Genomic DNA, 56675 nt, shown 5'->3' on the forward strand with positions numbered 1-56675 from the left:
TCCCGGCGCTGCCGCCGCTTGGGTTGGCTGGTTTCTTCATAAAGTGCGACCGGCTGGGTCTGCAGCTGCCTCCCCCCGCCGCCAGCGCCCCGCCGGAGGGGGGAGCACCGAATCGTGCGAGAGTACGGAGCAGTTCAAGCTCGGCGTGACTGTTCCGCGTATTCCTCGAGCGCCTCGGGTACATCGCTGGCGTGACGGGCGACGTGAGGTCACGCTGCGGGGAATCTCCCATCTTTCGGGTAGGCGCTCAACCGGAGGCACAGCCAGGGATCTGCTCATCATGCCCCCCCCTTACGGTCACTTTCTTCGAAAAGTGATCGTAAGACCAGCCGCCGTCGTCACTTTCTGTGGACGCGGTGAGGGTCGGAACATTCGCGAAAGGGGTTGCACCCCGCGAAATATTTTTTTATTGTTACCTAGACCACACCCGCTGACGACTGAGAGGGAACCTCAATGATTAATTACGACCACCTCCGCGACAACGACGACTTCATGCGCGTGCTCTCGGCCATCCGGGAGCACTGCCTCGCTGGGGAGGACGAGATCGCCGAAAGAGAAGGCATGGATTACGGAGTTGTTCGCGAGCATTACCACCTGGCCCAGGCGATCGTTGCCGAAGAAATCGATCACGGCATCGTCCACGACCCGTACGGCGCGAGTGTCGCCCAGGGGTTCATGGCCTGGCTGCGCGCCGAGTACCCCCAGGGAGCATGGGGTCAGAAGGAGGAGTAGCGTGCGCCGTCGTGGCACACGCGCGCACGGGTGTACCTTTATCACTGCAGCCAGCAACAACGCCGCTGGCATCCCCTTGCCCGCCCGTGTGACCCACGTAAAGGAGCCCCGCCGTGCCACTCGTTGATTCCTTCCTCGTGAGGGACGGTCACGCGGTAGCCCCGCGCGGACACCGGGATCGCATGCGTGCGGCGGCGGGCGAGCTGTGGGGTACCGAGGTGGACCCGAGTGCGATCGACGACGCCGTCGCGGCGCTCTACGAACAAGCCGCGCACACACTCGGGGGAGCTCCTGGCCTGTTCTTCCCCAAACTCACCCTCGAGCAACGTCGCGGCGAGCTCCGATCCGAAGTCAACGCGCGACCAATCGCGGAGTCTCGACTCGAAACTACCGCGCACCTGATCGCCTACCCCGGAAGGGATGAGCGCACCCGCCCGCGCCTCAAAGGCCCCGATTTCGCCTGGCAGGAGCGGGTGCGCGCGTGGGCGCTCGAGCGCGGGGCGAGCGACCCACTCCTGCGCGCACGCTCAGCGAGGGTGAGTAGCGCCGGCAAGTCCGACGGCACCTCGCATTTTCTCGCCCCTCAGATCCACTACAGCGAAACTGCCTACGGGAGCGTTGCCCTGTGGTCGAACGGTGTGCTCGTCACGAGCAGCGACTCCGACCGCCTGCCGAGCATTACCGAGAGCGTGATCGTGACGATCGCGCGCGAGCGCGGCCACGAAACCCTCGCGGCGCCCCTCACCAAACAGCGCCTCCTCGAGGCCGACGCCGTATGGCTGCTCAGTTCCCTGCACGGTGTGCGCGAAGCAACCGTCGGACTCACGGACCTGCCCGCCCCGCACATTGCCGACACATACGCCCCTCCCCGCGGCCCCTTCGCGCCCGCCGCGCGGGATTTCCAGGACGCGCTGTGGGAGCGTGCCGAGCCTATCCGGGAGCTTTCTGCATGAGCGTTCTTATCGTTGACAACCACGACTCGTTCACGTTCAACATCGCGCACCTCGTTGCCGAAGCCTCGGGCGAGATGCCGCAGGTGGTGCTCGCGAGCGGGCCACGCCCGAGCCTCGACGGCGTGAGCCACGTGATCATCGGCCCGGGCCCTGGAACCCCGCACAATCCGGGCGACCTCGGCTGCTCGCTTGACGTGTACCGCGAGGCGTGTGCGCGCGGCATTCCTGTGCTCGGTATTTGCCTGGGCCTGCAACTCATGGCCGTCGCTCACGGTGGGCGCGTGGGCCGTGCGCCCACCCCCATGCACGGCCTCGAGGATGCGCTGCGCTTCAGGGGCGTTGCCGCAAGCGACCCGGTGTTCGCGCACCTACCACGCGAGCTGCGCATCGTACGCTACCACTCGCTCGCGATCGACGATTGCCCGCCTGAACTGGAAGTTCTTGGTACTACCGCCGACGGCGTCATCCAAGCAGCGCGCCTGCGCGGGCGCAACGCGTGGGGCGTGCAATTCCACCCCGAATCCATTCGCACCGAAGGCGGCCTCGACCTCATGCGCGCGTTTCTCTCCGTCGGCGGCGAGGCCGACGGTTGCGAAAGCCTCTCGGTCGCGCAGTGCGAAGGCGACGCGTCAAGTCGACCCGGCTCGACGCCCGCGACCCAGTCTGGTCCGATGCCCGCGACCCACACGGTGCTGCTTGGCGATCCGATTCCGCTTAGCGACGACTTCGCCGACGCCGAAACGCTCTACCGCGCCCTCATCGCCCCACTGCCGCGGGCCGTGTGGCTCGACTCAGCAAGCGAGGATCACCGCTCGCACTTCTCGATCATGGGCGCGTGCGACGGCCCCGGCGCGCACGTCTTCGAGTATCGAGTCCCCGACGAGAAACGCGTCGAGGGCGTCACCGCGAAGGACGGTTTCTTCGATGAACTTCGAGGCAAACTAAGCCAAGTGCGGCTCGATGAAGGTGGACGGCGTGCGTCGCAAGCCCTCGGCGGTTTCGCCCTGGGATACGTGGGCTACCTCGGCTACGGCCTCGGTGCCGAAACGCTCGGGCTCGAGCGGGAGAAATCGCACAATGGGGAGCAGGATGCGCACCTCGTTTTTCTCACGCGAGCCTTTGTGATCGACCACGACGAGCACGTCGTGAGGGCGGTCGCGCTCGCGGACCTCGATGGGGTAAACGAGGAAATCCCCGCGGACAATGCCACCGCGCAGCGCGCATGGATTGACGGCGCCACCGCACAGATCGAGGTCACGCTGAGCAAGGCGCGAGAAACACTTCCCGGCCATAGCGGCGATGGAGTGGAAGGTGCCGTCGGAACATTATCGACTCCCACTTACCGGCACGCGAGCGCCCACTACGCCGCTCTCATCGCGCGCTGCCAGGAACTCATTAACGAAGGCGAAAGCTACGAACTGTGCCTCACGAACGAGGCTCGCGTTGCGGGGAAGTTCGACCCGATCGAGGTGTACTCGCGGCTGCGCCGCATCGCGCGCGTGCCGTACGGGGCGCTGTTGCAGTGTGGAAAGTGGAGCGTCGCAAGCGCGTCGCCCGAGAGGTTTCTCGAGGTGAGCGCCGCAGGTGAGGTTGAATCGCGCCCGATCAAGGGAACGGCACCGCGCTCCGCAGATCCGGAGGAGGATATGAGGCTGCGCGCCGAGCTCGCCGCAAGCCGCAAAGACCGAGCCGAAAACCTCATGATCGTCGACCTCGTGCGGCACGACCTCTCGCGCGTGTGTGAGGCTGGCAGCGTGAAGGTTCCGCATATCTACCAGGTGGAATCCTTCCCCACGGTGCACCAGATGATCTCCACCATTACCGGCAGGCTTGCGCCTGGCCGCACCGCCCTCGACGCCATCGAGGCGGCCTTTCCCGGCGGCTCGATGACAGGCGCGCCGAAACTGCGCACCGTCCAACTCTTGCGAGAACTCGAGCAGGGAACGCGCGGCGTTTACTCTGGCGCGATCGGGTGGATTTCGCCAGGTGGCGCCGCGTCCCTGAGCATCGTGATCCGCACGGCGGTGCTCGATGAGGCCGGCGCCCGATTCGGGGTGGGCGGCGCGATTACGCGGCTCAGCAATGCCGACGCCGAGATCGAGGAAACATTCACGAAGGCCCGCACGGTGCGGGCTGCCCTCGGCTGAGCGCTGCGACCTAGGAGACGGGTTTCGGGCGCCGGCTGAGGTGTTGCGGGTGGGGGCTGCGCCGCGGTCCAAGGTTCTTCCGTCGCGATCTAAGGCTGTGCCGGTGTCTCGCGTCGCGATCTGAAGCTTTTCCGTCGCGACTAAAGCTTTTCCTTCTCGACCTGATGCTTTTCCGTCGCGGATGATGAAGAAAGTGCGGGGTTGCTGGCTTGGGGCGGGCTGGGGTGGCTGGTTTTTTTCATCGAGAGTGACGGCAATGGGGGCTGCGGGAAGACGGGGCGGGCAGCGGAATTTAGGGGAGAGGGGCTGCGGGAAGAGGGGTACGGGGATCGGGGTAGGCGTCGCGGTCTAAGGCTGTGCCGTCGCAGATGATGAAGAAAGTGCGGGGTTGCTGCCTTGGGTGGGGGTGTGGAGGCCAGTTTCTTTATGGAGAGTGACGGGAGTGAGGGCGAGCTGCGGGAAGAGGGGCGTGGGCGGGGGAGCGAGGGAGATAGTGGAATGAGGGAAATAGATGGGTCCGCGACGAAGGAAAGGCGCGGCCGAAGCCACGCCTTTCCAATTGGTAACTGCAGCGGTGCTGTGCGGTGCAGCGGTGCTGCTCAGTTCAGCGGTGATGCAGTGTGCGGCGCTTAGGCCGCAGTCGACCCCTCAGCGGTAGCCGGCGCAGCAGCGTTATTGGCGGTGGCGACTTCCTCGTCGTCATCGTCGCTGACTTTGCCGCCCGAGAGGCGATCCACGATCGCGGCGATCGCGCCGTCACCCGTGATGTTCGTGGCCGTGCCGAACGAGTCAAGCGCGACGTAGAGGGCGACCATGAGGCCCACCTGCGCCTCGCTGAACCCGAGCTGTTCCGCAAGAAGCGCAGAGGCTGTGACGATCGCGCCGCCGGGAACGCCGGGCGCGGCGATCATCGACACGCCAAGCATTGCCACGAAGCCGAGCAGGCTCGCAAAGCTGTAGTCGCCGTGGGTGGTCCACAGGATTGCGAAGGCAAACAGGGTGATCTTCACTGTCGAGCCGGAGAGGTGGATCGTCGCGCACAGCGGAATCACGAAGTTTGCCACGGGCTTGGAGACGCCGGCATCTTCCGCGCAGCGTGTCGTCACGGGAATCGTCGCGGCGCTCGAACTGGTGCCAAGAGCCGTGGCGTATGCCGGAAGCATCTTGCCGAGCATCACGAATGGGTTCCTGTGCTTGGCGACACCAGCCGCCGTGAACTGCAACACGAGCATGATCGCCGTGAGCACGAACGCGAGAACCACGATCGGCAGCATCTTCATGATGATGTCGAACACTTCTTTCTTCGCCGTCATGTTTTCGAAGATCGCGAAAATGTAGAGCGGCAGAAGTGGCACGATGATCTTCGAAATCGTGGTGTTCACGATCTTGCGCAGCTCGAGGAAACCCTCGTGAATGGTGGTGGCATGCACAGCCACGATGCCAAGACCGATCACGAAGCTCGTGATGAGCGCCGTCATCACGCCAAAGATGGGGTCCATGGCGACTTCGAAATACGGCTCGAAGCTCGTTTCGGGCTCTGCCACCCCGCCGAGCTGGGTGCCGCTTCCGAGCAGCGTCGGGAACGTGAGGTAGCCGGCGGCGATCGTGTAGATACCGGCGACGAGCGTCGAGGCGTACGCGAGCGCGGCGGTCACGCCGAGCCACTTGCCAGCGCCTTTACCGAATTCGGAAATGGCGGGCGTAATCAGGCCGATGATGATGAGCGGAATGATGAAGCTCAGGAAGTTGCCGAAAAGCTTCGAAAACGTTGCCGCCCCCCGCGACAGCCAGTCCGGCGCAACGAGCCCCACGAGAATGCCAAGCACAATCGCGATGACGATCTTCGTCAGCAGTGAATTCAGGATCTTTTTCATCAAGACTCCATTGTCAGCGTTAGGCTCGCGGTTCCGCGGCCTCCAAGCACTATAGGCCCCTGCGGGACTTTTCGCACACTCGCGGTGTTTCGCAGGGGTTAAAATCCGGCAGGCACATCGGCGTAGGTGTATCCGACGGTTGCCGCGCTCACGGCGCCGCTCGACAATTCCGCCGCAGCCCGCTCCAGGTCAGAAGCAGCGTCCACGTGGTGGATGAAGCGCAGGGTGAGCCCGTGCGCGGTGTAGTCGGCTCCGTCGATGCTCACGCCTTCGGCGCTGTCTGCCCACGCGCGGATCGATGCCTCGAATGTCCCCGCGAGGTCGTAGCCGACGCTCAGGTCCGTGACTTGGCGAACGACGCGCTCGCACACGAGCTTCTTTGCGCTCGCGGCATCGAGTGCGTCGGTCACGGCGCTGCCGTAGGCGCGGACGAGGCCGCCCGCTCCGAGCTTGATCCCGCCGAAATAGCGCGTGACAACGGCGAGGATGTTCGTCATGTGCCGCCCTCTAAGTGCCTGCGCCATGGGCATCCCGGCCGTGGAGCTTGGCTCGCCGTCGTCGTTGGAGCGCTGTAGGTGTACCGGTGTGCCGAGCGTGAGTGCCGTGCAGTGGTGACGCGCGTTCGGGTGCAGCGCGCGGCGTTCGCGGATCAGGTGGTCGGCTTCCTCGACGGTTTCGACGGGCGCGAGGTAGGCGAGGAATCGGGATTTCGTGATCACGAGTTCATTCTCGATAGGGGCCGTGAGCAGCAGCATTCGCTCGCTGGCTTCGGGCATGGTGTCGAGAATTTCGCGCATGGTGGCCATTGTTTCACGGTCTCGAAGCTCGCGGCGGGCGGCCCGTATCCTTGAGACCATGAGCGCCCCAGAACATTTCGATATCGCCCTCATCGGCTCCGGTTCAGGCAACTCCTTCCCGGGCCCCGAATTCGCCGACAAATCCATCGTCTATATTGACCGCGGCGTGGGCCCCGGCCACATTTTCGGCGGGACCTGCCTCAACGTCGGGTGCATTCCCACAAAGATGTTCGTGCACACGGCCACCGTCGCCGAAAACGCGAAAGAGGAGCACGCGAAGAAGTTCGGGGTCGACTCGAGGCTGGGCGGCGTCGGATTCCCGGCGGTGCGCGAGCGGATTTTCAACCGAATTGACCCGATCTCCCACGGGGGTGAGGAGTACCGCGGCTCCCACCCGGACAACGCTAACCTCACGCTCATTCGCGGTACGGCGCGGTTTACGGGCCCTAAACGTCTCGCGGTCGAGACCGACGGTGGCACGCGCGAGATTACCGCCGACACTGTCCTTCTTGCCGCCGGCTCGCGTCCCGCGATTCCCGGTATTCCCGGGCTCAAAGAGGCGAAACCGCTCACGAGTGACACCATCATGCGCCTCGAGGAGCTTCCCGAGTCCATCGCGATCCTCGGCTCGGGTGTGATCGCCCTCGAGTTCGCGCACATTCTCGACGCTTTCGGCGTGGACGTACACCTCATCGCCCGGTCCGGAACCCTCCTTCGCGCCTTCGATGAGGACATCGCGCGCCGCATCACCGAGGTCGCTTCCGCGCGCTATCACGTGCATCTCAATGCCTCGACCACCCGGGTGCGGCGCACAGCAAGCGGGGTCGAGATTGATCTGAAACCGTCGGACCCCTCCGCCGACGAGGCGGCCCGAACCCTCACCGTCGCCGACATTCTCGTGGCGACCGGCCGCACGCCCAATAGTGACCTCCTGGACGCCGCAGCCGGGGGCATCGGCGTCGATGATGGCGGCCGTGTCATGGTCGATGCCTACCAGCGAGCCCTCGACCCAAGCGGCCAGGTGCTCGACGGGGTCTACTCGATCGGCGACCTCAGTTCGCCGGCGCAACTCAAGCACGTCGCGAACTACGAGCTGAAGGTTGCGCGCCACAACTTCCTCCACCCGCACGATTTGCGCCGAAGCGACGACATGCCGATCCCCGCCGCCGTCTTTACCGACCCGCATATTGCGCAGGTGGGCATGACCGAGCGCGAGGCGCGCGAGTGGGCAGAAACGACCGGGCGGGAGATCCGGGTGGCACGCCAGGAATTTGCCGACGTCGCCTACGGGTGGGCGATGGAGCTCGAGGCACCGGGCGACTTCGTAAAAATCATCGCCGAGGCTGAGACCGGGCGGATCCTCGGCGCCCACATCATCGGCCCCGAGGCTGCGACGCTCATTCAAGTGCTCATCCAGGCGATGAGCTTCGACCTGAACGCGCGCGACATCGCGACCAAGCAGTACTGGATTCACCCCGCCATGCCCGAAGTTATCGAAAACGCCCTGCTGCAGCTCGCCTAAGAGAGCCGCAGCAGGGCGCTATTTGCGGGTAGGGGTTAGCCCATCGGGTCTTCGTTGCCCGGCATGCACGGTGCAAGCGGATCCTGGTTAACAGTCGGGTTCTTGGTCTCGCCCGAGTCTGTCGAGTCATCGTCGCTTGAGTCGCCATCGGTGGTCGGCTCAAGCGGAAGCACGATCCGGATCCGCTGCGGCGCCGAATTGCGAGCACCCGCACCCACGCCCGTGCCGGAGCCCGCCTTGCCGCCCGGCTTCCCGCTCACGGGAACCTCGCCGTAGCCGACCATCGAATCGGCGATTGAGGCCTGCACCCACTTCTTGATGTACGGGTAGTCAGGGTTGCCCGAATGCGTCACGGTCGGGTTGATCGGATACGACTTGAAGCCACCCTTCTGGATGCGCTGTGCAAGGTCCGCAAACGCCTCGACCTGGCTGCGCGGGATGTCCGTCTCAATATTGCGCTCGGTCGCACCGATCAGCTTCGGGATATTGAGCGCGAGCGAGGACACGTTCGCTTCCTCCGCCACGGTGCGCACGATGCGCTGCTGGCGGCAGTTGCGGTCGAAGTCGTTCGAGCCGTGGCGCGAGCGGGCGTACCACAGGGCGTGGAAGCCATCGAGGTGCTGCCAGCCCTTCTTGACGTAACCCTCGACCTTCGACGCGCCGCCGCCGATTGGGATGTCGCGCTCCACTTCGATATCGACGCCGCCGATCGCATCGACGAGGTCGGCGAAGCCCTGGAGGTTCACCATCGCGTAGTAGTCGACCTTGAGGCCAAGCGTTTCCTCGACGGCCATCGTGGTCGCGGTTAGGCCAGGGTTGTCGTCGCCCGGGAACAGATCGGGGCGCACGCCCTCGGCCCACGACCAGACCGCGTTGATGAGGTTCTGGTCCTTGCCGAAATACGTGAAGCCGTCCGGGAACTCTTCCGCAGGAGCCGAACCCTTCGGGAAGCGCACGTACTGAAGGTTGCGAGGGATCGAGAAGAGCGCCGTGCGGCCCGTCTTCGTGTCGATCGAGGCGACCATGATCGTGTCGGGGCGCGTGCCCGTGCGATCAGGGCCGGCATCCTGGCCGAGCAGCATGATGTTCACGCGCTCGCGGTTCGCCCACGGATCCTTGCCTGGCGCGAGCTTGTGCGCTTCCGAACCCGCAAAAACCTTTGAGTTACCAAGCAGCGCCTGGGTGGCATAGAGGCTATGGGCGGTGTACACACCCGGAATCGCCACGACGAGTGCAAGCATGTAGGCGAGGGACCGCGACGCAGTGCGGGCGGGCCCGCGCAGCTTCTCGCGCACGTTGTGTAGCTGGTTCGTGAAGAAAATCGTCGAGACCCACGCGAGAGTGCCCACAATCACGGCAATGAGTGCGGCGATCACAACGGGACGGCGCGTGCCGTAGCGGAACACGAGAGTCGCGGGATCACCAAACGCGAGGAGCGCGGCGCCGGCCCCCACGATGAGCACGGCGAGCACCATGAGTGCGATGCCGAGCTTGCGCCACATGGTGGGAATGAGACCGAATCCGGGGAGCACGCTGCCGCTTGTCGTCCACACCGACGCTCGCGCGAGCGAGCCTTCCTCAAGACTCGTTCGACGGCCAATGCCGATACTCGTGGGTGCGCCCGTGGGAATCGAATCGTCATCGTCGCGCGCAGCAGCGCCCTCGTGGCCGCGTGGGCGCACGTTCGGAAGCGGCTCGGTGCGCATCACGCCCTCGGGAAGCGGAGTCACGGCCGCGCCCTCGGCGAGGCGGGCAACAGTCCCAGGCTTCTCCGTTTCGGTGGCGGTTCCGACGGCTGCCTCAGCCCTCGTGCTGCCGGGCTTCGGGAATTGAGAAGCTTGCCTGCGGGAGAGGTCGAAACCATGCTCCCGCTGCGCCGCCTCATGGCGTTCCCGGGCGTTTTCTTGTGCGATCGAATCGGCCTTGGTGGGCCTCACATATCGATGTCGACCCGCGCTGCGCTTGGGCAGCGTGGGTTCGGACGATTCTGGCACGGTCATGCCCGTCAGTTTACGGCGCGAAATTTCTATTTCGTGGTTGCGGCGTGTGATTTGCGTGGAGATTCCGGGGAGGTTCCAGAAGCAGGGGCGTTTAGACTGAGGCTATGACAACTTTGGTTATTGGTGGTGCAGGTTACATTGGCGCACACGTTGTGCAGCTTCTTCTCGAGCGCGGCGAGTCCGTCGCCGTTGTCGATGATCTCTCGACTGGCTTTCGCAACCGCATCGGCGATGCTCCGCTCATTGAGCAGGACGTCACCGCCGACGGCGCCGTTGAAGTTCTCGAGCGCGAGATGCGCGAGCGCGGCGTGAAGGCCGTGATCCATTTCGCTGCCCACAAGCAGGTGGGCGAATCCGTCGAAAAGCCCGAAATGTACTGGCACGACAACATCGGCGGCCTCGCCAACGTCCTCGATGCGGCGGCGCGTGCAGGCGTTCGCGACTTTGTCTTTAGCTCCTCCGCGGCCGTGTACGGTACGCCCGATGTTGACCTCGTCGATGAGGAACTCGAGTGCCGCCCCATCAACCCGTACGGCGCGACCAAGTACGTGGGCGAATGGATGCTTGCCGACGCCGAGCGCGCCCACGGCATGCGCACCGTCGCCCTGCGCTACTTCAACGTGGCCGGCGCCGGTTCCCCAGAACTCGCCGACACCCTCGTTATGAACCTCGTGCCGATCGTGCTCGACACCCTCGAACGTGGGAAGAGCCCGAAGGTTTTCGGTAACGACTACGACACCCCCGACGGCACCTGCATCCGCGACTACGTCCACGTCGAGGACCTCGCCGACGCACACGTCGCCGCCCTCGGCTACCTCGAAAACGACGAGCGCGAGCACCGCGTGTTCAACGTGGGCACCGGAAAGGGCTCGAGCGTTCTCGAAGTGATCGAGGCGATCGGCCGCGCTAAGGGCATCGAAATCACGCCCGAGATTGCGCCGCGCCGCGCGGGCGACCCGGCCCGACTCGTGTGCTCGACCGAGCGCATCGAGAAGGCGCTTGGCTGGAAGAGCTCGAAGGACCTCGACGACATCGTGCGTTCGGCGGTCGAGGCGACGACCTGCCACTGAACCGGCTGATTGCTGATTGCTGATTGTTGAGGGCGGCGGCCCGCCATTGTGCGGCCGCCGCCCTCAGTGTTATTCGAACGTGACACGATGGCGGCGGGGCAGCCGTCGGACCGCGAAGCCTTTGCCAAGGCGCGCCCCTGAACCAGTGCACCGTCACACCCATCGAAACCGCCCGGCATAGCAGAGCAACTCGGGGGCCAAGAAACGAGCAGAGAGCCAAAATTCACGCGGCGACCGGCCCGCGCGGCACAGAGCTAGGCCTGCGAATCCTCGCGGCGCGGAGTGAAGCCGAGCAATTGGTCGAGCGCCTCGAATGTCACTCTCGAATCTGTGCCGAGCAGAAGCGGCATCCCGCTCAACTGGGGGATCCCAATTGACGTGGGAATCGTGACCGTCGTGACAATCGCATCGGCGGAAAACTGCGGCGACAGTAAATCCATCACGGTTGCCTGCGTAACGTCCACATCAACCTTGCGAACGTCGTAATGCGCCTCGATGCGCTTGCGGATCACCGAGGAGGTCGCCACCCCGGCGCCGCACACAACCGCGACATGTTTCATCAGGACGCGAGAACCTCGTCGAGAATTTCCTCGGCGCGCTCAGGCGAGCAATCCTCTGCAAGCGCGAGCTCGGAGGTGAGAATCTGGCGGGCCTTCGAGAGCATCCGCTTCTCACCCGCGCTCAAACCGCGGTCCTGATCGCGGCGCCACAGGTCACGAACGACCTCGGCAACCTTCTTGATGTCACCCGAGGCAAGCTTCTCCACATTCGCCTTGTAACGGCGCGACCAGTTCGTGGGCTCCTCAACATAAGGCTGGCGAAGCACCTCGAAAACCTCTTCGAGGCCCTTTTGGTCGACGACATCGCGCACGCCCACCATGTCAACATTCTCCGCGGGCACCTCAATGGTGAGATCGCCCTGCGCAACCTTGAGCTTCAGGTACTTCTTGACCTTGCCCTTGATGGTGCGCTCGTTGACTTCTTCGATGAGCGCCGCACCGTGGTGCGGGTAGACGACTGTTTCGCCGACATTAAAATTCATGAGTTCAGGTCCCTTTCGTCCAGCAGCCATTCTAACATCCACGTGTGTGCTATATTTCGCCGCCACATAATTGGGCGGTGGCGCCCGAGTGTGGGGTAGTCTGTGAGGGTGCTGCTAGCGCGGCGGTTTCCCCTCCGGGTGGGCTCTTAGTCCCGGCCGGGAAGTCCCGCTTCGCGACGCAAACCATTACGTCATCGACAACTACGTGACCTCAAAATCGCAGGAGTCAGAGTGAAACTTCGTCCCCTCTCCCGCGCTGCCGCGCTCATGGGCATCGCCGCCTTCAGCCTCAGCGGTTGTGCCTATTTCAACCCGACGCAAACCCACCACTTCTACCAGCCGGCAGAGGGCGCCCTCCTCAACTTCACGCCCGAAGGTGCCTCGAAGCCCGTCGGCGTCCGCAATCTCCTCGCTGTCAAAGGGGCGAACGGCGTACAGGTCACCGGCGCGATCGTGAATCAATCGACCGAGGATTTCACCGTCAGCCTCGCCTTCGTCGAGGGCGCGAACGGTGGCGCGAGCATCAACGTGCCCGCCGGAGAAACCATCAAGATTGGTGGCGAGGGTGTCGACCCCATCCAGGTCACGACCTCGAAGAAGCCGGGTGACAACCTTTTCGTCGATATCACCGTTGGCAACGAGACGCAGCGCCTCACCGTGCAGCTGCTCGACGAATCCCTCGAATACCTCGCGCCCGAAGAATAATCGGCACTGAACTCATGTGGCGGCCCTGCATCGCGGGGCCGCTCCTTTTTTACTCGGGCGCGCACCGGCCCTGTGCTTTTAGCTCCGGTGAGCGCTGGAAGCAGTGACGAATCGGAAGCGCAAGGAAATAGCGAGAGAGTCAAGACGGCAAAAGCCCGGCCCCATGAGGCCGGGCTTCCACATGAGTAGTGGCTATTCAGCCGCGGTTCGCGCGTGGGCGACGCGCGACGAGACGCTCGGCCCCCGACTGCGCGCCCTTCTTCGCCATCTGCTGCAGGCCCGAAATGACAACGCCGGACAGGATCGTGAAGAGGGCGACCTTCCAAGCGTCAACGTCCTCGTACTCGCTCGTCATGGCCTTGATCTCGGCCTTCGACGCGCCATCCTTCTTTGCCTGCTTCTGGCGAGCCTTGAGGTCCTTCTTCGCCTGTTTCTCGAACTTCGAGTCAGGAACTTCCTCGTCGAAAGCGCGATGCCAGCCGGCCTTGAGCGCCTTCTTCGCGAGGATCGACGTGCCAATCCCGGCAACCGTCACAATAGCGCCGACCAGGGGATTGCTGGGCTTCGAAGGCATGAGAACTCCTGTCGCTGTTGATGCGGGTACCGCCACAGGTTACCGGGAGAATCTGGAACGAGTTAGGGTTCCGACGGTTGCCTAGCCCTCGTTGATTCTTGCTTTGCTCGCTGAGCAACGCCAGCGCCGGAGTCGCAGCAGGTGATACGTCGACTGATTTCTGCCTGGTGCTCCTTCTCGTTATCTCTCCTGCACCGTCGGTCATCGGAACCGTCGACTATCGGAACTATGGCGACACTTGTGTCTCCCGCAGCTTCCTAAGTGGTGATTTTTAGCCACCTCACGTGCGATATCGAGGGGGTAGACGCCGTTTTTCACCACTTTGAAAGAGGCGAGGGGGAAGGCGGGCGGGGGAGAGGGAGAGGACGGCGCGAGGCGGCAGCAAAAGCGGGGCCCCGGCCAGAAGCCGGAACCCCGCTTTTTACTGAAAAACTGAGCGCCCAGGAGTGCGGCGCCGCTAAGGAATCGCTTTGCGGATCAGAACTCGTCGACGTCCGTGTGCGGGTTGTGCGAGTCGAGCGCATCGCCCGTCACGAGGAACACCACGCGGCGCGCAATCGAGACGGCGTGGTCGCCAAGGCGCTCGTAGAAGCGGGCGAGCAGCGCAAGGTCAACGGACTCCTTGACGGAGTAGGAAGCACCCTCGGCGGAGAGCGCGGCGTAAACCTCCTCCATGGCGCGATCCACGTTGTTGTCGCGTTCTTCGATGACGGCGGCGAGGGCGATGTCGTAGCTCTCGAGGACCTTACCGGCATCGTGGACGGCGTTGAGGCTGAGATCGGCGAGCGTCTCGATGATCGGCTTGAGGTCTGCGGGGATGACCTCGTTCGGGTGGCGGCGGCGCAGCACAAGCGCGATGTGAGCGGCGAGATCGCCCATGCGCTCAAGCGACGCGCTCATGCGGAGCGTAGCAACGACTGTGCGCAGGTCCGTAGCGACGGGGGACTGGGTCGCGAGGACGTCAACGGCCTTCTCGTCGAGCTCCGCCTGGAGATCGTCGATCTCCTGGTCGCGGACGATGACCTTCTCGGCAAGCGCGAGGTCGCCGGTGAGCAGCGCCTTCGAGGCGTCCTCGAGTGCGGTGGCGACGAGGGAGTTCATCTCCATCAGGCCATCGCGCAGGACCTGAAGTTCATTCTGGAATGCTGCACGCATCGGATCGTCCTTTTCTCTAGGGGCAGTAATGCACCTCCCATTTTCCCGGTGGGAAGTGAATGTTGGCAAACCCCAAGGTGAATAACCAGGAAACGAAATTGGGTTCGATGGGGCGCGGGGAGCCGTCGGACCCAGAGACCGCGTACCCTGGTGGGGTGAATTCCGTTGCTCTCCTCTTCGTCGCTGCCGCGTGCGGTCTTGTGGCGGGAGTTGTGGCGACCTACGCGGCGCTGCGTGGAAGCCGGCCCGTGCCGGAACCGGCGAAGCCGGTTATCCCGGAGCCCACCTCCGAAGTGCTGTCGATCCTCTCGAGCGCGTACGTGCTGCTCGATTCGAGCGGCGACGTCCTGCGCGCCTCACCCCTTGCCTATAGCTACGGCCTCGTGCGTACCACCGGCGGGGACTACCCGCGGCTCGCGCACCGCGATCTCATCGACATCGTCACCCAGGTCTCGCGCCAAGGCGGCTTCCGCGAGCAGATGCTGACGAACGAGAAAACCACCCGCTCAGATCAGAACACGCCCACTGTTGTGAGCGTGCGCGTGGGCGCGCTCAGCAGCTCTCGGCGAATCCTCGTGCTCGCCGACGACCTCTCGAAGCAGTCCCGCGTCGAAGAAACGCGTCGTGACTTCGTCGCGAACGTCTCGCACGAACTGAAAACCCCCGTCGGCGCCTTGACGCTCCTCGCGGAAACGATGGAGGACGCCGCAGACGACCCCGAAGCCGTGCGCCGCTTCGCGGGTCGTATGCAAACGGAATCGCGGCGCCTCTCGCTCCTCGTGCAGGAAATCATCGAGCTGTCGCGCGTGCAGGGGGCGCAATCTTTTGCCGACGCCTCCACAGTCGACGTCGACTCCGTGATTGCCGAAGCTGTTGCCCTCAACCAGAACCTCGCCTCGGGCCACGGCATGACGATCCAGTCCGGTGGCACGCAAAACCTTGAGGTTTTCGGAAGCTCGACGATGCTCACCACGGCACTGTCGAATCTGATCATGAACGCGATTACGTATTCACCGCCGAACACCCTCATCGGCGTATCGACCCGCCGCCACAACGGCATGGTCGAAATCTCCGTGAAGGATGAGGGGATCGGCATCTCGCCCGAAAATATGGAACGCATTTTTGAGCGTTTCTACCGCGTGGATAAGGCGCGCTCCCGTGCGACCGGCGGCACCGGCCTTGGCCTGTCGATCGTGAAGCACATTGCGAGCAACCACGGGGGCGAAGTCACAGTATGGTCGAAGGAGGGCTCAGGTTCGACGTTCACGCTTCGAATCCCCGAGCTCGCCGACGATTCACCACGGGATCTGCCCATTCACACAGGAGAATAGGAAACATGGCACGCATCCTCATTGTTGAAGACGAGGAGAGTTTCTCGGACGCGCTCAGCTACTCGCTGCGCAAGGAGGGATACGAGGTCGCGGTGGCGAATACCGGCGACCGAGGGCTCGCGGTGTTCCAGGTGCACGGGGCGGACCTCGTGCTTCTCGACCTCATGCTTCCCGGTATGAGCGGCACTGATGTGTGCCGTGAGATCCGCAAGACGTCGAGCGTGCCCGTCATCATGCTCACCGCGAAGGATGACGAGTTCGATAAGGTTCTGGGCCTCGAGCTTGGCGCCGACGACTACGTGACGAAGCCGTATTCGTCGCGCGAACTGCTCGCTCGCATCAAAGCCGTTCTTCGCCGCGGCGAGCAGCAGAAGGCGCCCGGCCAGGACAGCGTTGAAGACGAGGCCGTGCTGACGGCCGGCGGGATCGAGATGAACGTCGATCGGCACGTTGTGCGGGTGCGTGGCGTGGACACGCCGCTTCCGCTCAAGGAGTTCGAGCTTCTCGAGATTCTTCTGCGCAACGCCGATCGTGTTCTCACGCGCGGCCAGCTCATCGATCGCGTGTGGGGCTCAAACTACGTGGGCGACACGAAAACCCTCGACGTGCACATCAAGCGCTTGCGCGCGAAGATCGAGATTAACCCGAAGAGCCCGGAGCTTATCGTGACGGTGCGCGGCCTCGGCTACAAGTTTGAGTCGCCCGCGGAGGCCTAATCCGTCGGAGCGCTTACGCTTTTTGGTAGGCGAACTCCCACACGAGGCGCCCGGCCGCCGTTGCCTTCTTCTCGAAGGCTGTGCGCACGCGCCCGTCGAACCGCGGCGCGAACCCCACGTTCGGCATCGCCTCGCTCACCGGGTCAGACGCGGTGCCCTCGGGCCTCGGCCCTGACGGGTGGAGGTTCACGAGAAGACCCTCGGCCGCGACGGCCTCGAAAGCAGCGTGCTGGTGTTCGGCGTAGTCAGCCCAGTCGGTCGCGGTGCGAATGATTCCGCCCGGCTCGAGGAGCATCGTGAGGGCCCGCAGGAACTCGGGAGAGATCAGCCGACGCTTGTGGTGCTTTGTTTTGTGCCACGGGTCTGCGAAAAAGATCCACACTTCACGGATCGATTCGGGCCCGAGAAGCGTGGGCAGGGAGTTCTCGGCGTCGACCTCGAGCATTTTCACGTTGCGGGGCAGGCCCAGGCGCTCGAGGTGGAGCATCGTTTGGGCAAGGCCCGGCTTGTACACCTCGAGGGCGAGAAAGTTGTCGCTCGGGCGTGAGGCTGCCGCGGCGGCGATGCAATCGCCCTGCCCGGAGCCGATCTCCACGATGAGCGGGTTCGCATTCCTGTACAGTTCCGAAACGGACAGTCGCACGGAAGGGTCGGCGAGAGTCGAGCGGGCCCCGCGCGGAACGTCCACGACGTACTGAGCGGCATGCGCCTGCCACGCGCGCTCCTGGGCGGCGTTCAGACGGGAGCCGCGACGCACGAAGCTGACGACCTCGCGCCGAACTCGCCCGTCGCTCGTGAGATTCGAGGCCTCAGGCACGGGTGACCTTGCCGTCAGCGACCTTGAGGGCCACTTCGGTCAGGGGCTTCTCGGCGGGACCGCCCTTGACGTCCCCCGTTTGAGAATCAAACGTCGAATCGTGGCACGGGCAGTGAAGCACGGGCCCCTCGGGGTTGAGGGCGCAGCCCTGATGCGTGCAGTACGCCTCGAAGCCGTGGAGGTCATCGCCGCTTCCACGGACGACGGCGACGAATGCCTTTTGCCCACCGAAGTTTACGATGGTCGTCTGGTTTTCGGGAAGGTCCTCGAGAGAAACGGCGCCCGAGTCGTCGACCTGGACTTCCTTTGCCTTGAGGCCGCCGCGATCCGGGCCGCAGCCGGCGAGGGCGAGCGCGGCCGCACCGGTCAGGCCGAGCGCGCCGAGATCACGTCGCTTCACGCACGGTGGCAGCTCGCGGGTGGGCTCGGCGGGAAGGTCAGCACGGACGATGCGCGGTTTCATGGCTCTCTCTCGGGTTGGAACGGCGGGCAAATGGCGGGCACGGGCACCCGATCACGGGTCACGTCCATGCGGGTACGGCCCCGCGTGCGTGCGCGCCACGGCCTTTCAGGGGGTGCGGGGCGCCCCGCGTAGGGGAAGGTCCGACGCCTGCCGGGCAAGCGTCGGACCCCAATTTTATCCCCGGACCCTAGCCTTCGTGCTCCTCACACGCCGCCTCCGGGTACTCCCACGGCGAGTTCGGGTCGGGCACGGTCGAGGTGATGAGGGTGCCGTCGGCGCGTGAATCGCCAACGTAGTGCGCCTCGATGTCGCCGTCCTGGAGGATGGGGCCCTGGCCATGAAGAGGAACCCTCACGCTCTCGTTCGTGATGCGCACCGTTTCGCCGCGCACGCTGACCTCGAGCTCCTCGCCCTCGTCGAGCGTGAAGGTGATGTCGCCCTTCGTGATCCGCACGGTGAAGCGGCTTCCGCGCACCGTGAGCGGGAACTCAAGGGCGGGCCATTCATCGGGCAGGCGCGGGTCGAAGCTGATGTCGCCGTCGTTGAAGCGCATGCCGCCAAAGCCTGCGACGAGGCCGTTCCACACGCCGCCCGCGGAGGCGATATGAACGCCGTCCTTCGTGTTTTTGTGCAGGTCGGCGAGGTCAACGTAGAGGCCCGTGAGGAAGTAATCGAGGGCGAGATCCTGGTGGCCCACCTCTGCAGCCATGATCGACTGGACAACTGCGGAAAGAGTCGAGTCGCCGGTCGTAATCGGGTCGTAGTACTCGAAGTTCGCCTTCTTGTGCTCGGTCGTGAATTCAGCACCGCGCAGGTAGGTTGCGAGAACGACGTCCGCCTGCTTGATGACCTGGAAGCGGTAAATCACGAGCGGGTGGTAGTTGAGCAAAAGCGGGAAACGGTCGGCCGGGGTGGACTTGATGTCCCACACCTCGCGATCGAGGAAGCGGTCGTCCTGAGGGTGGATGCCCATCGTTTCGTCGAACTCGATGTACATGCCGTCGGCGCACGCCTGCCACTCGTCGATCTCGCGCTCGTCGAGGTCGATTTTTTGCACGAGCGCGCGGTAGGCCTCGGGGAGGCGTTCGCGCAGATCGAGCAGTGTGCGAGCGGCCCGCTCGAGGTTGTATTTCGCCATGACGTTCGTGAACAGGTTGTTGTTCACGACAGTCGTGTATTCGTCCGGCCCGGTCACGCCGTGGATGTGGAACGTCTGCTCGCCATTGGTACGCCAGAAGCCAAGATCGGCCCACATACGCGCGGTCTCCGCAAGGACTTCGGCGCCTTGGAGGTCGAGGAAGCTCGTATCGCCCGTGATGTCGTTGTAGGTGGCGAACGCCCACGCGATGTCCGCGTCGATGTGGTACTGCGCGGTTCCGGCCGCGTAGTAGGCACTCGCCTCGTCGCCGTTAATGGTGCGCCACGGGAAGAGGGCACCGCGCTGGTTGAGCTCCCGGGCCCTCTCGCGGGCCGCATCGAGAAGGTTCACTCGGAAGCGCAGGGCATTGCGTGCCCATTCCGGCGAGGTGAAGGTGAGGAACGGGACGACATAGATGTCGGTATCCCAGAAGTAGTGGCCCTCGTAGCCGGAGCCCGTCATGCCCTTCGCGGGGACGCCCGCCTGGTCGGCACGAGCGGCAGCTTGTGCGAGCTGGTAGATGCACCAGCGGGCCGCCTGCTGCACGGCGCTTTGGCCCTCGATGCGGATGTCCGAGCGCTCCCAGAAGCCTTCGAGGAATTCTCGCTGTGCATCGTGGTAGTGCTCAAGCGTGTACTTGTGCACGCGGTCGAGCGTGCGGCGGCATCGATCCTGGAGCTCGCGCACCGGCACCCCCGGCGCGAAGTGATAGGCGACGGCCTTCTTGACGAGGAATTTCTCGCCCTCGGGCAGTTCGCCACGCATGATGAAACGGCCCATGTCGTCGTCGATCTTGACGAGGCTCTGGAAGTCGATTTCCGTCTCGACCGCGTGGTCGGCGGCAACACCAATGCCGATTCCAGAGTGGGCGGTGCGGTAGCCCATGAGCACGCGGTCGCCGGAGGCGTGATTGCCTTCGGGGACAAGCACGCGCGTGTCAAACGACGTGGTTTGCCGCGGATCGTACTTGTTCTCACCGGCGCGCGGGGCCGTCGCCGGCGCGGCATCGACGTCGAGGTCCTGGCGGTTGATGATTTGGGAAGAGATCGCGATCGGGGCGCTTCCCTTGACCATTTCAACCTCGAGGGACATGAGCGCGAGGTGACGGTCGGTGAAGCTCACCATGCGGCTAGAGCGCACGCGCACCTGGGCACCGCTCGGGGTGCGCCACAGAAGATCGCGGCGCAGAACGCCCTCGCGGAAGTCGATCCAACGCTTGTATTCGAGGAGGTCGCTCGTGGAAACGTTGAGCGGTTCATCGTCGACATACAGCTTGATGACGGTCGAATCGGGCGCGTTCACGATGGTCTGCCCGGTCTTCGCGAAGCCGAACGCGTTCTCCGCGTGCTTGATGGGCCAGGTTTCGTGGAACCCGTTAAGGAACGTGCCGTGACTTGCGACGTCGCGGCCCTCCTCGGGCGTGCCGCGCATGCCGAGATAGCCGTTCGCGGTCGCGAAAATCGTTTCGAGGAAGCCGAGCTGTGCGCCGGGGCGCGACTCGACGAGCTGCCACTCATCCACGGGCAGGTGCACCCTGTCCATGGGGTCGGCAGAGACTTTATGGATGCTCATGCCAGCTCCTTGAGGTCGTCAACAACGATGGTGGCGCCGGCTTCGGCAAGCGCCTCTTGGCCCACGCCGCGGTTAACGCCGATGACGGCACCGAAGTTGCCCGCGGCTCCGGCCTGCACGCCGCTCGTAGCGTCTTCAAGCACGACGGCTTTCTCGGCGGGCACGCCCACGAGCTTCGCGCCGTAAAGGTAGGTGTCGGGGGCGGGTTTGCCGGGGATGGAGTGTTCGGCTGCGACGTTGCCGTCCACGATCACCTCGAAGCGTTCGAGCAGTCCAGCGGCCTTCAGCACGGTGCGGGCATTCTTCGAGCTCGAGACGATCGCGATTTTCGCGGTTTCGGGCAGCGAGTCAAGGAACGCGAGCGTGCCGGGATACGGCTCGACCCCTTCCTGCTCGAGGATGTCGAGCACGAGGGCGTTCTTGCGGTTACCCAGGCCGCAGACGGTCATGGCGGCGGGAGCGTCGTCGGGAGTGCCTTCGGGCAAGTCAATCCCGCGGGAGGCGAGGAAACTCCTCACCCCGTCGTAGCGCGGCTTGCCATCCACGTACGTGAAGTAGTCCATGTCGGTGTATTTAGCCTGCCCCTCGTAGTCCACGAGCACCTGGTTAAACATGCGGCTCCAGGCTCGCATGTGGACGTCGGCGGTGGGGGTGACGACCCCGTCGAGGTCAAAAAGGTAGGCTTCAAAGCTAGCCGCGTTGAAGGAAGCGGCGGGCGTGGGATCTTGGGGAGCGTTCGTCGCGTTCTCAGTCACGGAATAACTGTAGGTGGCGGGGCTGAACGGTGTCGCACAGTTTCGCCCAGTGGCGTGGGGCTTTTGAGTTTTCTCTCCCGCTATCCCTCGCTGAGCACGTCTTCTCGGCCGATTCCATCCTCGTAACGGGAGGCGAGGATGGCGCGGGCAGCGTTGGCGGTAGTGATGTCGGTGCTCGCGGTCGGCGCGTACGCGGCGGGCGTGCGCTGGACGGACGCGGGCCCGGGCGCCACGAGTATTGGCGGGTGCAGGAGAAGCGTCGTGTCCAGACCCGAGAGCCGCACGAGTTCGAGGGCGCGACGGGCAGCCAGCAGGGAGGGGTCTGGTGTTCCGACGGTTGCCCACGCTCGCGTTGCTCTTTCGGCGAGGGAGCGTTCACGTCGAGGAGCTTCGACCTCGCGCGTGCCGTGCACGGTGTAGTGGAGGGCGTCGAGAGGCGCCGTTGCGATGAGCCGGCGAATGCCCGCGCGCCGCATCGCGCGGATGGTGCTGGCGGCGAGCTTTTCGGCATCCTCGTGGGCCTCGAGAACGAGGAATACCGCGGTTGCGCCGTGGAGTCGAGCGGCGTACTCCTCGAGGGCATCGGGGATCGTCGCGTAGGTGATCGCGCGCGAAAAATGCGTGAGGTGTTCGGGCTGGGCGCTCAGCGCCACTACATCGCCGCCGTCTCGAAGGGCGAGGTAGGCCTCGCTCACGAGGGCGTCGCCGAGGGGGCTCGCGGCGTCAACGATCGCAAGCGCTTCGCGGGGCTGGGGTGTGCTCATGGGCGGAACCTTTCTTCGCGGTAGAGGCGCGAGGGGGAAGCGCCGGAATGCGGAGCGAGGGGCTCTCCCATGGCGAGCCGTGGGATTCTTCGGCGCCCGAGTCTCAATCTTAGAGCCGCACCACTTCCCCATTTCAAGGTGGTTGAACAACATCATCGGCCTACTCATGGAGGGTGAGCGGTGCTGTTATAGCGGTAGTGCACTAAGGAGGGGTATGCGTGAGAGCGCAGAGAATCGTGGGGCGGTAACGGCGATGGGTCGTGCGTTGCGTTCGAGGTTAGCTGTGGGGCGAGAACCGTGCGCGCACTGAATGGGGCTGAAACCCCCACAACCTCTATGCAATCCGAGAAGGGAAGATGGAGCGGGTGACGGGAATCGAACCCGCGTAATCAGTTTGGAAGACTGAGGCTCTACCATTGAGCTACACCCGCGAGAAGCGCCCGAGCGCTTCAGGGATCTATATTGCCACATGCCGCGCCCTTGCCCAAGGCGTGGACGTGCGGCGTGAGGAATGTATCTCGTCACATCGCGCGAGTGATGTCGCAGCGCCCTCAGGTGGCGGCGGGTAAACTTGGCTGGGTTGCCATAACGGCTTTTGCGGTTCGAAGGAACGTTAGCCGCAGTGGTTTACCGGGATGTAGCTCAGCTTGGTAGAGCGTCCGCTTTGGGAGCGGAAGGTCGCAGGTTCAAATCCTGTCATCCCGACGTCGCAGGGGTCGCCACGTGGCGTGGCCCCAGTTACCGACTTTGAAATACGAGAACTACTACGAGGAGACTTGCACGTGAAGACTGCAGTCGAGAAGCTGAGCGCGACCCGCGTGAAGCTTAACGTTGAGGTTCCTTTTGAGGAACTGAAGCCCGCGATCGATCAGGCCGCGAAGAAGATTGCCAAGGATGTGCAGCTTCCCGGCTTCCGTAAGGGCAAGGTTCCCACGTCGCTCATCGAGAAGCGTTTCGGTAAGCCCGCGATCATCCAGGAAGCCGTGAACGACGCGCTTCCGGGCTACTACCAGCAGGCTGCTGCCGAGGCTGAGCTTAAGCCGGCAGGCCGTCCCGAAGTTGAGGTCAAGGAAGTTCCGGGCCTCGACGGTTCGGAAGAGGGCAACCTCGTGTTCGTTATCGAGCAGGATGTGCGCCCGGAGATCGAGCTTCCCACCTTCTCCGACCTCGAGATCGAGATCGAAGAGCCCGTCGTTGACGACGACGCAGTGGAGATGCGCCTTACCGCGCTGCGCGAGCGCTTCGGCACTCTCAAGGGTGTGGATCGCCCCGCTGAGGATGGCGACTTCGTGTCGATCGACATGGTCGCGAAGATCGAGGACGAGCAGATTGACACCGTCGAGGGCGTGTCCTACAACATCGGCGAGGGCAACATGCTCGACGGCCTCGACGAGGCCCTCATCGGTCTTTCGGCTGGCGAGACCACGACGTTCACCTCGAAGCTCGCCGGTGGCGAGCGCGCCGGCGAGGAAGCGCAGATCACCGTGACCGCTCAGAGCGTGAAGGTGCGCGAGCTTCCCGAGGCTGACGACGAGTTCGCCGAACTCGCCTCCGAGTTCGACACGCTCGATGAGCTCAAGGCCGACCTCAAGGTTCAGGCCGAGAAGGACGCCGAGGGCAACCGCGTCGCGCTCGCCCGCAACGCGCTCCTCGAGAAGCTTCTTGAGGACATCGAGATCGAGGTTCCCGAGCAGCTCGTCAAGGACGAGATTGAGGCTCACCTCGAAAACGAGGGCAAGACGGCGGATGACCCGCACGGCGAGGACATCAAGGACGACACGGTCAAGGCGATCCGTGCGCAGTTCCTCCTCGATGCAATCCTCGAGACGCGCGAGGTCGAGGTCGGCCAGGAAGACCTCATGAACTTCATGTCCCAGATGGCCGCGCAGTACGGAATGGACCCGAACACGTTCCTCCAGGCTGTTGCGCAGGGCGGTCAGCTCGAGCAGATCTTCGGCGAAGTTCAGCGCTCGAAGGCGCTTGATGACGCGCTCGCTGAGGTGACGGTCAAGGCCGTGGGCGGCAAGGTTCTGGATCTTGGCCTTTCGAAGGGTGAGGAGTCCGACGATTCCTCGGCTGACGATGACGCGAAGGCCGAGGGCGAGAAGAAGACCGCTGCCAAGAAGTCGGCCGCGAAGAAGCCGGCCGCTAAGAAGGCTCCGGCGAAGAAGGCGCCGGCGAAGAAGGCGACCACGAAGAAGGCCGCCGAAAAGTCCGAGGGTGAGGGCGAGGACAAGTAAGTCCCGCACCATTCCTAGAGGGGCGGCCCCTCTTCGCGAAAGCGGAGATGGGGCCGCTACTCTTTTAAGTGCGCGGCGTCGCGCGAAGGAGGAGACAGTCATGGCTTGGATCGATCACGTTCTGTGGTGGCACGTCTACCCGCTTGGCTTTACGGACGCCCCTATCCGTGCAGAGGATTCGCGCACCGGCCGAGGGTTCGACCACCTCACAAGCTGGCTCGATTACGTGCAGGAGCTCGGCCTCAACGGCATCGCCCTCGGCCCCATATTCGCGTCGAAAACTCACGGTTACGACACGCTCGATTACCTGAGAATCGACCCGCGCCTCGGAGATGACGCCGCATTCGATCGGTTCCTTAGCGCGTGCAAGGAGCGGGGGATTCGCGTGCTCCTCGACGGCGTGTTTTCGCACGTCTCGACCGATTTCGAACCGCTTCGCCGGGAGCTCGAAAGCCCCGCCGACTCTGCCGCCGCGCGCGAGTTCGATATCGATATGGATGCCGACGGCGGCCCGGCTCCACGCGTGTGGGAGGGGCACGGGGAGCTTGCTCGCTTCAACCACGACAGTGCGGCTGCAAAGGACCGCATCGAGTACGTCATGCGGCACTGGCTCGGGCGGGGGATCGACGGCTGGCGCCTGGATGCCGCCTACTCGGTCCCGGCGCACTTCTGGAGGGCGATCATCCCGAGCCTTCGCCGGGACTTCCCGGGGGCCTACTTCTTCGCGGAAATCATCCACGGCGACTACTGCGAGTTCGTGAAAGAGGCGGGGGTCGATTCGGCAACCGAATACGAACTATGGAAGGCGATCTACTCGAGCATTGAGCAGAAGAATCTGTTCGAACTCGAGTGGACCCTGGGGCGCCACAACACGTTCCTCGAGCACTTCGTTCCGTACACGTTCGTGGGTAATCACGACACGAGCCGCATCGCGAGCGTGCTTGGCGCAGACGGTGCGCTTACGGCCCACGCGATTCTCTACACGCTCGGGGGCTGCCCCGCGCTCTACTACGGCGACGAGCAAGCGTTCCGCGGCATTAAAGAAGAACGGATCGGCGGAGACGACGACGTGCGCCAGGCCTTCCCCGATTCGCCCCGCGACTTCTTTGGCGAAGGCCTCGCCATGCGCGACGCGATCGCCGGGCTCATCGGCGTGCGCCGCGCCGAGCCGTGGCTCGTGACCGCCCGAACCGAGGTCCTCGACATCGCGAATGAGCGCATGACGTACCGTGCCCACGAGCACGGGGGCGAGCGATTCATCGACGTTGACGTCACCCTCGAGGACATGCCCCGCGTGACGATTCGAGATGCGCACGGAACAGTGCTGTGGTCCCAGCCGCAGCTGTAGCGAGGCAAGCGTCGGAACTGCGCCCCTGGCGAACACAGGCGCCGAGCCCCCTCGCGCTCGCTAAGGTTGAGGGGTACGAAATTTCAAGACACAAGGAGTGCACCGTGACCCAGCACAGCGTGAACGCGGCCGGTGAGATGCCGCTTGGCCTCGACGACAACGTGTACCAGCGGCTCCTGCGCGAGCGCATCGTGTGGCTCGGCTCGGATGTTCGCGACGACAACGCGAACGCTATCTGCGCGAAGCTGCTCCTGCTTGCGGCAGAGGACCCGGACAAGGACATCTTCCTCTACATCAACAGCCCCGGCGGTTCGATTACCGCCGGCATGGCTATCTACGACACGATGCAGTACATCAAGCCGGATGTCGTCACAGTCGCCATGGGCATGGCCGCCTCGATGGGGCAGTTCCTGCTGAGCTCCGGCACCCCCGGTAAGCGTTTCGCGACGCCCCACACGCGTATTCTCATGCACCAGCCGCTCGGCGGCCTCGGCGGCACCGCGTCCGAGATCAAAATCCAGGCCGATCTGATCCTCTCGATGAAGCAGCAGATGGCCGAAATTACCGCTGAGCAGACCGGCAAGAGCGTCGAGCAGATCATTGCCGACGGCGACCGCGACCACTGGTTCACCGCCCCCGAAGCCCTCGAATATGGCTTCATCGACCGGATCGTCTCCGCAGCCGGCGACGTGACCGGCGATGGCGGCATGGACGAGAACTGACGCGGCGAAACTAAAGGAGTACAACCATGACTTTTGAGCCCTCCATGAAGGCCGGCCACATGCCGAGCGCACGCTACGTGCTGCCCACCTACGAGGAGCGCACGGCCTACGGCTTCAAGCGCCAGGATCCGTACGCGAAGCTGTTCGAGGATCGCATCATCTTCCTCGGCGTCCAGGTGGACGACGCCTCGGCGGACGACGTGATGGCGCAGCTACTCGTGCTCGAGTCGCAGGATCCGGACCGCGACATCACCCTGTACATCAACAGCCCGGGTGGATCGTTTACGGCGCTCACGGCGATCTACGACACGATGCAGTACATCAAGCCTGACGTGACGACCGTGTGCCTCGGCCAGGCGGCCTCCGCCGCCGCGGTGCTGCTCGCGGCCGGCGCCCCCGGCAAGCGCCTCGCGCTTCCGAACGCACGCATCCTCATTCACCAGCCCGCGATGGGCGGCCAGGGCGGCGGTCAGGCCTCGGACATCGAGATCCAGGCCAACGAAATTCTGCGCATGCGCGAGTGGCTCGAGGACACCCTCGCGCACCACTCGGGACGTGATCGCGAGGAGGTCCACCGCGACATCGAGCGCGACAAGATCCTCACCGCCCAGGGCGCGCTCGAGTACGGCCTCATCGACCAGGTGCTCCAGCGCCGCAGCGAGCAGGCGCAGCTCGGCCAGTAAGCGCTGCACACCCGTGAACGGGTCGGGGAGGTGCGCCACAGCGACACACAGTCGCTGGTGCGCCTCCCCGTTTCCATGCATCCCTGCCGCTAGTGTGGCAAGGGCCTGATAGCTCCCCGGGAAGGATTTCTCCTCCATGGCACAGATTGGTGATTCGAGCGAGATCTATAAGTGCTCGTTCTGCGGCAAGTCGCAAAAGCAGGTTGAGCGGCTCATCTCCGGCCCTCATGTGTACATTTGCGAGGAATGCATCGAGCTGTGCAACGAGATCATCGCTGAGGAAACCGAGGCCGCGGAGAAGAAGGAAGAGCAGGCCAAAGAGCTCGAGCTCCCGAAGCCCAATGAAATCTTCGACTTTCTCGAGACCCACATCGTTGGTCAGGAGACCGCGAAGCGCGCCCTTTCCGTCGCGGTGTACAACCACTACAAGCGTGTGATCGCGAGTGAAACGAAGGATTCGGGCATCGGCACCGACATCGACGAAGTTGAGGTCGCAAAATCGAACGTGCTCGTCGTGGGGCCCACGGGCTGTGGAAAAACCTACCTCGCGCAAACCCTCGCGAAGCTCCTGAATGTACCGTTTGCGATGGCTGATGCCACCGCGCTCACGGAAGCCGGCTACGTGGGTGAGGACGTCGAAAACGTTCTTCTCAAACTGCTTCAGGCTGCCGACTGGGACGTCAAGCGCGCCGAGCGCGGCATCATCTACATTGACGAGATCGACAAGATCGGCCGCAAAGCGGAAAATCCGTCGATTACACGCGACGTTTCCGGTGAGGGCGTCCAGCAGGGTCTGCTCAAGATCCTCGAAGGGACGGTCTCGGCCGTGCCCCCGCAGGGCGGGCGGAAGCATCCGCAGCAGGATTACGTGCAGCTCGACACCACCAACGTGCTGTTTATTGTCGCGGGTGCATTCGCGGGTATCGAGGACATCATCAGCAACCGCATCGGTAAGCGTGGCATCGGCTTTGGGAGCCAACTTCACACCCCGCTCGATGAGCAGGAGATTTACGCGAAGATCCTCCCGGAAGACCTCCTCAAGTTCGGGCTCATCCCCGAGTTCATCGGGCGACTTCCCGTGCTCACGTCGGTCACGAACCTCGACCGTGAGGATCTCACCCGCATTCTGATCGAGCCGAAAAACGCGCTCGTCAAGCAGTACCAGAAGATGTTCGCCCTCGATGAGGTCGAGCTCGACTTCGAGCAGCTTGCACTCGAGGCCATCGCCGATCGCGCTCTCGAGCGTGGAACGGGCGCGAGGGGCCTTCGCGCGATCATGGAGGAGATCCTCCAGCCCGTGATGTTCGAGGTGCCCTCACGCGACGATGTCGTGAAGATCGTCATCACCGAAGCCGTCGTGACCGAAGGGCGCGAGCCGCTCATGCTCACTCGCGCCGATTCCGCCGCAGAAGGCAGCGACACGAAGAAGCGCCGCCGCAGCGCGTGACGCTTTTTGGCCGAAGGCCTTTACTCACCCGGTTTCGCCTGGAAGGCTTAGCGCATGAATGATTCTCCAGCGACCCCAAGTGCCGGGACCCACGTCACCGACGAAGAGATTGCCCGCGCTCGGGAGGTGCTCGGCCAGCACCGACGCTCGATCGACAATATCGACGCTGCCCTCGTGCATCTCCTCGCCGAACGCTTCAAGTTCACGCAGGCCGTGGGTGCCCTCAAGGCCGAGCACGGTCTGCCCGCTGGCGATCCGGATCGCGAAAAGCATCAGGTCGAGCGTCTTACTCGACTTGCCGAAGAGTCTGGTCTCGACCCGGTGTTTACGCAGCGTTTCCTGCATTTCCTCGTCACCGAGGTGATTCGTCACCACGAGCGGATTGCCGCGGAGAAATAGCTCAATAAACATGGCGCCCCCGCCGCTAGCTGCGGCGGGGGCTGAGCCGCGGTTTGCTCGGCCTACTTCTTCTTCGCGGGCGGTTCGCCGAGCTCGACCTTCGACAGCGTGATCGCACCGTCGGTCGAGGGCTCAAGCGTGAGCTCCTCGATCGAGCCAAGCGCGCACACGTCGAAGCGAGCGCTCTCGAACTGCGAAAGTGCCGCCTCGGGGAGGGCGAGATTCGCGCGAAGCATGGGCGTCTTCTGCGAGACCTTTGCGTCGCTCTTGACCTTGCGCACCGAAATGATGGCCTCGCTCACCACGCGCAGGAGCGATTCGTCCTGGCCGGCTGCGGCCTTGGCGAGAGACGCCGAGGTGGGCCATGCCTGCTCGTGAACCGAGCCTTCGCGCCACCAGCTCCACACCTCGTCGGTGGCAAACGGGAGGTACGGCGCGAAAAGGCGCAGCAGGGTCTCGAGCGCAATTGTGAGAGCCGCGCGAGCCGAGGCTGCGGGGCCTTCGCCAGCCGCACCGTGTGCGCGATTCTTCACGAGCTCAATGTAGTCATCACAGAACGTCCAGAAGAACGGCTCGATGACCTCGATCGCACGTGCGTAGTCGAGCTTCGACATTGCCGCGCTCGCCTGATCCACGACGCTCGCGAGGGAGGCGAGCATCGCGCGGTCGAGCGGCTCGGTGACAGCGGCTGGGTCCGCAGGAAGGGTGCCCTCCGGGTCCGACGCCACTTCGCCAAAGCCGAGCGCAAACTTCGAGGCGTTGAGAACCTTGATCGCGAGTCGGCGGCCGATCTTCATCTGGCCCTCTTCGAACGCCGTGTCCGCTCCCTGGCGGGCACGCGCCGCCCAATAGCGCACGCCATCCGAACCGTACTTCTCGAGAAGGTCGATCGGCGTCACGACATTGCCTTTCGACTTCGACATCTTCTTGCGGTCCGGGTCGAGGATCCAGCCATTGATGCTCGCGCCCGTCCACGGAAGCGAATCGGTGAGAAGATGCGAGCGCACGACCGTGCTGAACAGCCACGTGCGGATGATGTCGTGGCCCTGCGGGCGAAGATCCATCGGGTAGACCTTGCCGAAGAGATCCGGGTCATCGAGCCAGCCGGTCGCGAGGAGCGGCGTGAGCGAGCTCGTCGCCCACGTGTCGAACACGTCCGGGTCGGCCGTGAAGCCGTTCGGCTCATCGCGCTGAGACCCGTCGAAGCCTTCGGGCGTATCGAGGGTGGGATCCACGGGAAGGCGATCCTCGGAAGGAATGAGCACGCGGTCGTAGTCGATTTCGCCCTTCGCGTCGAGGCCGTACCACACGGGGATCGGCACCCCGAAGTAGCGCTGGCGGCTCACGAGCCAGTCACCCGTGAGGTTCTCGACCCAGTTGCGGTAGCGCGAGGCCATGAATCCCGGATACCAGGTGAGTTCCTCGCCGCGCTTGAGCAGCGCCGTGCGCAAAGTGCCGTCGGCCTCATCGCGCCCACCGTTCGTGATGTACCACTGGCGGCTCGTGACGTACTCGAGTGGCTTATCGCCCTTTTCGTAGAACTTGACCGGGTGGGTGATCTTCTTTGGCTCGCCCACCATGTCGCCCGTCTCGGTGACCATCTCAACCACGCGCTTTTGCGCGCTGAACACGGTGAGGCCCACGAGTTCGGCGTAGCGCTCACGGCCCGCCTCGCTCGTGATCCACGGGGCGTCCTCGAGGAATCGGCCGTCGCGGCCGATCACGGCGCGCGTGGGAAGGTCGAGTTCGCGCCACCAAATCACGTCGGTCGCATCGCCGAACGTACAGATCATCGCGATGCCCGCGCCCTTATCGGCCTGGGCGAGCGGGTGCGCGAGAACGGGCACCTCGACCTCGAACAGGGGCGAGAGCACCGTCGTGCCGAATAGCGACTTATAGCGCTCATCGTCGGGATGCGCGACGAGCGCGACACACGCGGGAAGAAGCTCCGGGCGAGTCGTCTCGATGAACACCTTCTCGCCGTTATCGGCGCGCGTGAAGCCGAGGCGATGGTACGCGCCCTCGCGGTCGTGGTCCTCCTGCTCGGCCTGCGCCACCGCGGTGCGGAACGTGACGTCCCACGGGGTCGGCGCCTCGGCCTGATAGGCCTGGCCGTTCTTCAAGTGCGTGAGGAATGCCTTCTGGCTCACGGCGCGCGAATTGTCGTCGATGGTCTGGTAGCGCAGGTTCCAATCCACCGAAAGGCCGAGGGTGCGGAAGGTGTGCTCGAAGGTCTTCTCGTCTTCCGTTGCCAGCTCGAGGCACAGCTCGATGAAGTTCTTGCGGCTGATCGGCATCTGGTTTTGAGGCTTCGCGGTCTTCGCGTTGCCGCCGCGGTGGGGCGGTTCGAAGTTCTCCACGTAGGGGAGGCTCGGATCGCAGCGAACGCCGAAATAGTTTTGCACGCGGCGCTCTGTGGGCAGGCCGTTGTCGTCCCAGCCCATCGGGTAGAACACGTCCTTGCCGATCATGCGGTTGTAGCGCGCGAGGATGTCGGCCTGGGTGTACGCAAACACGTGACCGATGTGCAGCGAGCCCGAGGCTGTGGGCGGAGGAGTGTCGATCGAGAAGACCTTCTCGCGACTTGTGTCTCGGTTAAACGCGTAGACCTTCGCGTTCTCCCAGCATGCGTCCCATTTGCTCTCGAGCCCGTCGAGGCTAGGGCGGTCGGGAATCGAGGGGCTCATTGGTGCGGCGGTCGAGTCGTGACCTGCGTCGTGGCTGTTTTCGCTCATGTGCCTCATTGTTTCACGCATGCACGCATCGGTGGTGCTACGGGGGCGTGAGATGCCCCAACGACAAGCACTGAAAATACCCCTTCGCGCAGGGCCCTTTGTGCCAGGTAGGTCCCTAGATGGCGCGTACTATAGGGGCGAGCCGGCGTCGGATCCTCCAGTGCTCCGGTTCCCCACGACGCACACGAGCGGAAGGTCCCCATGAAGCGCCCCGACCCCACAGGCCACGAACTCGAGTTCGAGGCGGGTGAGCTGTTCTTCTCGACGACCGACGAACGCGGCCACATCGACAAGGCCAACGACGTGTTCGTGCGGCTGTCGCGATACGAGGCAAGCCAGCTCAAGGGCGCCCCGCACAACATCATCCGCCACCCCGATATGCCCTCGGGCGTCTTCCGGCTGCTGTGGGATTCCGTCGAAAAAGGCCAGCCTTTCGCGGGGTACATTCGTAATCTTTCGTCCGACGGTAGCCACTACGACGTGTTTGCTACGGTCACCCCACTTCCCGAAGGCGGGTACCTTTCCGTGCGCTCAAAACCCATGAGCCGCGCGACCTTTGACGACGTGTTCGAGGCCTATGCCGTGATCGTTGCCGAGGAAAACAAGCTGCGCGAGCAGGGAAGGAGCGCCCGCGAGGTTGCGGGCGTCGGAGCAAAGCTCGTCGATAATGCCGTGCGTGATCTCGGCTATGACGGCTATGAGGTGTTCCAGCGCAAGGCGCTTTTGCGTGAAGTGATGATGCGCGAAGAGGCGCTTGAGGGCAGCCTGGGCATGGTAGTCACGAACACGATCGACCTCATCGTGCGCGCCGCCCTCGGCATTCACGCCGAGGTCAGCGTGCTGTCGTTCGATCAGGAAACGCTCGAGACGATCGCGGGCTACACCGACTCGGTTTTGCGCCGTATTCGCAAAGACATCGACCTCCAGGCAGCAGCCGAGCTCGGGCTGTGGGATTCGAGCGACAACGCCCTGCGTCCCCGCCTCAGCTCTCTCACGGGCGAGCTTTCGACCCTCGCCGCGCTTTCGCGCGAGACCCAGTTCCAGATTTCCCTTGCGCGGCTTCAGTCCGCGATGGTCACACAATTCGCGGACGAGCGCTTCGAAATCGAAGAACCCACCGCGCGTGCCGAAGCCAATAGTGCGATCCGCGACCTCGTCGCTGCACTTCTTGCGGACCTTGACGTCATGCTTCAGCACATCGGTTCGCTCCACGTCGCGATCGGCCGTGCCCGCACGTCGATCAGTAGCGTGAGCGCGAAAATGCGCGAGAGGCGCGAGCTCGTGGACGAGTTCCTCGATGAGTCCTTCGCGAAAGGCACCGACCTTTCCGCGCGCGCCGAGGCACTTGAGCCCCACTTCAGCCAGTCGGTCATCGATGCCGACGTCGCCCTTTCCCGGCTTGAACGCCTCGAAAAGGCCCTGAGTGATTTTGATGCCGAATATGATGCGGAGCCTCTCGAGCGTATGCGCGAGCAGCTCCTCGATGCTCTTGAGCACACGGAGGTGTGATGGACATGAACTCACGAGGCCCACGAACAGCGGTTGTCACCGGCGCGAGCTCCGGAATCGGGCGCGCTACGGCGCTTCGTCTCTATGAGGAAGGGTATCGAGTTCTCGCGATCGCGCGTCGGCGCGAGCGACTCGAAGACCTCGCCCGCATGGTGAACGATCCCGAAAAGTTTGATGTGCTGCCGTGCGACGTTAGCGTCGACGAGGATGTCGCGCGCGTTGCCGACTACGTCGAGCGCGAGTTCGGCGGAGTGCTCACGTCCCTGTGCAATATCGCCGGTGGTGCACTCGGCGTCGAGCAGGTCGCCGATGCAGCCTTCGACAAGTGGGAGGGGATGTTCCGGTCCAACGTGATTGGCTCGGGCCGTGTCACGAAGGCGCTCCTTCCGGCCCTTGAAGCAAGCGGGCACGGCGACGTCGTGTTCCTGACCTCGACGGCGAGCCAGGCGGCCTATGAAGGCGGATCCGGCTACAACGCCGCGAAAGCGGGCGAACACATGATCGCCGCGGCGCTCCGCCTTGAACTCGCCGGCAAACCAATCCGGGTCATCGAAATCGCCCCGGGGCTCGTGCACACCGAGGAATTCAGCCTCACGCGCCTCGGCGGCGATCAAGCTGCCGCCGACAAGGTCTACGAAGGCGTGGAAAAGCCACTGACTGCCGACGACGTCGCGGATGTCATCGCGTATTCCGTGAAGCTCCCGCACCACGTGAACCTCGATCTCGTGACCCTGCGGCCGCTCGCGCAAGCTGCACAGCACAAGCTCATTCGCTCCGCGTGAGGCCGCTCGAGCTTCCCGATACGGGGCTCAACGACGGCCAAAAGGTCGAGACCAGGCGCATCCTCGCGCTCTTTTCCCCGCACAGGGCGACCCTCGCACTCGTGCTCGCGCTCATCGCGCTTGGCGCAATCACGGGAGTGCTCTCGCCGTTTCTCGTGCGCGAGATCGTCGACGTTGCCCTGCCCGAAGGCAACATCGCCCTGCTCACGTGGTGCGCGCTCGGCATGATCGCCGTTTATGCTGCGGGCGCGGTTTTCAGCGTGCTCCAGTCTTTCCTTTCCACACGAGTGGGGCAGGCGATCATGCACGACCTTCGCGTGCGAGTGCTCGCCCACCTCCAGCGCATGGGACTGCCCTTTTTCACCTCGACCCGCACGGGGGAAATCCAATCGCGGATTTTCAACGACATCGGCGCCATGCAGTCCGTCGTCACGAACGTGGCCACCCAAATCGTCTCCGCGAGCGCCACGATCCTCATGAGCGCCCTCGCGATGATCGCCATGGACTGGCGGCTCTTCCTGTTCTCGCTCGTCACCACATCCATCGCCTCCGTTCTGAATCGACGCGTTCGACGCCGAATCTCGTGACCTCTCGAGGCTCGAAGTTGAATCGGAAATGGCGGGCCGCTGGATGCAGGGCCTCTACTCGGTGCTCCTGTGGGTTATTCCCGCCCTCACCTACCTCCTCGGCGGGGTGCTCTTTATCAAGGGCCTCGGTGACCTGACGATCGGCACCCTCGTCGCGTTCGTCGCGATGCAAACAACACTCTTTCCTCAGCTCAACACGCTCCTGCGCGTCGCCACCCAGGTTCGCGCGAGCCTCGCACTATTCACGCGAGTGTTCGAGTATCTCGACCTCGACATCCCCATCAAAGAAGCCGCGAATGCACGGACATTTCCCGGCGGGCGGGCGCGCGGGCACATCAGCTTCGAGGGCGTGACATTCACGTACCCGAGCGCACGAAAAGCGACGATCGAGGACGTCTCCTTCGAGGTCCCGTGCGGGGCGCACATCGCCCTCGTTGGCAGCACTGGAAGCGGCAAAACGACTCTCGGATATCTCCTCTCACGCCTCTACGACGTGAGCGAGGGGCGAATCCGTATCGACGGCATCGACGTGCGCGAGCTCAAGCTCGACGCGCTCGCGGGCGCCGTCGGAGTGGTCACGCAAGAGACCTACCTGCTTCACGCGAGCATTGCGGAGAACCTGCGGTTTGTGATGCCTGAGGCGAGCGAGGCCGACATGATTGCCGCGTGCGAGATTGCACAGATCCACGCGCACATCGAGTCGCTTCCGAACGGCTACGACACGGTGGTGGGGGAGCGGGGCTACCGCTTTTCGGGAGGCGAAAAGCAGAGACTCGCGATCGCACGTACCATCCTTCGCGACCCGCCCATTCTTGTACTCGACGAGGCAACGAGCGCGCTCGATACGGTGACCGAGCGTGCCATGGGTGGAGCACTGCGGTCCCTCAGCGAGGGACGCACGACCATCTCGATCGCGCACAGGCTTTCAACGGTGCGCGACGCCGATCAGATTCTCGTCGTCAAGAGCGGGCGCATATGCGAACGCGGCACCTACGACGAACTGCTTGCCGCCGGCGGAGAATTCAGCCGCCTCGCCACCGGCGAGCGCCGGTCCTAGGTTTGGTTCAGGCCTCGACTTCGATGTGGCCCACGCCGCGATCCACACAGCACGCGATGCGCGTGCCGTGTTCGTCCTCTTCGAGGTACTCGTTCTCGTACTCGACTTCGCCGCTCACGAGCGGCACGACGCACGATCCGCACGTGCCGCCTTCGCACGAATACTTCATAGGAACACCAGCATCGAGGAGCGCCTGGAGAAGAGACGTATCCTCGCCAACCTCGACGGTCACGTTGGACTTAGTGGCGGTTGCGGTGAACGGTTCCTTGTCAAAGAGACCCACGGAAAACTCCTTGCTTCGAGACATCGTGAGGGATCAACGCACTCAAGCATGACACACGCCGCTAGATCACTCGCTTCTCACGCGCCCAGCGGGAGAGCTCGTAGCGATTTGTGAGCTGAAGCTTCTTGAGCACGTTGGAGACGTGGGTCTCGATCGTGCGATCCGAAATGAACAGCGCCGAAGCAGCCTCGCGGTATGTATGACCGCGCGCAATAAGCTTCATGACCTCTTGCTCGCGCGGGCTCAAAAGATCCATCTCGCTGGGCATGGACGGCGCAACGCCACGGAAAGCATCGAGCACGAATCCTGCGAGGCGAGGCGAGAACACCGCGTCGCCTTCAGCGATTTTGTGGAGTGCTGCGGCGAGCTCTTCGCCCGTCGTGGACTTCGTGACATAGCCGCGCGCGCCCGCGCGGATCACGGCGATCACGTCAACCTCGGCGTCCGAGACCGAGAGGGCGAGGCAGCGCACCGGTTCGCCAGATTCGGTTGTGAGGGATTCGAGAGCTTCGGCGACCTCCGCGCCGCCGCCTCCGCCCCCTCCGGGCAGGTGAACGTCGAGCAAAACCACGTCCGGGCGCAGCTCGCGGGCCTTGTCGATTGCCTCCTCGACGGTGAGGGCAATGTCGACGATTTCGATGCCGCCGAGCCTGCTGAGCTCTTCACTCACACCCGACGCGAAAATGCGGTGGTCATCGACCACGAGCACGCGAATGTTCTCAGCCATGGCGTTGGTTGTCCTGTCTCTCAAGCACGAGTGATACTTCGCAGCCGCCGCCGATCGCGCCTCGCACGCTCGCGAAGCCTCCGGCGCGGGCCATGCGTCCAAGGATAGACTCGCGCACCCCGAGACGCCCTTCAGGGATGGCACTCATGTCGAAGCCCTCGCCGCGATCACGCACGAAAACCTCGATGTTCTCGCCTGTCGCGTCGAGGAACACCTGCACCCCCACCTTGCCGTGTCGCGCGGCGTTGCTCGTGGCCTCGCGAAGCGCGAGAAGGAGTGGTTGATAGCCGTCCACGAACGGTGCATCGCCGACGCATACAACTTCGATCGGGACCTCGTGTGCGCGTTCCGCCTCTTCGGCGGTGCGGGTGACTGCCTCGCGAAGGCTCTGCGGCGGAGCTGCCGCAGTCCGTGGCGTGGCGTAGGGCGGCGCGGAGCCGGGGGTGATGTTCCCGTAGAGCCAGCGGCGGAGCTCGACTTCCTGCTGGCGCGCGAGATGTTTCATGCGCTCGGGAGGTGTGGACTCGCGCTGGATCACGGTGAGTGTTTGGAGCACCGAGTCGTGAAGGTGCGAGGCGATTTCCGCCTGGTGGTCTGCGAGTGCGCGCTCGCGGGATTCCTCGCGCATGCCTGCCCACAGGCGTCGCGTCCAAGGCACGACGAGAATCGCGGCGAGGGCGAGTGAAAAGAGGGTCGCGGCGGCGGTGATTCCCATCGCGCGCACCCCGAGGAGGGCCCCGACGATCACGAGTGCGCCTCCCACGAGGAGGAGACCGCCAACAACGACCGCGCCCGTCACGGCTAGAGGAAGGTTCGAGACCCTTCCCGTCCAGCGAGCCGTGTCGACGCTCGAGAGTGGCAGCGTGCCGAGGGCGATACCGGCCGCGAGGATGCCCGCGCCGATCGCGAGGGGTGCCTGGATGTCGATATCTGGCAGGAGCGCCGGAAGCACTCCGACGCTGACGATCGCGACGGAGGCCCCCACGATTCCTGCGAGGATCGCCCACCGCACGGCGGTGCCAAACGGCGTGTGGCCGCCCTCGAGAGGAAGCGCTGCCTGCCGAAGAGCAGGCTTGCCTCTGACGGGAGCGCTCGACAGTTCGGCGAGAACTTCGCGTTCGTGCTCGCGGTCGAGCGGAAGGGCCCACCACGCGAGGACGTACACGAGCATCACGCTCCCGCCAATGCCGAGAAGCGCGTAGAGGGCCAGCGGTGTGAGGTCGAGAAGGAGTGTCGCGGGGAGCACGCACGCGAGCGCGAGGCCGCCGAGCGCGAAGAACGTGCGCACGGCAGCGACCGGAATCCCCATGGCGTTTGCGAGGGCCGCGCACACTCCTGTGAGTTCCGCACCGACGCGCTCGCGTGTCCACGCGTGCGCGGTCGGTTGGAGGAGTTCACTCATGCGACCATAGTGACATGACATCCCCCTCGGCGCACCGCGAGTCTCCTCGCGATGCCGGGCGCACCGACCGCACGATCGCCGCGCTCGCGACCGCGCAGACGAACTCGGACGCGACGACTTTCGCGCTCCGCTATGGGCTTGCGCGTCGCCCCGGCGAGGGGCTCGCCGCAGGCGTGTGCACGGCTCTCGCGCACGCCTACGGGCTGCCCGTGAGGCTCGTGCGCATCTGGACGCTCGCGCTCGTGCTTCTTGGCCCCGGTCTCTTCGTGTATCTCGTTTTCTACCTTGCACTTCCGCGCCCCGAACGCGTTCGTGCACGCGGGGGAGTGGAGGTGCGAGCTGGTGCCGAGAACGCCCGCTACGACACCCCCGCGCGTGCGGTGATCCGCAGGCGACCGCAGCCGGGGGACCTCATCGTCGCACTCCTCGTACTTCCCGCCCTCGCTCTCGGCGTCGCGATCGTGTGGGCGTACATTGTGTATGCCCCGATCGTCCTCGCATTCCTCGTCCCGATCTCGCTTGTGCTCGGCGTCATCGTCGTCTGGGGTGGGTGGCGCGCAAGCCGCGCCCGCACGACCTACCTGTTCATGCGTCTTGCCGAACAAGCCGGCATCATCGACGATCGCGAGGCGCTTCGCACACTCGCGCGGCTTCGAAGCGAAGCACCGGCTGCATGGGGCGCGGAAGGTGACCCCAACAGCCCCGACTCGAACGATGCACGCGGCGCAGGCATGATCAGGGGGCGCACGGTCCTGTGGCTTTTCGCGGCCTTCGTTTTTCTTGGCGTCGCCGTTTTCTCCCTCGTCAGCTACCTCCCTGGCCTCTTCCCGGCACTTAACCCGAACGGGCCGCTTGAAGTCATCCCACGCGTGGGTGTCGGCGCCGCCGCCATCACGCTTGCCTGCGGCACGGTGCTCATCATCGCGGGAGCGCGAGGCAAGCGCAGCCGTCAGATTCTCGCGTTCGGGATCGCCTCTCTGCTCGTCTTCGCCGTGTCCGTGTCGTGGGTGCGCCTGACCGACTCACGCGGCAACGCCCCTATCTACATGAGCGTCGATGAGTTCCAACCCGGTTCCTACCTCGAGTGCACCGGCGGTGGCGTGCGCGAATGGTCGCGCCCCGTCGTGATCGACCTGAGTGAGCTTGGCGATCCCCCGACGGATGAAGAGGCGCGGGCCTCGTGGGCCGTGGCGAATGGCGAGCCAGATCCGCTCCTCGTGGACCTCTCGCTCACAATCGTGTGCAATCGCAGCGTCGGCAACATCACGGTCATCCTTCCCGAAGAGGACTGGCGCGTGAACTCGACCCTCGCTTCGACTCTCGGCACAACGACGAATTCGGAGGCAAAGGGGTATAGCCGCTGGGACCCGTCGCACGTCACCATCCAGATCGATGGCCGCACCATCTTCGGCGACGTCACCTACGTGCGGGAAGGAGCGAAAGCATGAGACGCGATTCATTCACGTTTGCCGTCGGGGTCTTTCTCGTCGCCATGACCGTGTTCCTCGCTCTCGTGCTCATCCTTGGCGGTGCGATGCCCGCGTGGGTGACCGCGGCTGGCGTCATCGTGATCCTGTGCGTATGCATGCTGCTCGGCTCTTTCGGGAAGCCTCGCCCCGAAAGCGGCGAGGACGATCACGAAAGTGACCGTGACGCGCCAGCCTCGTGATACTTTTGGTCTCAAACGGCGTCGATCCGGCCATCACCGGGTAGCCGCGGGAAGAACGGCAAGCGTCGGGCTCTTACGCCCCCGCGCCGCCAAGTAGAACCTGCCGGGACCAGCCCGTCACAGCTGAGGAAAGAGTGAGCGCTAGGCGAAGCCCCGCGAGCCGCGCGCTAACCGAGGTGGTACCGCGCCCTCGTGCGTCCTCGGGCCCGAAGACTACACAGCTAGGTCGTGGCCCCAGGTCACGCATAAAGCCGAGGAGCGCGCATGGCATACCCCAAGAACGGTAAGAGCCTCACGAGTTCAACAAATCTCCCGAAGCTCGAGGACGAGGTGCTCGCCTTCTGGAAAGAGGACGACACATTCGCCGAATCCATTCGTCGCCGCGAGGGCGCCGAAGAGTTCGTGTTCTACGACGGCCCGCCGTTCGCGAACGGCCTGCCGCACTACGGCCACCTCCTCACCGGCTACGCGAAGGACGTCGTCCCGCGCTACCGCACCATGCGCGGCAACCTCGTGGAGCGCCGTTTCGGGTGGGACACCCACGGGCTCCCCGCCGAGCTCGCGGCGATGGAGGAACTTGGCCTCACCGAGAAGCGCGAAATCGAAGAGATGGGCGTGCAGGCATTCAACAATGCCGCGCGCGGCTCCGTGCTGACGTACGCGAACGAATGGATCGATTACGTGACGCGCCAGGCGCGCTGGGTCGATTTCGACAACGACTACAAGACGCTCGACGTGACGTTCATGGAGTCGGTGCTGTGGGCGTTCAAGCAGCTCTACGACAAGGGCCGCGCGTACGAGGGCTACAAGGTTCTTCCGTATTGCTGGGTTGACCAGACCCCGCTTAGCAGCCATGAGCTGCGCATGGACGACGACGTGTACAAGGACCGCCAGGATGCCTCCGTCGTCGTCACGTTCCCGCTCACGGGTCAGAAGGCGGCAGAGCTCTCACTCGACGGAGTCAAGGCGCTCGCATGGACGACGACCCCGTGGACCCTCCCCACGAACTTCTCGCTCGCGGTGGGCCCGGAGGTCGAGTACGTGACGGTTCCGGCGGGCCCGAACGGAAGTTCCGACGGCACCCCCGCTGGCGGTGCGACCTACCTCCTCGCGAAGGATCTCGCGGGCGCGTTCGCGAAGGAACTCGGCTACGACGGTGAAGAGGACGTTCTCGCGGCTCTCGGCGAGCGTGTGTATGCCGGTTCCGAACTTGAATACGTCGAGTACAGCCCGCTGTGGGACGTGTACGCACAGGACCGCGAAAAGTGGGGCCTCGAGAAGGCCTGGATCATCACTGTCGCCGACTACGTCTCGACGAGCGACGGTACGGGCATCGTGCACCAGGCGACCGCGTACGGTGAGGACGACCAGAAAATCAACGCCGAGTACGGCATCCCCGTGGTGGTGAGCGTCGACGAAGGCGCAAAGTTCCTCGAGACGTTCCGCGGGACTGCGCTCGATTCGATCGTGGGTCTGCAGGTGTTTGAGGCCAATCGCCCTCTCATCCGCCTTCTTCAGGCAGATGGCCGGCTCTTCCAGGAGAAGAGCTACGTGCACAGCTACCCGCACTGCTGGCGATGCCGCAACCCCCTCATCTACAAGGCCGTCGGCTCGTGGTTCGTGAAGGTTGCAGACCAGCGCGAGCGGATGCTCGAACTGAACGAGGACATCAACTGGGTGCCCGGCAACGTGCAGCATGGCCAGTTCGGAAAGTGGCTCGAAGGCGCACGCGACTGGGCAATCTCTCGCAACCGCTACTGGGGTACGCCTATTCCTGTGTGGAAGAGCGACGACCCGAACTACCCGCGCATCGACGTGTACGGCTCGCTCGCGGAGATCGAGGAAGCCTTCGGTGAGCTCCCGCGCGATGAGAACGGCGAGGTGAACCTCCACCGCCCGTATATCGATGACCTCACGCGCCCGAACCCCGACGACCCAACGGGGAAGTCGACCATGCGCCGCATCGAGGACATTTTCGACGTGTGGTTCGACTCGGGCTCGATGCCGTTCGCGCAAGTGCACTACCCCTTCGACAACGAAGAGTGGTTTAACTCGCACAACCCGGCCGACTTCATCGTCGAATACATCGGGCAGACCCGCGGCTGGTTCTACGTCATGCACGTGCTCTCAACCGCACTGTTCGATCGCCCGGCCTTCAAGAACGTCATCTGCCACGGCATCGTCCTTGGCGACGACGGCAACAAAATGTCGAAGTCGCTCAGGAACTACCCGGATGTACGCGAAATGTACGATTCGTACGGCGCGGATGCGATGCGCTGGTTCCTCATGAATTCGCCAATTTTGCGCGGCGGCAACCTGGTGGTCGCGGAAAGCAACATTCGCGATGCAGTTCGCACGGCCGTTCTTCCGCTGTGGAATACCTGGTACTTCCTCGCCCTGTACGCGAACGCGGCGGGGGAGAAGGATTCCGACGGTAAGCCGACCGGCTACGACGCCAAGGTTCGCTATGACTCCGAGGACGTCATGGACCGCTACCTGCTTGCGCGTACGGGGCAACTCGTTCGCGAGGCGCAGGACTGCCTAGACGAATTGCGGATTGCCGACGCCGGTGAAGCGATCGCCCAGTACCTGGATGCGCTCACGAACTGGTACGTGCGCCGTTCCCGCGAGCGTTTCTGGGAGGGCGATGAAGCGGCGATCGACACGCTATACACGTGCCTCGAGACCCTCGTGAGGGTTGCCGCGCCTCTGCTTCCGCTCGTGACCGAGGAAATTTACCGTGAGCTCACGGGTGAGCGGAGCGTGCACCTCACCGACTGGCCCGATGCTTCCCTGTTCCCCGCGGATGACGCGCTCGTCGAGGAGATGGACGCCGTGCGCCAGGTGTGTTCGCAGGGCAACGCGCTGCGCAAGAAGGAGGGCTTACGTGCCCGCCTCCCGCTCGCGGAGCTGACCGTCGTGGCGGCCGATGCTGCACGCCTCGAGCCGTTCACCGACATCATCCGCGATGAGCTCAATGTCAAGGCCGTGCGCTTGCTCGATGTCGCGAGCGAGGAGGCCGGAAAGATGGGCGTCGAGCAGCGCTTGAACGTCAATGCCCGCGTCGCTGGCCCGCGCCTCGGTAAGGACGTGCAGCGTGCGATCAAGGGCGCGAAGAGCGGCGACTGGAGCGTCGCCGAGGATGGCACCGTCACCTCGGGCGGCCTCGACCTCGTCGAGGGAGAGTACACGCTCGACCTCGTTGCGGGCGAGAGCTCGGATGCGGAAGGCCGTTCAATCGGGGTTCTGCGCGGTGGTGACTTCATCGTTCTCGACACTAGTGTGAGCCCCGAGCTTGAGGCCGAGGGCCTTGCGCGTGACGTCGTGCGTGTGGTGCAGTCCGCTCGCCGCGAGGCAGGCTTCGAGGTTTCGGACCGCATTTCGCTCGCGGTTGCGGGATCCGAAAGTGTTCTCGAGGCCGTGCGTGCGTTCGAGACCCTCGTTTGCCACGAGGTTCTCGCCACGAGCGTTGCGTATGGCGAGGGTGCGCTCGCGGGCGCCGACTTCGAGACGACCGAGAAGGTCACCGGGGCGAGCGTTACCGTTCAGGTGAAGCGCGCTTAACGCCACTTGTCGAGAAGGTCATCCGGTGGCGGGGGAATCGAGCGGTCGATTCCCCCGCCATCGTTTGTGCCGCCGGGCTCGATGGCGGTTGCGGGCTCGCGAACGAACTGGACGTTTATGTCTTCGACGAGCGTGAGGCCTTCGCCCATGTAGAGGCCGTCGATGTCCTCCTTGACTTCGAGCAGGTCGGGATTGAGTTCCTGCTGCGAGAGGAGCGTTGGGTAATAACCGTAGCGCGGGTCGATCGAGCCGTCGGGTAAGCGCCGAAGCGAGTCATGAACGGCAAACGCGTCATAGCCGGGCAGTGCGACTTCGAAGGGGGCGTGCCCCGGTTTGAAGAGGCTGATGCCCGTGTTAAGGCCTGCCTTGTGGTCGTTCGCGGGGGTGAGGGCAATGTTGGTGACTTGCGGTGAGTGTGGGCCGCTGAGCCCGTCGAGGTCGAGTAGCGGAACGGGATCTATCTGGAAAGAGGTCCCGACATGCGCGCCGTCTCCAGCACTGATCTCGGCGAATGCTTTCGGTCCTTGTCTGTGGCCGATCGCGAACACCCGCGTATTGGTCTGCGCGGGAATGTATGCGTCCACGGGGGAACCGAAGGTGATGACATCCGTGACGTTGTAGCCGTTTTCGCCGTTGAACTCATGTTTCGAGGAGAGCGCGACGGATACAAGGCCGCCCTGAGAGTGCCCAACGAGCATGACGTTTGCGCCTTTGGGAACGCCCGCGGCTTCGAGCGCAGCGCGCGCGTTCTTCATCGTCGTCACGTCCTTGCCCGCCATGATCCCCATGTTCGAGGCCCAGTCGCGCGAGTTGCCTGCGGTTCCATCCCACGCCTTTTCCGTGCCCATACCGATCTGGGTGGGAGGCACGTACATCACCCAGGTGTTCTCTCCCGCCGCGGTGCGAAAGTGCTGGATGCGGTAGTTTTCGCGGTCCTCGCCCGCGCCTAGTGCGTGTCGCGCCTCCTCGGTGAAGTAGAGCAGGTCCGCGAGTGTGCGCGGTGGGTGCGAATCCGTGTAGGCGGAGATGCCGACGAGTTCGCTTGGCTCAGTCGTTGGGGTGACCGTGAAGTGAGGGTTGTGGAAGTGTTTCCTGCCGAGCGCGCTGGCATAGTCGATGGCCTCAAGCGCGATTTTGCCGATCTCGTGGTTGAACGTGTGGGTATTGGGCCTTCCTATTGCTCGAACGCGTTTGGAGCCGCGGCCAAACAGGCTCCTCATCCCCTCAGTGAGACCCGCGAGGACACCGAGCCCGAGTGCCTGCGCACGCGCCGCTTCCGTGGAACCTAGGGCGGGTGCCGAACCGGCGCCTACGCTCGCGCTCGACGCCGCATCCTGCTCGAGCGCATTGTTCTCGAGCGCGTGCGCGAGTGCGAAAAGCTGCCGTACGGCGTCGTGCATTCCCGGTGCGACAATGCTCGAGACACGCGCGCGGAAGGCTTCGGCATCCGCGCCCTCCCAAGCGACCACCCCCGCTTCGTCTTTCACGCGAGTCGCATCCGCGGTGAGCCTTCCCGCAAGGTCGTTGAGGGCGCGCGCAGAGTCTCGCGCCTGATCGGTGTCCATGCCTAGAAAATCGCCCACGCCTTACCCCTTCGCGCTTCCCGTGAACCGCGGCGTCCCCTGCGACCGCGTGTTCAACTTGAGCGTAGGCAACCGTCGGACTCCACGTGTGCGTGCCGAGGCGCCTGGGGGTGGCCGTGAGGTGTGGAGCACGAGCCGCGCCCTGGGCGGCCCCCGCGGATCCCCTCTCCGGCAGGGCCGCACTACACTGAAAGCCACGTATCACCGGCGCGAAAGGCAGAGTGAAGCAGGACATGGCACGGCCAGGCGGCATCGAGCACAGCGAAGCGTTCACGAGGGCGTGGGCGGATCTGCAATCGCGCGCCCCCGAAAACGAGATCGAGCCGAGCCTCACACGTATAGCGCGCCTTCTCGAGCTCATGGGGCATCCCGAGCGCGCATACCGCACCCTCCATATCGCGGGCACGAACGGGAAAACAACGACCGCGCGTATCGCCGAAGCGCTCCTTATTGAGGCGGGCCTTCGGACGGGAAGGCTCACGAGCCCACATATGCACACCCCCACCGAACGTATTGCGCTCGATGGGCACCCCATCAGCGAAGAGGGCTTCGTCCAGGCGTACGAAGACGTGCTCCCTTTCGCCGAGATCGTCGACCGAGAATTCGCCGAGACGGGCGTGCGAATCAGCATGTTTGAATTCCTCACGGCCATGCAGTTCCAAGCATTCGCGAGCGCACCGGTCGACGTCGCGATCGTCGAGGTGGGCCTCGGGGGCCGCTGGGACGCGACGAACGTGATCGATCCCGACGTCACCGTGATCACCCCGATCGCCTTCGATCACCAGGACTACCTCGGGGAGACGATCGAGGAGATCGCGGGGGAGAAAGCGGGAATCCTCAAGGAAGGGGCGCTCGCGGTGATCGCCGCGCAGCAGTTCTTCGGCGCGCTTGACGTGCTCAAGAATCGCTGCGCCGAGCTCGGTGTCTCCGCCGCGATCGAAGGCGAGCAAATCGGCGTGCTCGACCGCGTGCCCGCGGTTGGCGGGCAGATGATCGCGGTGCAGTCGATCGCCGCGCGCTACGAGGAGGTCTTTGTTCCGCTTCTGGGCGCCCACCAGGCACACAACGCTCTTCTCGCGATCGCTGCGGCAGAGGCACTCCTCACGGGTGGTGATGCCCCGCTCGACGGCGATCTCGTCCGCGCGGGCCTCGAGCGCGTGACCTCCCCGGGCCGCGCCGAAGTTGTGCGCCAGGCACCCACGATCCTCGTTGACGCCGCGCATAACCCCGCAGGTGCCGAAGTGCTCGTTGAAACGGTACGCGAGAGCTTCCGGTTCACGCGCACCGTGGGCATCGTGGGCATCCTCAAGGAGAAAGACGCGAGCGAAATCCTCGCGATCCTCGAACCACTCTTCGACATCGTCGTGATCACCGAGAGCACTTCGCCGCGTGCGATCCCCACGGATCTGCTGGCGATGGAAGCACGAGATATTTTCGGAGATGAGGACCGCGTGATCGAATGCGCGAGCCTGCCCGATGCGATCCAAGCAGCGGTGGACGCTGCCGAACAGGGCGGGGATGATTTCTCGGGCATCGTGGCCACAGGCTCGATCACGCTCGCGGCTGAAGTACGCCAGCTTCTTGGCCGGGTGGGGGAGTGAGGAACGTGGACATCACCCCCTCCACCCGCAAGTCGGGCGCGCAGCGCATGCTGTGCGCGACGATTCTTGCCTGCGAAGCCTTCGTGGCGCTTTTCGGTGGTCTTGTCGCTCACGGCCTCGCGCCTGACACACGTCTCGTGAGTTGGATTCTTGCCCTCGTGCTGCTCGTCGTGTTCATTCTCGCGGCGCGCTTGCTCTCGAAGGGCCAGGCGTGGCCCTACTGGTTCGGCCTCGCGCTCCAAGCGCCGCTCATCCTTTTTGGACTCTTCGTGCCCGCCATGTACGTCGTTGGCGCATTCTTCGCGGTGCTCTACTGGCTCGGTGTGGTCAAGGGGCGCCAGCTCGACCGAGAGAAGGACGCGATCGATCGTCGTGTTCTGGGAGATGATGCCGCCGCACGCTAAGGTGAGAGGCATGACACAAGAACGCACGCTCATTCTTCTCAAGCCTGATGCTGTGAAGCGTCAGTTGCGTGGCGAAATCATTCGTCGCATCGAGCAAAAGGGCTACGAGATTCTCGCGCTCGACCAGCGCGCTGCGAGCCTCGAGGAGCTCACAGCGCACTACGCCGAACACGAGGGCAAGCCATTCTTCCCGCCCATGCTCGAGTTCATGAGTTCGGGTCCGCTTGTCGCGCTGGTTGTCGCGGGGGAGGAATGCATCGCGGGGATGCGTACGCTCATGGGGGCGACAAAACCGACGGAGGCCGCCCCCGGCACGATCCGCGGTGACCTGGGTCGCGCCTGGGATAAGCCCGTGATTGAGAATCTCATCCACGGTTCGGATTCGCCCGAATCGGCTGCGCGCGAGATCGCTATTTGGTTCCCGGCTCTTTCGGCGTGACGCGCGCGTGGGGTCGAGGCTCCGTACGGGATTCGCTATCGCGAAGAACACACGTAAAGTCAGGACTCACGGCCTTCGCTCGCGATCTTTCGAGTAAAGGTGAGGTAAAATTTCGGGTATGGAATCTGTCATCCTCTTCATGCTTGTGGCCGTCGCACTGGCCGCGGGGCTCATCGCCGTCGTTGTGATGTCGCAGAAGAAGTCGGGCAATCTTCCCTCGCGTTCGAAGGGCTCGCCGAAGTCAGTGAGCCGTACCCCCTCGGCGTCAATGCGCGCGAGCGTGCCCGTTCAAGCCTGGCCCCTGCGTGAGCGTGAAGGGCGCAGCGCCGCATCGCGCACGGATCGTGACTCATCAAATACCGATCAAGCTGAAGCAGAGGGCGAGCCGTTGCGTCTCGCTTCGTGAGGTGCTGCACGCGCATCGTCTCACCACAGCCACGCCCGCGCTTGCGCGGGCGTTTTCGTACACTAGCGAGGAAGTCTTTGCCGCGCGCCCTCACGTGCGTGGCTGGTTAAGGGAGGGCTAATGGACTTAAACGAACTGATATTGACCCTCGTCGCAAGCGGCGGCGGCGTCGCCGTCATCGCGGCGGGGTTGTGGGCGCTCACGCGGCCGTCGGGAAGTGACACCGACGGCAAAGAGGCGCCGGAGAAAGATGCCAAGGGTGAGCGCAAGGAAGCCGCAAAGCCGGAGCGTCCCGCCGCCCCCACGTGGGGGGAGTCGCTTTCGGCGCCGGCTAAGAAACCCGCGCGCGAAGCGGAAAGTGAAGAGGAGGAGGGAGCCGACGCCTCCCAGGCTCCCGTCGACGCCGAAGTGCCGCACGAGGGCGGCGTGCAGGCATCGGACACACCTGAGGCCACCCCTGCCGCACCCGTGGCGCCCGCTGAAACCGTTGAACCGGTCGAGCCCGTCGCGCCGGTCGAACCCGTTGAAACTGCCGAGCCGGTCGACCCCGTTGAACCCGTCGAGCCCGCCGAGCCGGTTGCTCCGGCCGAGGAAGTCGAGCAGGCGGACGTCGAAGCCGAGCCGCACACCCCCGTCGAGGCTCCTGAGCCGACCGCCGATCGCATGGTGCGCCTTCGCGAGCGCCTCCAGCGCTCCGGTTCGATTGGCCGCGGCATCCTCGCACTGCTCACGAGCGGTGAGATCGACATGGACACGTGGGACGAGATCGAGGAAACCCTCCTCATGGCCGACCTCGGCCCTGATGCGACCGACGAACTGATGGAAGCGCTGCGCGAGCGCGTGCAGGTGCTCGGCACGAAAGATCCCGACGCGATCCGCGAAGTGCTGCGTGAAGAACTCGTCAAGCTCGTCAACCCCGGCCTCGACCGTCGACTCGCGGCGAGCGCGATCGAGGCGCCCGACGGTTCGATGGTGCCGAGCGTCGTCATGATGGTCGGCGTCAACGGAACCGGAAAGACGACGACGACCGGTAAGTTCGGTCGCGTCCTCATTGCCGAAGGCCGCACCGTACTCTTTGGGGCTGCCGATACATTCCGTGCCGCAGCCGCCGAGCAGCTCCAGACGTGGGGCGAACGGGTGGGCGTCACAACCGTGCGCAGCGAACGCGAAAACGCCGATCCGGCCTCGGTCGCCTTCGACGCTGTTCAGGCCGGCATTGACCAGGGTGTCGATGTCGTCGTGATCGATACGGCCGGTCGCCTCCAGAACAAGAAGGGGCTCATGGACGAACTCGGCAAGATTCGCCGCGTCGCCTCGAAGGCTCTCAAGGGGGCCGAGATCCAGGAGGTCATCCTCGTCCTTGACGCGACGACCGGCCAGAACGGCATGCAGCAGGCGCGCGTGTTCGCTGAGGCCGTGAACGTCACGGGCATTGCGCTCACGAAGCTCGACGGCACCGCGAAGGGCGGCATTGTCGTCAACGTCCAGCGCGAGCTCGGTGTGCCCGTGAAGCTCGTGGGTCTCGGTGAAGGCATGGACGACCTCACGCCGTTCGACCCGTACGGGTTCGTGGACGCACTCCTCGAGTAGTTCCCCTCACCCCTTTCGCGCGAGCCGGAGCGCACCGACCCCCGTTACAATGGGTGCGCTCCGGCTCGCGAGGTGCGCCCCCACGGGTGCGCGCCGTCACCTCGCTCGCCGCCCCAAGTTTCCCGAGGCTATTTTTTCGTGTTTGACAATCTTTCCGATCGTATTAGTAAGACCCTCAAGGGCCTGCGTGGCCAGGGCCGCCTCACTGAGGCCGATATCGACAAGACCGTGCGCGAGATCCGCCGCGCACTGCTTGACGCGGACGTCGCCGTCCCCGTCGTTCGGCAGTTTGCCGCGCGCGTGCGCGAGCGTGCCCTAGGCGCCGAGGTGTCGAAGGCCCTCAACCCCGCGCAGCAGGTCGTCAAGATCGTGCACGCCGAACTTGTGGAGGTTCTCGGCGGTGCGACCGGCGGGCTCCAGTTCGCGAAAAACCCGCCGACCGTCATCATGCTCGCGGGCCTCCAGGGCGCCGGTAAAACGACACTCGCCGGCAAGCTTGCCAAGTACCTCAAGGACGAGGGTCACACGCCGCTGCTCGTTGCGTCGGACCTCCAGCGCCCCAATGCCGTCAACCAGCTCCAGATCGTCGGTGAGCGGGCGGGCGTCAAGGTGTTCGCTCCCGAGCCCGGCAATGGCGTGGGGGACCCTGTTGTCGTTGCCCTCGACGGTGTCGCGACGGCGGCGCACGAGCAGTACGACGTTGTGATCGTTGATACCGCGGGCCGCCTCGGCATCGACGAAGAAATGATGCAGCAGGCGCGGGATATCCGCGATGCCGTCAACCCCGACAACACCCTTTTCGTCGTCGACGCGATGATCGGCCAGGATGCCGCGCGCGTTGCCGAAGCGTTCCGCGACGGCGTGGGCTTCACGGGCGTGGTGCTGTCGAAACTCGACGGCGATGCACGCGGTGGCGCGGCCCTCTCCATCACGGGCATCACCGACCGCCCGATCCTCTTCGCCTCGACCGGTGAGGCACTCGGTGATTTCGAGCGGTTCCACCCGGACCGCATGGCGAGCCGCATCCTCGATATGGGCGACGTGCTTACCCTCATCGAGCAGGCCGAAAAGCGCATGGATCGCGAGGAAGCCGAGAAGGTCGCCTCGAAGCTCGCGCAGGGCGAAGAATTCAACCTCAACGACTTCATGTCGATGCTCCAGCAGATCAAGTCGATGGGCTCGATGAAGAAGATGCTCGGCATGATGCCGAACATGCGCCAGTACAAGCAGGCGATCGATCAGTTCGACGATTCGATGATCACCCGTATCGAAGCAATGGTGCAGTCCATGACGCCGTTCGAGCGCGCGAACCCCAAAGAGATCAACGGCACACGCCGAGCACGCATCGCGAAGGGCTCCGGCACGACCGTGACCGAAGTGAATCGTCTGCTCGATCAGTTCAAGCAGATGCAAAAGATGATGGGCTCGGTAGGTAAGGGCCTGGCTGGCGGCGGCGGTTTCGGGGCGCCGGGCATGGGATTTGGCAAGAAATCCCGCGGACGCATGCAGTCCCCGAAGAAAAACAAAAAGAAGTCCCGTTCGGGCAACCCTGCGAAGCGCGCAGCCGAAGAAAAGGCGTGGGCGGAGCAGCAGGCCCAGAAGAAGGGTTCGGCCTTCGGCGGCGCGGGCGCGTTTGGAGGGGCGGGGAATTCCGCCGACGCCAGCGCCGACTTGTCGAACCTCGACATGAATCAGCTTCCCCCAGAACTTCGCAAGATGCTCGGAAAGTAGCCGATGTCCACCGTCACGACCGGTAGCCTTCCCGCTCTCACCTCGGGACTTCGATTCCCCACGTCGAGGCGTGGCGCGCGCTACTGCATCGATAACGTCGATCGTTTCCTCGACACCCTAGATGAGGAACTCGTGCTCACCGAGGGAGACGTCGAGCGCTCGTTCGCTCTCGCCGAGCGTATTGAGGCGCAGTCGTTCCCGCGCGTCGGGCTTATGCGCGAGGGCTACCAGGCAGCCGTCGTGGACGAAGCCCTCGAAGCGGTCGTGCGCGAACTGCGGGCCGATCCGCTCAGCGAGCACAATGCCCTCGTGATTTGCGTGGATGACTTTCTCGCGGCGCATCAGCCACTGACGTGGGCCGACGCGCAGGCCGGCGCCGTTGGTGGAGCCGTGAGGCTGTACGAACGCTCGAGCGTAGAAAAGGCCTTCGCTGACTTTCGCGCTATCGCCACGGCCGGCGATACGCACGAGACGCATCGCAAGCTCAGGCAGTTCCGCAAAGAGCTCAGGCTCGCGCGACTCGGCGATTGGGAGAGCGGGGCGGGTGCCGACGGCGAGGGGTATCCCGCGTTCGCCGTCGATCGGTTCTTTGCGCTCAGTATTTCCGACCATTGCTCGGCGCCTCTGTCTGGCGAGTAACGGCGGAGGCGCAGCGGCCGTCGGATCCTCAACTGTGCCCGGTGGCACACGCTACGGCCTTTCGCTGAGGGGCCGGTTTCGGGCATAATTGACCCTTGTATGTGCCCGCTCCGGAGCCCTCTACCCGGCCGGGCACGTCCAGCCGAGGAAAGCGCAGCTTATGTTGACCCCACGGGCGGCGCGATTCTCACCCATTCTTACGCAGAAGGAGAGACAGCCTCGTGGCCGTCAAGATTCGTCTAAAGCGCATGGGCAAGGTCCATGCACCGGTTTACCGCATCGTTGTTGTTGACTCGCGCAAGAAGCGCGATGGCGCCGTGATCGAAGAGATCGGCAAGTACAACCCGAACGAGCAGCCCTCGTTCATGGAAGTTGACTCGGAGCGCGCGCAGTACTGGCTCGGCGTGGGTGCCCAGCCCAGCGACCAGGTCGCCGCGATCCTCAAGGTCACCGGTGAGTGGGCAAAGTTCAAGGGTGAAGAGGGCACAGAAGGCACCCTCAAGCCCAAGGAGGCAAAGGTGAGCGCCGAAGAGCGCATCGCCGCCGCTGACAAGGCCGCCGCTGAAAAGCGCGAAGAGGTCAAGGCCGCCAAGGAAAAGGCTGAGGCCGAAGCCGCCGCTGAGAAGGAAGCCGCTGAGGCTGCCGAGAACGCCGAGTCCTCCGAGGAGTCGGCTGAGGGTGCCGAGGCCGAGACTTCCGAAGAGACCACCGAAGAGGCCTGAGCATGAGTGCCCGCGCCGAAGCTCTCGCGCACCTCGTGTGCGGGATCGTCGACAACCCCGATGACGTGCGCGTCAAGGAAAAGTCGACCCGCCGGGGGCCGCTGCTCGAAGTGCGCGTTCACCCCGATGATCTCGGGCGCGTGATCGGGCGTTCGGGTCGCACGGCCCGGGCGCTGCGCACCGTGACCACGGCACTGTCCAACGACGACATTCGCGTGGACATCGTGGACACCGACAAGCGCTAACGGTGACAACGCACCTTGAGGCGGCAGCAACGCTACAGTGTGGCGCGGCTGCCGCCTTTCCTTATGAGACCCGTGAGTGAGGATTCCATGAAGCTCTCCCGCATTCTTCGCCCGCTCGCTGCCTTCGGCGCAGCGGGACTTCTGGCGCTCGGCGCTGCCGGGTGCGACGCAATCGGCTCGACAGGCGGTGAGCCCTCGGGTGGTGGCACCGTGGAGGTCACGACGATAAAGAAGAAGCCCCAGGTCGATCCCGCGACCGAGTACGCGTGCACGCAGTTCTTTGGCGACCCAGATTACGTCTCGCCCGAGTACTTCCAGGCGATTGCCATGGGGGCGAGTGCCCTTGAGATCGGCGGTACGAACGAGTACATGTTCCAGACTGCCGCCGAGGATGTGCGTGGGACGTTTGCTGAATCCACCGAGGATGCTAAGGGTGCGGCCGGCAAGGTCGCCGACTGGATCGAAACTGAATCCGCGAAGGGGAAGGACGCCGATACCGAAGCCTTCAAGGGAGCGCTCGAGGGTCTCGCATCGGCGTGCGCGCCGATGTCGGTGCACGCGACGTGGGCGAGCGGTGGCGGTGAGAAGGGCAAGAAACCCGCAAAACTCGTGTGTGCTGAGCTTGCGACAAAGCCGCAGCTGTTCACCGAATACCGCAACGGCAACGTTTTCACCTCGAACTCCTTTAAAGCCGTTGGTTTTCGCGGCAAGTATGTTCCGAAGTCCGATCGTGCAAAGGTACAGAACCTCAGCGACATTCTCCAGGACGAGATCGATAACGTCGATGACGAGGGTGTGAAGAAGGCCCTCATCGAGGTCCAAAAACCGTTCCAAAAAGTTCTTGACGGAGATCCGAACTCCTCCGGCTCGCGTTCGACTCTCGATGGTTTCGGCGCGGCGTGCGAGGCAGCGGGATACGAAGGCGCCGTTGACCTCCCGAGCGAGGACCCGGGCGAGAGCGGCGAGGGCGGCGGAGGTGAGCTCGCCGGTGAGTGACAACGTGACGGTAGTCGTGGGCACAATCGGCAAGGCTCACGGTCTCAAGGGCGAGGTGTCGCTCATCGTACGCACCGATATTCCCGAAGAGCGCCTCGTGAAGGGTGCCCGTTTCGACGTTGACGGGGGCGAGGGAACGCCCCAACAGCTCACGCTCGCCGCGACGCGCACACAGCAAGGGCGGTGGTACGTGAAGTTCGCCGAGATCCACGACCGCACGGCGGCAGAGGGGCTTCGCGGCGCAGATCTCGTACTCGAGCTGGATCGCGACGAGGAGTTTGAAGAGGATCCCGATGCGTGGTACCCGGAGGAACTCAAGGGGCTTGAAGTCCGTACGGACGATGGCCGAGTGCTCGGCACCGTGATCGGGCTCGATCATTATCCCGCGCAGGATCTGTTGATCGTGCGGGCGGTGGATGGCCGGCGCGTCATGCTTCCGTTCGTCGAGGAGCTCGTGCCCGAAGTCGACATTGAGGGCGGGTTCGTGGTTGCGGATCCTCCCGGCGGTCTCTTCGATCCCGAGAACGCGCTGAGCGAGCGCGATGGTGCGAAGGGCTAGCGTCTCGTGCGTATCGACGTCATCACTATTTTTCCCGAATACCTCGCCCCGCTCGAACTTTCCCTCATCGGCAAGGCCCGCAAGGACGGGCTCATCGATGTGCACCTGCACAACTTGCGCGACTACACGCACGATCGTCACCGCACAGTCGATGACACGCCCGTGGGCGGCGGGGCCGGCATGGTGATGAAGCCCGAGCCGTGGGCGGAAGCGTTTGCGGATGTGCTCGCCTCGGGGAAGGGGGAGTCCGACGATGGCTCCGCTTCACCGCTCGTTATTTTCCCGAACCCGGCGGGCGAACCGTTCACGCAGCGGGCCGCGGAACAGCGGGCCGAGGAGCCGTGGCTCATTTTCGCGTGCGGCCGCTACGAAGGGATCGACGAGCGCGTTTATGAGTACCTCGCCGATCAAGGCGTGCGCGTTGCGCTCAGCTCACTCGGTGATTACGTGCTCAACGGTGGCGAGGTTGCGGTTCTCGCGATGACCGAGGCGATCGTGCGGCTCGTGCCGGGGGTCGTGGGCAATCCCGAATCGATCGTCGAGGAGTCTCACACGAGCGGGCTGCTCGAGTACCCGCTCTATACGAAGCCCGCACGTTGGACCTCACCCGACGGCGTGCAGCGCGACGTGCCCGAAGTGCTGCTCAGCGGCCACCACGCGCGCATCCAAAAGTGGCGCCGCGAGCGCTCACTCGAGCGCACTGCCGAGCGCAGGCCAGACCTCCTCGAGGGGCGCGAGTAGCCCGCAAGGCCCGCAAGCGCCCTCTTAGTCTTCGCCTCGCTCCTGGTCCTTCGGGTGGTCCTGGGCTCCGAGATGACGCACGAGGCGCCTTGTTGTGAAGGGCCAATAGAAGGCCGCGAAGGCAATGGCGATGAAGCCAAACGCGCTTCCAATGTCGAGGAAAACGCGCTGAGGCAAGCTCCTCGCCATAAGGACATGGCCAGCGCACGCGAGTGCGGCAAGGATTGCGAGCACGCCGAAGCCCACAAGAACGGCGTTGACGGGCTTGACTTTCGAGTGATGGTCGCGTGCAACCGCCGCTGACTCAGGCGTTGTTGCCACGTGCCCTTCCTCGACCGCTTGGAGGACGCCGTGGCGCCTCCCCGGCACGGAGTGAATAAAGAGCCCCGCGATCACGAGTGCGAGCGCGATGGCGAGCCCCACGATCATTGAGCGGGCGGGGTCGTCGCCAGTCCAGGGAAGGAGCGCGAGCGCCCAAAACAGCGCGGCGGGTGCAAGCAGCACGAGGAGGAACGAGACGAGGTTCGAGACGTGCTCCTTCGTGGAGTGCTTGACGAAGGTGGTTGCTTCCGCGTGAGTGAGGCCGCTGCTCGTGATGGCCCTGTGGGATCGGGTAGCGGCGGTGGGCTCTTGGCTGTTGTGCACGTTCACAGGGCTCCTTTCGTGCGAGCAACCTCGCACTCTCCTTCAGGGGACATCCTATTGCGTGCCTCTTGGAGCAGTGGCAAAATGGATGACCGTGCGTGTTGCGCAGTGACCTGCCTCGGGGGGTTGCGGCACGAGGCAACAGGGCAGATCCGTCGCCACGGGAATGGCGGCCAGAGGCCCGGCACATGTGAATGATTCATAGACGCCCTCGGTGGGTTTGACCCGCCGCCAGGGGGTAAAACATTCGCCGTCCGACCCGGGGCGGGAGGCAGGAGAAAACTTATGCAGAAGTTCGATGAACTCGATGCGGCGCACCTCAAGAGCGACGTTCCCGATTTCCGCGCTGGCGACAACGTCAAGGTGCACGTGAAGGTTGTCGAAGGTAACCGCTCGCGTATCCAGGTGTTCCAGGGCTATGTCATCGCTCGCAAGGGCGGCGGCATCAAGGAAACCTTCCGCGTCCGCAAGGTCTCGTTCGGCGTCGGCGTCGAGCGTGTCTTCCCGGTTCACGCTCCGACGGTCGAGAAGATCGAGGTCGTTTCTCGCGGTGACGTTCGCCGTGCGAAGCTCTACTACCTTCGTGGCCTCACAGGCAAGAAGGCCCGCATCCGCGAGAAGCGCGAACACTCCTGATTCGCGCCTTGCGCTCTCAATCGCAGCCGCGGCGATCGCTCCTCGTGTGGGTGATCGCCGCGGTTTTATGCGTCATACTTCTCGCCGCGCTTGGTGTGCGGCATTTCGTGGTGACGACCTACCACGTGCCGAGTGGGTCAATGGCGCCGACGCTCAACGCGGGGGAGTACATCGTCGTGGATCGCACGAGCCGAGGTACGGCGCGTCGTGGTGACGTCGTGGTGTTCGACGGTAAGGGGTATTTCGGCGGAGCGTCACAGTATTGGGTGAAGCGTGTGATCGGCGTCGGTGGCGATCGCGTGCGCTGCTGTACCAGCGAAGGCCTGCTCGAGGTGAACGGTCGCCCGCTCGAGGAACCTTATCTTCCCGATTCCCTCACGCGTGCGAGCGCGATCGATTTTGATGTCGCTGTGCCCGAGGGGCACATGTTTCTTCTCGGCGACAGCCGCGATCATTC

Annotated in this window: 53 protein-coding genes and 2 tRNA genes (1 of these 55 running past the window's edge); 36 read left to right on the top strand and 19 right to left on the bottom strand. The window is 64.2% G+C overall.

Annotated elements, in window-relative coordinates:
* The first annotated feature begins 453 nt into the window (after positions 1–453).
* From DEHOM01_RS06255 to pabB, 3 genes are all read left to right on the top strand, one after another.
* Positions 454–732: a hypothetical protein gene (locus DEHOM01_RS06255; RefSeq protein WP_061211999.1), complete on the top strand. Its 279-nt coding sequence runs from the start codon at positions 454–456 to the stop codon at positions 730–732.
* Positions 733–845: 113 nt separating this feature from the next.
* Positions 846–1685 carry an aminotransferase class IV gene (locus DEHOM01_RS06260; protein ID WP_061212000.1) on the top strand — a complete coding sequence of 280 codons (840 nt, stop codon included), beginning with the start codon at positions 846–848 and terminating at the stop codon, positions 1683–1685.
* A complete protein-coding gene (gene pabB / locus DEHOM01_RS06265) occupies positions 1682–3832 on the top strand; it encodes an aminodeoxychorismate synthase component I (protein WP_061212001.1) in 2151 nt (716 codons plus the stop codon). The genes DEHOM01_RS06260 and pabB overlap by 4 nt, the downstream gene beginning before the upstream one ends.
* Positions 3833–4461: 629 nt before the next feature.
* Here the strand turns inward: pabB and DEHOM01_RS06270 are convergent.
* Entirely contained in the window at positions 4462–5706 is a 1245-nt protein-coding gene (locus tag DEHOM01_RS06270; protein WP_061212002.1) for a dicarboxylate/amino acid:cation symporter, read from the bottom strand.
* Between the two features lie 98 nt (positions 5707–5804).
* The gene (locus DEHOM01_RS06275) at positions 5805–6503 is read right to left on the bottom strand and encodes an IMPACT family protein (RefSeq protein ID WP_061212003.1); all 699 of its coding nucleotides are present in this window, start codon (positions 6501–6503) and stop codon (positions 5805–5807) included.
* 58 nt (positions 6504–6561) lie between these two features.
* Between DEHOM01_RS06275 and DEHOM01_RS06280 the strand changes: the two genes are divergently transcribed.
* Complete coding sequence (locus DEHOM01_RS06280) at positions 6562–8025, top strand: mycothione reductase (protein WP_061212070.1); 1464 nt, start codon at positions 6562–6564, stop codon at positions 8023–8025.
* A 35-nt stretch (positions 8026–8060) separates the two neighbouring features.
* Here DEHOM01_RS06280 and DEHOM01_RS06285 read toward each other — a convergent pair whose 3' ends face one another.
* Positions 8061–10025 (bottom strand): LCP family protein, encoded by a 1965-nt coding sequence (locus DEHOM01_RS06285; RefSeq protein ID WP_082738760.1) that lies wholly within the window; start codon positions 10023–10025, stop codon positions 8061–8063.
* Between the two features lie 104 nt (positions 10026–10129).
* Here DEHOM01_RS06285 and galE point away from each other — a divergent pair, with 104 nt between their 5' ends.
* The gene (galE, locus tag DEHOM01_RS06290) at positions 10130–11095 is read left to right on the top strand and encodes a UDP-glucose 4-epimerase GalE (RefSeq protein ID WP_061212005.1); all 966 of its coding nucleotides are present in this window, start codon (positions 10130–10132) and stop codon (positions 11093–11095) included.
* Positions 11096–11349: 254 nt separating this feature from the next.
* Here galE and DEHOM01_RS06295 read toward each other — a convergent pair whose 3' ends face one another.
* Together DEHOM01_RS06295 and DEHOM01_RS06300 are read right to left on the bottom strand one after the other, a co-directional pair.
* Positions 11350–11655: a PTS sugar transporter subunit IIB gene (locus DEHOM01_RS06295; RefSeq protein WP_061212006.1), complete on the bottom strand. Its 306-nt coding sequence runs from the start codon at positions 11653–11655 to the stop codon at positions 11350–11352.
* Complete coding sequence (locus tag DEHOM01_RS06300; protein WP_016663106.1) at positions 11655–12137, bottom strand: CarD family transcriptional regulator; 483 nt, start codon at positions 12135–12137, stop codon at positions 11655–11657. The genes DEHOM01_RS06295 and DEHOM01_RS06300 overlap by 1 nt, the downstream gene beginning before the upstream one ends.
* A gap of 231 nt (positions 12138–12368) precedes the next feature.
* On the opposite strand from DEHOM01_RS06300, the gene DEHOM01_RS06305 reads away from it, so the two are divergent.
* Positions 12369–12842: a hypothetical protein gene (locus tag DEHOM01_RS06305; RefSeq protein WP_061212007.1), complete on the top strand. Its 474-nt coding sequence runs from the start codon at positions 12369–12371 to the stop codon at positions 12840–12842.
* A gap of 196 nt (positions 12843–13038) precedes the next feature.
* Here the strand turns inward: DEHOM01_RS06305 and DEHOM01_RS06310 are convergent, their stop codons facing one another.
* Together DEHOM01_RS06310 and phoU are read right to left on the bottom strand one after the other, a co-directional pair.
* Positions 13039–13416: a DUF4235 domain-containing protein gene (locus tag DEHOM01_RS06310; RefSeq protein WP_061212008.1), complete on the bottom strand. Its 378-nt coding sequence runs from the start codon at positions 13414–13416 to the stop codon at positions 13039–13041.
* 477 nt (positions 13417–13893) lie between these two features.
* On the bottom strand, positions 13894–14571 hold the full coding sequence (gene phoU, locus DEHOM01_RS06315; RefSeq protein WP_061212009.1) for a phosphate signaling complex protein PhoU: 678 nt from the start codon (positions 14569–14571) through the stop codon (positions 13894–13896).
* 155 nt (positions 14572–14726) lie between these two features.
* Between phoU and DEHOM01_RS06320 the strand changes: the two genes are divergently transcribed.
* Positions 14727–15902 (top strand): sensor histidine kinase, encoded by a 1176-nt coding sequence (locus DEHOM01_RS06320; protein WP_061212071.1) that lies wholly within the window; start codon positions 14727–14729, stop codon positions 15900–15902.
* 5 nt (positions 15903–15907) lie between these two features.
* Entirely contained in the window at positions 15908–16618 is a 711-nt protein-coding gene (locus DEHOM01_RS06325) for a response regulator (protein ID WP_061212010.1), read from the top strand.
* Positions 16619–16631: 13 nt separating this feature from the next.
* On the opposite strand, the gene trmB is transcribed toward DEHOM01_RS06325, so the two are convergent.
* The 6 genes from trmB to DEHOM01_RS06355 all read right to left on the bottom strand — a co-directional run bounded on the left by trmB (position 16632) and on the right by DEHOM01_RS06355 (position 22558).
* The gene (trmB, locus tag DEHOM01_RS06330) at positions 16632–17435 is read right to left on the bottom strand and encodes a tRNA (guanosine(46)-N7)-methyltransferase TrmB (protein ID WP_061212011.1); all 804 of its coding nucleotides are present in this window, start codon (positions 17433–17435) and stop codon (positions 16632–16634) included.
* Positions 17428–17898: a QcrA and Rieske domain-containing protein gene (locus DEHOM01_RS06335; protein WP_082738761.1), complete on the bottom strand. Its 471-nt coding sequence runs from the start codon at positions 17896–17898 to the stop codon at positions 17428–17430. Before DEHOM01_RS06335 ends, trmB begins: the two co-directional genes overlap by 8 nt.
* Before the next feature lie 187 nt (positions 17899–18085).
* Entirely contained in the window at positions 18086–20608 is a 2523-nt protein-coding gene (locus DEHOM01_RS06340; RefSeq protein WP_061212012.1) for a glycoside hydrolase family 65 protein, read from the bottom strand.
* A complete protein-coding gene (locus tag DEHOM01_RS06345; protein ID WP_061212013.1) occupies positions 20605–21363 on the bottom strand; it encodes an HAD family hydrolase in 759 nt (252 codons plus the stop codon). Before DEHOM01_RS06345 ends, DEHOM01_RS06340 begins: the two co-directional genes overlap by 4 nt.
* Positions 21364–21443: 80 nt before the next feature.
* Complete coding sequence (locus tag DEHOM01_RS06350) at positions 21444–22127, bottom strand: NAD(P)H-binding protein (protein ID WP_061212014.1); 684 nt, start codon at positions 22125–22127, stop codon at positions 21444–21446.
* Between the two features lie 357 nt (positions 22128–22484).
* Positions 22485–22558 (bottom strand) — tRNA-Gly (locus tag DEHOM01_RS06355).
* A gap of 200 nt (positions 22559–22758) precedes the next feature.
* Here DEHOM01_RS06355 and DEHOM01_RS06360 point away from each other — a divergent pair.
* From DEHOM01_RS06360 to DEHOM01_RS06390, 7 genes are all read left to right on the top strand, one after another.
* A tRNA-Pro gene (locus tag DEHOM01_RS06360) sits at positions 22759–22832 on the top strand.
* A gap of 77 nt (positions 22833–22909) precedes the next feature.
* A complete protein-coding gene (gene tig, locus DEHOM01_RS06365; protein WP_061212015.1) occupies positions 22910–24367 on the top strand; it encodes a trigger factor in 1458 nt (485 codons plus the stop codon).
* Between the two features lie 100 nt (positions 24368–24467).
* Entirely contained in the window at positions 24468–25715 is a 1248-nt protein-coding gene (locus DEHOM01_RS06370; RefSeq protein ID WP_061212016.1) for an alpha-amylase family glycosyl hydrolase, read from the top strand.
* Positions 25716–25852: 137 nt separating this feature from the next.
* Positions 25853–26437, top strand: a complete 585-nt coding sequence (locus DEHOM01_RS06375) for an ATP-dependent Clp protease proteolytic subunit (protein WP_051120673.1) — start codon at positions 25853–25855, stop codon at positions 26435–26437.
* Between the two features lie 26 nt (positions 26438–26463).
* On the top strand, positions 26464–27120 hold the full coding sequence (locus DEHOM01_RS06380) for an ATP-dependent Clp protease proteolytic subunit (RefSeq protein WP_034370320.1): 657 nt from the start codon (positions 26464–26466) through the stop codon (positions 27118–27120).
* A gap of 136 nt (positions 27121–27256) precedes the next feature.
* Positions 27257–28567 carry an ATP-dependent Clp protease ATP-binding subunit ClpX gene (gene clpX, locus DEHOM01_RS06385; protein WP_061212017.1) on the top strand — a complete coding sequence of 437 codons (1311 nt, stop codon included), beginning with the start codon at positions 27257–27259 and terminating at the stop codon, positions 28565–28567.
* Positions 28568–28621: 54 nt separating this feature from the next.
* Positions 28622–28966 carry a chorismate mutase gene (locus DEHOM01_RS06390; RefSeq protein ID WP_061212018.1) on the top strand — a complete coding sequence of 115 codons (345 nt, stop codon included), beginning with the start codon at positions 28622–28624 and terminating at the stop codon, positions 28964–28966.
* Positions 28967–29028: 62 nt separating this feature from the next.
* Here DEHOM01_RS06390 and valS read toward each other — a convergent pair whose 3' ends face one another.
* Entirely contained in the window at positions 29029–31701 is a 2673-nt protein-coding gene (gene valS, locus DEHOM01_RS06395) for a valine--tRNA ligase (protein WP_061212019.1), read from the bottom strand.
* 201 nt (positions 31702–31902) lie between these two features.
* Here valS and DEHOM01_RS06400 point away from each other — a divergent pair, with 201 nt between their 5' ends.
* From DEHOM01_RS06400 to DEHOM01_RS10230, 4 genes are read left to right on the top strand one after another with little or no spacing between them, the layout of a single operon-like run.
* The gene (locus tag DEHOM01_RS06400; protein ID WP_061212020.1) at positions 31903–33210 is read left to right on the top strand and encodes a PAS domain-containing protein; all 1308 of its coding nucleotides are present in this window, start codon (positions 31903–31905) and stop codon (positions 33208–33210) included.
* A complete protein-coding gene (locus DEHOM01_RS06405; protein WP_061212021.1) occupies positions 33210–33992 on the top strand; it encodes an SDR family oxidoreductase in 783 nt (260 codons plus the stop codon). Before DEHOM01_RS06400 ends, DEHOM01_RS06405 begins: the two co-directional genes overlap by 1 nt.
* On the top strand, positions 33989–34579 hold the full coding sequence (locus DEHOM01_RS10225) for an ABC transporter transmembrane domain-containing protein (protein WP_245630670.1): 591 nt from the start codon (positions 33989–33991) through the stop codon (positions 34577–34579). Before DEHOM01_RS06405 ends, DEHOM01_RS10225 begins: the two co-directional genes overlap by 4 nt.
* A gap of 28 nt (positions 34580–34607) precedes the next feature.
* Entirely contained in the window at positions 34608–35636 is a 1029-nt protein-coding gene (locus DEHOM01_RS10230) for an ABC transporter ATP-binding protein (protein WP_245630671.1), read from the top strand.
* A gap of 7 nt (positions 35637–35643) precedes the next feature.
* Here the strand turns inward: DEHOM01_RS10230 and DEHOM01_RS06415 are convergent, their stop codons facing one another.
* The 3 genes from DEHOM01_RS06415 to DEHOM01_RS06425 form a co-directional block, all read right to left on the bottom strand.
* On the bottom strand, positions 35644–35919 hold the full coding sequence (locus tag DEHOM01_RS06415) for a 2Fe-2S iron-sulfur cluster-binding protein (protein WP_061212022.1): 276 nt from the start codon (positions 35917–35919) through the stop codon (positions 35644–35646).
* Between the two features lie 61 nt (positions 35920–35980).
* Complete coding sequence (locus DEHOM01_RS06420) at positions 35981–36646, bottom strand: LuxR C-terminal-related transcriptional regulator (protein WP_061212023.1); 666 nt, start codon at positions 36644–36646, stop codon at positions 35981–35983.
* On the bottom strand, positions 36639–38048 hold the full coding sequence (locus tag DEHOM01_RS06425) for an ATP-binding protein (RefSeq protein WP_061212024.1): 1410 nt from the start codon (positions 38046–38048) through the stop codon (positions 36639–36641). Before DEHOM01_RS06425 ends, DEHOM01_RS06420 begins: the two co-directional genes overlap by 8 nt.
* A gap of 14 nt (positions 38049–38062) precedes the next feature.
* On the opposite strand from DEHOM01_RS06425, the gene DEHOM01_RS06430 reads away from it, so the two are divergent.
* From DEHOM01_RS06430 to ileS, 3 genes are all read left to right on the top strand, one after another.
* Positions 38063–39496 carry a PspC domain-containing protein gene (locus DEHOM01_RS06430; protein WP_061212025.1) on the top strand — a complete coding sequence of 478 codons (1434 nt, stop codon included), beginning with the start codon at positions 38063–38065 and terminating at the stop codon, positions 39494–39496.
* Positions 39493–39717 (top strand): hypothetical protein, encoded by a 225-nt coding sequence (locus tag DEHOM01_RS06435; RefSeq protein ID WP_061212026.1) that lies wholly within the window; start codon positions 39493–39495, stop codon positions 39715–39717. Before DEHOM01_RS06430 ends, DEHOM01_RS06435 begins: the two co-directional genes overlap by 4 nt.
* 264 nt (positions 39718–39981) lie before the next feature.
* On the top strand, positions 39982–43281 hold the full coding sequence (ileS, locus tag DEHOM01_RS06440) for an isoleucine--tRNA ligase (RefSeq protein WP_061212027.1): 3300 nt from the start codon (positions 39982–39984) through the stop codon (positions 43279–43281).
* Here ileS and DEHOM01_RS06445 read toward each other — a convergent pair.
* Positions 43278–44864: a WXG100 family type VII secretion target gene (locus tag DEHOM01_RS06445; protein ID WP_061212028.1), complete on the bottom strand. Its 1587-nt coding sequence runs from the start codon at positions 44862–44864 to the stop codon at positions 43278–43280. The genes ileS and DEHOM01_RS06445 overlap by 4 nt on opposite strands.
* A 233-nt stretch (positions 44865–45097) precedes the next feature.
* Here DEHOM01_RS06445 and DEHOM01_RS06450 point away from each other — a divergent pair, with 233 nt between their 5' ends.
* The 12 genes from DEHOM01_RS06450 to trmD all read left to right on the top strand — a co-directional run bounded on the left by DEHOM01_RS06450 (position 45098) and on the right by trmD (position 54937).
* On the top strand, positions 45098–46465 hold the full coding sequence (locus DEHOM01_RS06450; protein ID WP_061212072.1) for a bifunctional folylpolyglutamate synthase/dihydrofolate synthase: 1368 nt from the start codon (positions 45098–45100) through the stop codon (positions 46463–46465).
* A 5-nt stretch (positions 46466–46470) separates the two neighbouring features.
* Positions 46471–46869, top strand: a complete 399-nt coding sequence (locus tag DEHOM01_RS06455; RefSeq protein WP_082738765.1) for a DUF4233 domain-containing protein — start codon at positions 46471–46473, stop codon at positions 46867–46869.
* 10 nt (positions 46870–46879) lie between these two features.
* The gene (gene ndk / locus DEHOM01_RS06460) at positions 46880–47308 is read left to right on the top strand and encodes a nucleoside-diphosphate kinase (protein ID WP_034370289.1); all 429 of its coding nucleotides are present in this window, start codon (positions 46880–46882) and stop codon (positions 47306–47308) included.
* 118 nt (positions 47309–47426) lie between these two features.
* Positions 47427–47714, top strand: a complete 288-nt coding sequence (locus DEHOM01_RS06465) for a hypothetical protein (RefSeq protein ID WP_061212029.1) — start codon at positions 47427–47429, stop codon at positions 47712–47714.
* A gap of 120 nt (positions 47715–47834) precedes the next feature.
* Positions 47835–49304 carry a signal recognition particle-docking protein FtsY gene (gene ftsY, locus DEHOM01_RS06470; protein WP_061212030.1) on the top strand — a complete coding sequence of 490 codons (1470 nt, stop codon included), beginning with the start codon at positions 47835–47837 and terminating at the stop codon, positions 49302–49304.
* 138 nt (positions 49305–49442) lie between these two features.
* A complete protein-coding gene (gene ffh, locus DEHOM01_RS06475; RefSeq protein ID WP_061212031.1) occupies positions 49443–51035 on the top strand; it encodes a signal recognition particle protein in 1593 nt (530 codons plus the stop codon).
* 3 nt (positions 51036–51038) lie between these two features.
* On the top strand, positions 51039–51674 hold the full coding sequence (locus DEHOM01_RS06480; RefSeq protein WP_061212032.1) for a hypothetical protein: 636 nt from the start codon (positions 51039–51041) through the stop codon (positions 51672–51674).
* Positions 51675–51895: 221 nt separating this feature from the next.
* On the top strand, positions 51896–52396 hold the full coding sequence (gene rpsP / locus DEHOM01_RS06485) for a 30S ribosomal protein S16 (protein ID WP_061212033.1): 501 nt from the start codon (positions 51896–51898) through the stop codon (positions 52394–52396).
* Between the two features lie 2 nt (positions 52397–52398).
* Positions 52399–52641, top strand: a complete 243-nt coding sequence (locus DEHOM01_RS06490) for an RNA-binding protein (RefSeq protein WP_016663066.1) — start codon at positions 52399–52401, stop codon at positions 52639–52641.
* Positions 52642–52713: 72 nt separating this feature from the next.
* On the top strand, positions 52714–53637 hold the full coding sequence (locus DEHOM01_RS06495) for a hypothetical protein (RefSeq protein WP_156468316.1): 924 nt from the start codon (positions 52714–52716) through the stop codon (positions 53635–53637).
* Entirely contained in the window at positions 53630–54196 is a 567-nt protein-coding gene (gene rimM / locus DEHOM01_RS06500; protein ID WP_232049674.1) for a ribosome maturation factor RimM, read from the top strand. The genes DEHOM01_RS06495 and rimM overlap by 8 nt, the downstream gene beginning before the upstream one ends.
* A 6-nt stretch (positions 54197–54202) precedes the next feature.
* Positions 54203–54937 carry a tRNA (guanosine(37)-N1)-methyltransferase TrmD gene (trmD, locus tag DEHOM01_RS06505; protein WP_061212035.1) on the top strand — a complete coding sequence of 245 codons (735 nt, stop codon included), beginning with the start codon at positions 54203–54205 and terminating at the stop codon, positions 54935–54937.
* A gap of 24 nt (positions 54938–54961) precedes the next feature.
* On the opposite strand, the gene DEHOM01_RS06510 is transcribed toward trmD, so the two are convergent.
* Positions 54962–55588, bottom strand: coding sequence for a hypothetical protein (locus DEHOM01_RS06510; protein WP_061212036.1), 627 nt, complete (start codon positions 55586–55588; stop codon positions 54962–54964).
* A 279-nt stretch (positions 55589–55867) separates the two neighbouring features.
* Here DEHOM01_RS06510 and rplS point away from each other — a divergent pair, with 279 nt between their 5' ends.
* Together rplS and lepB are read left to right on the top strand one after the other, a co-directional pair.
* Positions 55868–56218: a 50S ribosomal protein L19 gene (gene rplS / locus DEHOM01_RS06515; RefSeq protein WP_016663061.1), complete on the top strand. Its 351-nt coding sequence runs from the start codon at positions 55868–55870 to the stop codon at positions 56216–56218.
* Positions 56219–56226: 8 nt separating this feature from the next.
* On the top strand, positions 56227–56675 hold the 5' portion of the coding sequence (lepB, locus tag DEHOM01_RS06520; RefSeq protein WP_245630672.1) for a signal peptidase I. The gene runs 121 nt beyond the window's last position; only the first 449 of its 570 coding nucleotides appear in the window; the start codon lies at positions 56227–56229; its stop codon lies beyond the right edge, outside the window.

It is taken from the genome of Dermabacter hominis NBRC 106157 (assembly GCF_001570785.1).
Classification (GTDB): Bacteria; Actinomycetota; Actinomycetes; order Actinomycetales; family Dermabacteraceae; genus Dermabacter; species Dermabacter hominis.

Bases quoted from the DNA above. Each gene is read 5' to 3' on its own strand.
- clpX (WP_061212017.1), top strand. From the start codon at position 27,257: ATGGCACAGATTGGTGATTCGAGCGAGATCTATAAGTGCTCGTTCTGC.
- DEHOM01_RS06280 (WP_061212070.1), top strand. From the start codon at position 6,562: ATGAGCGCCCCAGAACATTTCGATATCGCCCTCATCGGCTCCGGTTCA.
- phoU (WP_061212009.1), bottom strand. From the start codon at position 14,571: ATGCGTGCAGCATTCCAGAATGAACTTCAGGTCCTGCGCGATGGCCTG.
- DEHOM01_RS06430 (WP_061212025.1), top strand. From the start codon at position 38,063: ATGACATCCCCCTCGGCGCACCGCGAGTCTCCTCGCGATGCCGGGCGC.
- DEHOM01_RS06310 (WP_061212008.1), bottom strand. From the start codon at position 13,416: ATGCCTTCGAAGCCCAGCAATCCCCTGGTCGGCGCTATTGTGACGGTT.
- galE (WP_061212005.1), top strand. From the start codon at position 10,130: ATGACAACTTTGGTTATTGGTGGTGCAGGTTACATTGGCGCACACGTT.
- DEHOM01_RS06400 (WP_061212020.1), top strand. From the start codon at position 31,903: ATGAAGCGCCCCGACCCCACAGGCCACGAACTCGAGTTCGAGGCGGGT.
- DEHOM01_RS06380 (WP_034370320.1), top strand. From the start codon at position 26,464: ATGACTTTTGAGCCCTCCATGAAGGCCGGCCACATGCCGAGCGCACGC.
- ndk (WP_034370289.1), top strand. From the start codon at position 46,880: ATGACACAAGAACGCACGCTCATTCTTCTCAAGCCTGATGCTGTGAAG.
- DEHOM01_RS06255 (WP_061211999.1), top strand. From the start codon at position 454: ATGATTAATTACGACCACCTCCGCGACAACGACGACTTCATGCGCGTG.
- DEHOM01_RS06295 (WP_061212006.1), bottom strand. From the start codon at position 11,655: ATGAAACATGTCGCGGTTGTGTGCGGCGCCGGGGTGGCGACCTCCTCG.
- ileS (WP_061212027.1), top strand. From the start codon at position 39,982: ATGGCATACCCCAAGAACGGTAAGAGCCTCACGAGTTCAACAAATCTC.
- DEHOM01_RS06480 (WP_061212032.1), top strand. From the start codon at position 51,039: ATGTCCACCGTCACGACCGGTAGCCTTCCCGCTCTCACCTCGGGACTT.
- DEHOM01_RS06370 (WP_061212016.1), top strand. From the start codon at position 24,468: ATGGCTTGGATCGATCACGTTCTGTGGTGGCACGTCTACCCGCTTGGC.
- DEHOM01_RS06425 (WP_061212024.1), bottom strand. From the start codon at position 38,048: ATGAGTGAACTCCTCCAACCGACCGCGCACGCGTGGACACGCGAGCGC.
- rplS (WP_016663061.1), top strand. From the start codon at position 55,868: ATGCAGAAGTTCGATGAACTCGATGCGGCGCACCTCAAGAGCGACGTT.
- DEHOM01_RS06325 (WP_061212010.1), top strand. From the start codon at position 15,908: ATGGCACGCATCCTCATTGTTGAAGACGAGGAGAGTTTCTCGGACGCG.
- DEHOM01_RS06375 (WP_051120673.1), top strand. From the start codon at position 25,853: ATGCCGCTTGGCCTCGACGACAACGTGTACCAGCGGCTCCTGCGCGAG.
- ftsY (WP_061212030.1), top strand. From the start codon at position 47,835: ATGGACTTAAACGAACTGATATTGACCCTCGTCGCAAGCGGCGGCGGC.
- DEHOM01_RS06435 (WP_061212026.1), top strand. From the start codon at position 39,493: ATGAGACGCGATTCATTCACGTTTGCCGTCGGGGTCTTTCTCGTCGCC.
- DEHOM01_RS06405 (WP_061212021.1), top strand. From the start codon at position 33,210: ATGGACATGAACTCACGAGGCCCACGAACAGCGGTTGTCACCGGCGCG.
- DEHOM01_RS06420 (WP_061212023.1), bottom strand. From the start codon at position 36,646: ATGGCTGAGAACATTCGCGTGCTCGTGGTCGATGACCACCGCATTTTC.
- DEHOM01_RS06335 (WP_082738761.1), bottom strand. From the start codon at position 17,898: ATGAAACCGCGCATCGTCCGTGCTGACCTTCCCGCCGAGCCCACCCGC.
- DEHOM01_RS06340 (WP_061212012.1), bottom strand. From the start codon at position 20,608: ATGAGCATCCATAAAGTCTCTGCCGACCCCATGGACAGGGTGCACCTG.
- DEHOM01_RS06300 (WP_016663106.1), bottom strand. From the start codon at position 12,137: ATGAATTTTAATGTCGGCGAAACAGTCGTCTACCCGCACCACGGTGCG.
- valS (WP_061212019.1), bottom strand. From the start codon at position 31,701: ATGAGCGAAAACAGCCACGACGCAGGTCACGACTCGACCGCCGCACCA.
- DEHOM01_RS06450 (WP_061212072.1), top strand. From the start codon at position 45,098: ATGGCACGGCCAGGCGGCATCGAGCACAGCGAAGCGTTCACGAGGGCG.
- DEHOM01_RS06275 (WP_061212003.1), bottom strand. From the start codon at position 6,503: ATGCGCGAAATTCTCGACACCATGCCCGAAGCCAGCGAGCGAATGCTG.
- DEHOM01_RS10230 (WP_245630671.1), top strand. From the start codon at position 34,608: ATGGCGGGCCGCTGGATGCAGGGCCTCTACTCGGTGCTCCTGTGGGTT.
- DEHOM01_RS06465 (WP_061212029.1), top strand. From the start codon at position 47,427: ATGGAATCTGTCATCCTCTTCATGCTTGTGGCCGTCGCACTGGCCGCG.
- DEHOM01_RS06270 (WP_061212002.1), bottom strand. From the start codon at position 5,706: ATGAAAAAGATCCTGAATTCACTGCTGACGAAGATCGTCATCGCGATT.
- DEHOM01_RS06350 (WP_061212014.1), bottom strand. From the start codon at position 22,127: ATGAGCACACCCCAGCCCCGCGAAGCGCTTGCGATCGTTGACGCCGCG.
- DEHOM01_RS06390 (WP_061212018.1), top strand. From the start codon at position 28,622: ATGAATGATTCTCCAGCGACCCCAAGTGCCGGGACCCACGTCACCGAC.
- DEHOM01_RS06285 (WP_082738760.1), bottom strand. From the start codon at position 10,025: ATGACCGTGCCAGAATCGTCCGAACCCACGCTGCCCAAGCGCAGCGCG.
- DEHOM01_RS06490 (WP_016663066.1), top strand. From the start codon at position 52,399: ATGAGTGCCCGCGCCGAAGCTCTCGCGCACCTCGTGTGCGGGATCGTC.
- pabB (WP_061212001.1), top strand. From the start codon at position 1,682: ATGAGCGTTCTTATCGTTGACAACCACGACTCGTTCACGTTCAACATC.